This window comes from Paenibacillus doosanensis, assembly GCF_025060755.1.
GTDB lineage: Bacteria > Bacillota > Bacilli > Paenibacillales > NBRC-103111 > Paenibacillus_S > Paenibacillus_S doosanensis.
The window spans coordinates 1-48,598 of sequence record NZ_JANYUY010000053.1 but is presented as its reverse complement, the minus strand read 5'-3'; the positions used below and the strand labels follow the sequence as shown (position 1 = coordinate 48,598).

The 48,598-nt window shown below is 56.3% G+C and carries 43 protein-coding genes; 10 read left to right on the top strand and 33 right to left on the bottom strand.

The genetic code is table 11. The features are described 5' to 3' along the window. Nucleotides 1-242 precede the first annotated feature (242 nt). Together N0M98_RS27615 and N0M98_RS27610 are read right to left on the bottom strand one after the other, a co-directional pair. Nucleotides 243-392, bottom strand: a complete 150-nt coding sequence (locus tag N0M98_RS27615) for a hypothetical protein (RefSeq protein ID WP_249861373.1) — start codon at nt 390-392, stop codon at nt 243-245. Nucleotides 393-521: 129 nt separating this feature from the next. Further along, complete coding sequence (locus tag N0M98_RS27610; RefSeq protein WP_249861372.1) at nt 522-968, bottom strand: hypothetical protein; 447 nt, start codon at nt 966-968, stop codon at nt 522-524. Nucleotides 969-1,233: 265 nt separating this feature from the next. On the opposite strand from N0M98_RS27610, the gene N0M98_RS27605 reads away from it, so the two are divergent. After that, nucleotides 1,234-1,608 (top strand): helix-turn-helix domain-containing protein, encoded by a 375-nt coding sequence (locus tag N0M98_RS27605; protein ID WP_249861371.1) that lies wholly within the window; start codon nt 1,234-1,236, stop codon nt 1,606-1,608. A gap of 499 nt (nt 1,609-2,107) precedes the next feature. Here the strand turns inward: N0M98_RS27605 and N0M98_RS27600 are convergent, their stop codons facing one another. After that, nucleotides 2,108-2,419: a DUF2325 domain-containing protein gene (locus N0M98_RS27600; protein WP_249861370.1), complete on the bottom strand. Its 312-nt coding sequence runs from the start codon at nt 2,417-2,419 to the stop codon at nt 2,108-2,110. Nucleotides 2,420-2,487: 68 nt separating this feature from the next. After that, the gene (locus tag N0M98_RS27595) at nt 2,488-2,619 is read right to left on the bottom strand and encodes a hypothetical protein (RefSeq protein WP_259619765.1); all 132 of its coding nucleotides are present in this window, start codon (nt 2,617-2,619) and stop codon (nt 2,488-2,490) included. Between the two features lie 289 nt (nt 2,620-2,908). On the opposite strand from N0M98_RS27595, the gene nfsA reads away from it, so the two are divergent. Further along, nucleotides 2,909-3,643 (top strand): oxygen-insensitive NADPH nitroreductase, encoded by a 735-nt coding sequence (gene nfsA, locus N0M98_RS27590; protein ID WP_249861369.1) that lies wholly within the window; start codon nt 2,909-2,911, stop codon nt 3,641-3,643. Between the two features lie 139 nt (nt 3,644-3,782). Here nfsA and N0M98_RS27585 read toward each other — a convergent pair whose 3' ends face one another. The 16 genes from N0M98_RS27585 to N0M98_RS27510 all read right to left on the bottom strand — a co-directional run bounded on the left by N0M98_RS27585 (nt 3,783) and on the right by N0M98_RS27510 (nt 28,231). After that, the gene (locus N0M98_RS27585; protein ID WP_249861368.1) at nt 3,783-5,117 is read right to left on the bottom strand and encodes an AAA family ATPase; all 1,335 of its coding nucleotides are present in this window, start codon (nt 5,115-5,117) and stop codon (nt 3,783-3,785) included. A 4-nt stretch (nt 5,118-5,121) separates the two neighbouring features. Further along, nucleotides 5,122-6,573 (bottom strand): RtcB family protein, encoded by a 1,452-nt coding sequence (locus N0M98_RS27580; RefSeq protein WP_259619764.1) that lies wholly within the window; start codon nt 6,571-6,573, stop codon nt 5,122-5,124. Nucleotides 6,574-7,170: 597 nt separating this feature from the next. After that, nucleotides 7,171-8,403 (bottom strand): VWA domain-containing protein, encoded by a 1,233-nt coding sequence (locus N0M98_RS27575; RefSeq protein ID WP_259619763.1) that lies wholly within the window; start codon nt 8,401-8,403, stop codon nt 7,171-7,173. A gap of 3 nt (nt 8,404-8,406) precedes the next feature. Continuing rightward, nucleotides 8,407-10,758 (bottom strand): DUF5682 family protein, encoded by a 2,352-nt coding sequence (locus N0M98_RS27570; RefSeq protein WP_259619762.1) that lies wholly within the window; start codon nt 10,756-10,758, stop codon nt 8,407-8,409. After that, entirely contained in the window at nt 10,755-11,846 is a 1,092-nt protein-coding gene (locus N0M98_RS27565; RefSeq protein WP_259619761.1) for an AAA family ATPase, read from the bottom strand. The genes N0M98_RS27570 and N0M98_RS27565 overlap by 4 nt, the downstream gene beginning before the upstream one ends. 49 nt (nt 11,847-11,895) lie before the next feature. Then, the gene (locus N0M98_RS27560; protein WP_259619760.1) at nt 11,896-13,710 is read right to left on the bottom strand and encodes a hypothetical protein; all 1,815 of its coding nucleotides are present in this window, start codon (nt 13,708-13,710) and stop codon (nt 11,896-11,898) included. Nucleotides 13,711-13,740: 30 nt separating this feature from the next. Next, nucleotides 13,741-15,180, bottom strand: coding sequence for an SWIM zinc finger family protein (locus N0M98_RS27555; RefSeq protein WP_259619759.1), 1,440 nt, complete (start codon nt 15,178-15,180; stop codon nt 13,741-13,743). 53 nt (nt 15,181-15,233) lie between these two features. Beyond that, nucleotides 15,234-17,243 (bottom strand): dihydroorotate dehydrogenase, encoded by a 2,010-nt coding sequence (locus N0M98_RS27550; protein ID WP_259619758.1) that lies wholly within the window; start codon nt 17,241-17,243, stop codon nt 15,234-15,236. Between the two features lie 197 nt (nt 17,244-17,440). After that, nucleotides 17,441-18,217 carry a TspO-related membrane protein gene (locus N0M98_RS27545; protein WP_259619757.1) on the bottom strand — a complete coding sequence of 259 codons (777 nt, stop codon included), beginning with the start codon at nt 18,215-18,217 and terminating at the stop codon, nt 17,441-17,443. Nucleotides 18,218-18,530: 313 nt separating this feature from the next. Next, nucleotides 18,531-19,520, bottom strand: coding sequence for a TRM11 family SAM-dependent methyltransferase (locus N0M98_RS27540; protein WP_259619756.1), 990 nt, complete (start codon nt 19,518-19,520; stop codon nt 18,531-18,533). A gap of 296 nt (nt 19,521-19,816) precedes the next feature. Further along, nucleotides 19,817-20,827: a galactose/methyl galactoside ABC transporter permease MglC gene (mglC, locus tag N0M98_RS27535; RefSeq protein WP_259619755.1), complete on the bottom strand. Its 1,011-nt coding sequence runs from the start codon at nt 20,825-20,827 to the stop codon at nt 19,817-19,819. A gap of 24 nt (nt 20,828-20,851) precedes the next feature. Continuing rightward, complete coding sequence (locus N0M98_RS27530; RefSeq protein WP_259619754.1) at nt 20,852-22,369, bottom strand: sugar ABC transporter ATP-binding protein; 1,518 nt, start codon at nt 22,367-22,369, stop codon at nt 20,852-20,854. Nucleotides 22,370-22,497: 128 nt separating this feature from the next. Further along, the gene (locus N0M98_RS27525) at nt 22,498-23,562 is read right to left on the bottom strand and encodes a galactose ABC transporter substrate-binding protein (RefSeq protein WP_249861356.1); all 1,065 of its coding nucleotides are present in this window, start codon (nt 23,560-23,562) and stop codon (nt 22,498-22,500) included. Between the two features lie 219 nt (nt 23,563-23,781). Continuing rightward, nucleotides 23,782-24,777, bottom strand: coding sequence for a substrate-binding domain-containing protein (locus N0M98_RS27520; RefSeq protein WP_259619753.1), 996 nt, complete (start codon nt 24,775-24,777; stop codon nt 23,782-23,784). Beyond that, nucleotides 24,774-26,555, bottom strand: a complete 1,782-nt coding sequence (locus N0M98_RS27515) for a sensor histidine kinase (protein ID WP_259619752.1) — start codon at nt 26,553-26,555, stop codon at nt 24,774-24,776. The genes N0M98_RS27520 and N0M98_RS27515 overlap by 4 nt, the downstream gene beginning before the upstream one ends. Nucleotides 26,556-26,575: 20 nt before the next feature. Then, the gene (locus N0M98_RS27510; protein WP_259619751.1) at nt 26,576-28,231 is read right to left on the bottom strand and encodes a response regulator; all 1,656 of its coding nucleotides are present in this window, start codon (nt 28,229-28,231) and stop codon (nt 26,576-26,578) included. Nucleotides 28,232-29,332: 1,101 nt separating this feature from the next. Here N0M98_RS27510 and N0M98_RS27505 point away from each other — a divergent pair. Next, nucleotides 29,333-29,725, top strand: coding sequence for a hypothetical protein (locus tag N0M98_RS27505; RefSeq protein WP_259619750.1), 393 nt, complete (start codon nt 29,333-29,335; stop codon nt 29,723-29,725). A gap of 161 nt (nt 29,726-29,886) precedes the next feature. On the opposite strand, the gene N0M98_RS27500 is transcribed toward N0M98_RS27505, so the two are convergent. Both N0M98_RS27500 and N0M98_RS27495 read right to left on the bottom strand, forming a co-directional pair. Continuing rightward, a complete protein-coding gene (locus N0M98_RS27500) occupies nt 29,887-30,048 on the bottom strand; it encodes a hypothetical protein (protein ID WP_249861350.1) in 162 nt (53 codons plus the stop codon). A 153-nt stretch (nt 30,049-30,201) separates the two neighbouring features. Further along, the gene (locus N0M98_RS27495; RefSeq protein ID WP_249861349.1) at nt 30,202-30,675 is read right to left on the bottom strand and encodes an MEKHLA domain-containing protein; all 474 of its coding nucleotides are present in this window, start codon (nt 30,673-30,675) and stop codon (nt 30,202-30,204) included. A 427-nt stretch (nt 30,676-31,102) separates the two neighbouring features. Here N0M98_RS27495 and N0M98_RS27490 point away from each other — a divergent pair, with 427 nt between their 5' ends. Further along, a complete protein-coding gene (locus N0M98_RS27490; protein ID WP_259619749.1) occupies nt 31,103-32,044 on the top strand; it encodes a helix-turn-helix transcriptional regulator in 942 nt (313 codons plus the stop codon). Nucleotides 32,045-32,438: 394 nt separating this feature from the next. On the opposite strand, the gene N0M98_RS27485 is transcribed toward N0M98_RS27490, so the two are convergent. Continuing rightward, the gene (locus N0M98_RS27485) at nt 32,439-32,861 is read right to left on the bottom strand and encodes a VOC family protein (protein WP_259619748.1); all 423 of its coding nucleotides are present in this window, start codon (nt 32,859-32,861) and stop codon (nt 32,439-32,441) included. Nucleotides 32,862-33,010: 149 nt separating this feature from the next. Here N0M98_RS27485 and N0M98_RS27480 point away from each other — a divergent pair, with 149 nt between their 5' ends. The 3 genes from N0M98_RS27480 (at nt 33,011) to N0M98_RS27470 (ending at nt 35,520) form a co-directional block, all read left to right on the top strand. Continuing rightward, complete coding sequence (locus tag N0M98_RS27480; protein WP_259619747.1) at nt 33,011-33,757, top strand: hypothetical protein; 747 nt, start codon at nt 33,011-33,013, stop codon at nt 33,755-33,757. A 133-nt stretch (nt 33,758-33,890) separates the two neighbouring features. Next, the gene (locus tag N0M98_RS27475; RefSeq protein WP_249861345.1) at nt 33,891-35,048 is read left to right on the top strand and encodes a HEAT repeat domain-containing protein; all 1,158 of its coding nucleotides are present in this window, start codon (nt 33,891-33,893) and stop codon (nt 35,046-35,048) included. Nucleotides 35,049-35,160: 112 nt separating this feature from the next. After that, a complete protein-coding gene (locus N0M98_RS27470) occupies nt 35,161-35,520 on the top strand; it encodes an MmcQ/YjbR family DNA-binding protein (protein WP_249861344.1) in 360 nt (119 codons plus the stop codon). A 75-nt stretch (nt 35,521-35,595) separates the two neighbouring features. On the opposite strand, the gene N0M98_RS27465 is transcribed toward N0M98_RS27470, so the two are convergent. The 5 genes from N0M98_RS27465 to N0M98_RS27445 all read right to left on the bottom strand — a co-directional run bounded on the left by N0M98_RS27465 (nt 35,596) and on the right by N0M98_RS27445 (nt 40,928). Beyond that, the gene (locus tag N0M98_RS27465) at nt 35,596-35,937 is read right to left on the bottom strand and encodes a DUF1904 family protein (protein WP_249861343.1); all 342 of its coding nucleotides are present in this window, start codon (nt 35,935-35,937) and stop codon (nt 35,596-35,598) included. A 92-nt stretch (nt 35,938-36,029) separates the two neighbouring features. Next, nucleotides 36,030-36,770: a glycerophosphodiester phosphodiesterase gene (locus N0M98_RS27460; RefSeq protein ID WP_249861342.1), complete on the bottom strand. Its 741-nt coding sequence runs from the start codon at nt 36,768-36,770 to the stop codon at nt 36,030-36,032. Nucleotides 36,771-36,977: 207 nt separating this feature from the next. Next, nucleotides 36,978-37,946 carry a polyprenyl synthetase family protein gene (locus N0M98_RS27455; protein WP_249861341.1) on the bottom strand — a complete coding sequence of 323 codons (969 nt, stop codon included), beginning with the start codon at nt 37,944-37,946 and terminating at the stop codon, nt 36,978-36,980. A 1-nt stretch (nt 37,947) separates the two neighbouring features. After that, the gene (locus N0M98_RS27450; protein WP_249861340.1) at nt 37,948-38,598 is read right to left on the bottom strand and encodes a response regulator transcription factor; all 651 of its coding nucleotides are present in this window, start codon (nt 38,596-38,598) and stop codon (nt 37,948-37,950) included. Continuing rightward, nucleotides 38,595-40,928: an ATP-binding protein gene (locus N0M98_RS27445; RefSeq protein ID WP_249861339.1), complete on the bottom strand. Its 2,334-nt coding sequence runs from the start codon at nt 40,926-40,928 to the stop codon at nt 38,595-38,597. The genes N0M98_RS27450 and N0M98_RS27445 overlap by 4 nt, the downstream gene beginning before the upstream one ends. A gap of 87 nt (nt 40,929-41,015) precedes the next feature. Between N0M98_RS27445 and N0M98_RS27440 the strand changes: the two genes are divergently transcribed. The 3 genes from N0M98_RS27440 (at nt 41,016) to N0M98_RS27430 (ending at nt 41,868) form a co-directional block, all read left to right on the top strand. Continuing rightward, nucleotides 41,016-41,231 carry a hypothetical protein gene (locus tag N0M98_RS27440; RefSeq protein WP_249861338.1) on the top strand — a complete coding sequence of 72 codons (216 nt, stop codon included), beginning with the start codon at nt 41,016-41,018 and terminating at the stop codon, nt 41,229-41,231. A 200-nt stretch (nt 41,232-41,431) separates the two neighbouring features. Beyond that, a complete protein-coding gene (locus N0M98_RS27435; RefSeq protein ID WP_259619746.1) occupies nt 41,432-41,722 on the top strand; it encodes a hypothetical protein in 291 nt (96 codons plus the stop codon). After that, nucleotides 41,695-41,868, top strand: coding sequence for a sporulation histidine kinase inhibitor Sda (locus N0M98_RS27430; protein ID WP_249861336.1), 174 nt, complete (start codon nt 41,695-41,697; stop codon nt 41,866-41,868). Before N0M98_RS27435 ends, N0M98_RS27430 begins: the two co-directional genes overlap by 28 nt. Nucleotides 41,869-42,153: 285 nt before the next feature. Here N0M98_RS27430 and ybaK read toward each other — a convergent pair whose 3' ends face one another. The 5 genes from ybaK to N0M98_RS27405 form a co-directional block, all read right to left on the bottom strand. Next, nucleotides 42,154-42,627 (bottom strand): Cys-tRNA(Pro) deacylase, encoded by a 474-nt coding sequence (gene ybaK / locus N0M98_RS27425; protein WP_249861335.1) that lies wholly within the window; start codon nt 42,625-42,627, stop codon nt 42,154-42,156. A gap of 44 nt (nt 42,628-42,671) precedes the next feature. Beyond that, nucleotides 42,672-43,904 (bottom strand): aminopeptidase, encoded by a 1,233-nt coding sequence (locus N0M98_RS27420; protein ID WP_259619745.1) that lies wholly within the window; start codon nt 43,902-43,904, stop codon nt 42,672-42,674. Between the two features lie 134 nt (nt 43,905-44,038). Next, nucleotides 44,039-45,913, bottom strand: coding sequence for a cyclic nucleotide-binding domain-containing protein (locus N0M98_RS27415; protein ID WP_259619744.1), 1,875 nt, complete (start codon nt 45,911-45,913; stop codon nt 44,039-44,041). 81 nt (nt 45,914-45,994) lie between these two features. After that, entirely contained in the window at nt 45,995-46,609 is a 615-nt protein-coding gene (locus N0M98_RS27410) for a hypothetical protein (protein WP_259619743.1), read from the bottom strand. A gap of 105 nt (nt 46,610-46,714) precedes the next feature. After that, nucleotides 46,715-47,272, bottom strand: coding sequence for an RNA 2'-phosphotransferase (locus N0M98_RS27405; RefSeq protein ID WP_259619742.1), 558 nt, complete (start codon nt 47,270-47,272; stop codon nt 46,715-46,717). Nucleotides 47,273-48,598 lie beyond the last annotated feature (1,326 nt).

The following is a 48,598-nucleotide window of genomic DNA, read 5'->3' as shown; positions in this document are numbered from 1 at the left end:
TGTCCTCCTTGATTTGATGTTGCGGTTGGCAGACCGGCTATCATCTTATCATAAAGGTCAAGGGATTTTTACTCATAGCTATAAGCTTTCCTGAACCCCCAGTCGAACTGGGGGTTTTCTTAGACAATAAAATACCGGACGATTGATACTAATCGTATCATCGGTCCGGTACGAAGGCCTTTGCTCCCTTCTTGCGGAGCTTCCGACAAGATAGACGGCTTCTTTGGGGCAAGCAGCCCGCGCTACTTGTCATTCGGTTTCGGAGGAAGTGGACGTTCATGGCGGATTGACATCAAACTGCTGGTATAATTTTTCCCGTCGATATTCAGCTGCACCATAATTTTTTGGATGTCTAGTTGAATTTTCCCATGATCCAGGTTGTCACCGTTCATTCACAGCACTCCTTTTTCCAGAACATCGGCATGGATTCATACGCTTACCTGGCTTCGGCACCGCCGAATACTAGGATCCTCATAGACTATCGATTCCAAGGTGCAAATTCACTCTCGCAGGCTCCCGGATTAGGTTTGAAAAACTTTCCCAGGGGTAAAATGATAGTAGGAGTAGAACGAGGCGTAGCTTGCTATGGCTTTGGTCACAGCGGATTGAGAGGCTTCCATGAGATGATTGATTTTGGCAAAAAGCATAGATCTCTCAAGTCTGTTCATCTCATATTCCAATTGATAGCGATAGGGAGCGCTCTCGCCGCATCGATGAAGCTTGCTGCCTTGAAATTTCAGGACCGCTTCTTCAAACACAAATTCCAGAGAGAACGTAACGTGCCCCCGGTCCGGCAGCAGCAGCTCCGATACGAATTGAATCTCACCGGAGCTCAGCCCCTCGACCTCAACTAAAGCAAATCCGGTTTGCACGGGGCGGTCGTTCACTTGGCTTATCGACAGTCTGCATTCCATCGAGCGAAGCAGCTTGCGCAAATGAAATTGTTTGTCGTTTTCTTTTTGGTTCACATGACATCTTCCCAACCTTCGTTTTTTTGGGTAAAATAAACTTACGATACATTTTGTAATAAATTAAAATGTCAAGGCGGTTATTGTGGCATCCAGTATATAATTGCCTAGCAAATTCATATACTATCATTAACATACGATACATTTTGTATCAATGTCAATATGACAGAATGCTAACTCCCAAAAAATCCCTGACATTTGAATAATATCCTTGAAAACCCTGATCTATCAACTAACTGATTGTAATCACTGGAGGTAACTATTTATGAAATACGGGGAACGAATAGCATCATTACGTGAAAAACATTCCCTGACGCAGGAGGGGCTTTCTAGCAAACTCGGTATTACTCGCGCTTCTTTGTCGCATTACGAGAATAACCGGAGAGAGCCGGACTACGAAACCATCGTCAGCATAGCGAATTTATTCAACGTTTCTATCGACTACCTCATCGGAAGGACCGACGACCCGCACATTGTGCTGGATGAAGATGTCCGCGAATTCGTCGATTCGTTGGAGCTGTCCAACGAAAAAATTTTGGAGAAATTCTCCTTGACGGTAGACGGAATGAAGCTTACTCCGGAAGAGGCCAAGCGCTTCATCGCCTTTGTCCGCGCCGAACGTTCTATCAATAAAGGCTAGAATAGTTTGCTGCCCGGCCGCGGTCGACGCATTCCTTTCATGCTCGCAACACCGCATTATTTTGACCTTTCATCGGATAACCTCGCCATGTAGATTTACCCTCTCGGATTGTACCTGCGGAACGACTGCCTGTCCAAGAGAGATGATGTCCGTTGCTTCGATCCTATTTCCATTTCGCACTTAGTACAGCAGTTTATAAAAACCATATGGTCGGATTGCATCGTAATCCTTTCCTTTCCCCCTTCTCATACCAGCTTGTTGGCGGGACAAAATCAAGTAAAGATCACCGGATCTGTCGACAGCAGATGGGTGATCTTTATTGTTGCGTAAAATGCCTTTACAGCGCACAAAGAAGCTTCGTCTCTGACCGCCGTGTACAGCGGGAACGAAAGCTTCTTATTCGGTAGAGGGCAATGGCCCGATTAAAGGGAGCAAACCTGAAACCGATCACCCTGCTATGTATATTTGATGCGAAACGGCTAAGGGCGCTCTGCCCTGCTTACTGCTTCGCTCTCATCATTTCGCAAACATGCTCGCAGGAACAAAGCGCCTTTTGCACAGAACACCAGGATCTCTTGGCATAATAGATCGGCAGCTCCTGCTCTTTGGCTTGCTGCTTGATCACCTTGGTTAAGTTGTGGTTAATATAATCCGTCAATACGAGGACCGCGTCCACTTTATCGGGAATGCCCTTGCGGACCATCTGGCATTTGCGTCCGGACATATGCATAACGTCGTCAAAACCGATATTGGCAAGCTGCTCCGGCATATTCCCCAAATGATCTGCTCCTACAACTAAAATCGATGCCACTGGCTTGCCTCCTTTCTTTCTCCAATTCAATATGTGAATGTACGTGTTGAAACTCTTGTCAGCGGCGGCTATGCGCCCTTACGCTTCCCGGAGCTCCACTTGGTAAAATTATATTCGTCGCGCATTCCCCAGCAGTAAAACCCGACAAGCACCATGGATACGAACAAAGCAGGCAATAACAGACACAATACCATTTGCACGAAAGATGCTCCTCCTTATAGGCTTTGTTTACCGTTGATAATAATTCTCATTGCTTATATCCTAATGATAATGGTTCTCATTATCATTGTCAACATGCTTCGAATTATTTTTCTGTACATCCCATAAATTAGTATATTTTTTGTGAATGTATCTCATCCTTATACCGTCTGATGAATATGACTTAGCTCTATGATACAATACAGTACATCAACCGAACCTTCGGAGACCCCTCGCCAAGCCGGGGGCTTTTTATTTACAATCATTAATCAAGAAGGGATTGTGGCCTTTATGAATCCGACCATCGAGCTGCTCCGCAGCCACCGCTCCATCCGCAAATTCAAACCGGACGCCCTCACGAGTGAACAGATCGAAGCGATTATCTCTTCGGCGCAGATGGCGTCGTCCTCCAGCAATGTCCAAGCCTACAGCATTATCGGCGTTACCGATCCGGGCTTGAAGCAGGAGCTGGCGCGGCTCGCCGGCAATCAGGCCTACATCGAGCAATGCGGCCTGTTCCTCGTCTTCGTCGCCGACCTGCACCGGCTCAAAGAAGCGTCCGCGCTGCACGGGCAGCCGTTCCACCATAATACGGAAAGCTTCCTGGTCGCTACCGTCGACGCCACGCTGGCCGCGCAAAACGCCGCTATCGCCGCCGAATCGCTCGGCCTCGGCATCTGCTATATCGGCGGCATCCGCAACAACCCGCAGAACGTATGCGAGCTGCTGCAGCTTCCCGAGCTGACTTATCCGGTCTACGGCATGTGCGTCGGCGTTCCCGACCAAGAGCCTTCCCACCGTCCTCGCCTGCCTCGGCAAGCCGTGTATCACAGCAATCGCTACCATGCCGACAAGGCCGCGCAAGGGACGAAGGAATACGACGAAACAATGTACGAGTATTACAGGGAACGTACGGGCGGCAAGACGCTTACCACTTGGTCCCAAGGCATCGCCGACAAATACGCCAAGCCGGGGCGCGCCCATATCCGTCCGTTCCTCGACTCGCGGGGATTCAAGCTCGAATAAGCGCCGGACGCAAGGCGGCGTATAACTAAACGACAAAGGGAGGAAACTGCCCTGCGCAGCCGTCCTCCCTTTGTTATGCATCCTGAGCTGCACTGCTTTTAGAACGACGGTCAACCCCGCAACCAGCGGCGCTGCTCTTCTATCCTGCGCCGAATCCCATTCTCGCTCCCGCCTGCTCCGCAACCCACTGCTGCGTCCGTGCTTTATTCAGCTCCGCCTTCATATTCTGTATTAGCGCTTCGAGCTTCACTTCCTGCTCGTAATGCTTTTGCAGCGCCGCCGAAGCATACAGCTCGTTCAGCTGCGCAAAGCTGAAGCCTTCCGTCAGTGCGGCCGCCCTCTCCGCCGCCCCGTCGCCCGCGACAAGTTCCAGCCGCTTGCGCTCCAGATACCGGCGGCGCAGCGCCGCATCGGGCAGCCTGATCTCGTATGCGCGGTCAAAACGTCCGGCCCGGTTCATCAGCGCCGGATCGATGTTCTCCGGATAGTTCGTCGTCCCGATCAGAAAGATGCCTTCCTTGGACGTCGCGCCGTCGAGCGTGTTCAGGAAAAACGAGCGGACCAGCCCGGGCATCGAGTCGATATCTTCGATGACGAGCACCATCGGAGCCATCTTCTGAGCGGATTCGAATACATCCTGAATCGATTGGCTGCAGGTATGCTCGGTAATTTGCCAATAAGCGACCGGAGCCCGCGCGCTTCCGGCAATCGATTTGACCAGCGTCGTCTTGCCGTTGCCGGGCCGGCCGTAGAGCAATATGCCCCGTTTGTAGGGAATATCGTACGACGTAAAAAACTGCCGGTCGCGCGAGAAAAATTCGTCGATCGACCGGTAAATTTCCTGCTTCACCCGATCGTCCATCATCACTTCATCGCGGCCGACCGCTCTGGTGATCGGCTCCTGCGAGCGTTCGAGGCCGTTAGGGCCGTCCGTCATCACCGTCACATGCTCCCGGTCGTTCTCCCTTTGCCTGAGAAGCATATAAGCGAGGAAGCGGTCCATGCAATCGTCATCGGCGGCAAAAATATACTCCTCGTCGAAGATTCCGTGCTGCCGGAATACGGGTACTCTCGCCAGCGCAACCCGATAAGCCGGATAGAGGAAGACGTTGTTGCGAATCGAAGCGAAAATGCGGTATCCCGCTTCGGCCTGCTCCCCGCGGTAAGAGAACGATTTCGCTTCGACGCTGTCGTAAATCGATGCCATATGCTCCGCCGCTTCGCTGCCCGAGCGGATATCCTCCTCCAGCATCTCCCACATTTCATTGCCGTAATCATCCTGCACATACATTTGAAACTCGGCTCCGAACCGTTCGGTCAGCATGCTTTGAATGCGCTCGATAGCAAGCGCCGCATCATGATGCGGCGGCGCGCTGTGCGGCGTTCTATGGCTAACGAGGCTGGCAGAGGCTGTCCGCAAGCCGCCGGTCTGCATTGCTCCCCGTGCCGGGGAACCGGTGCGTATCGGAATCATGCGCCTACACCCCCTTGACCGCGGCCAGCGGCTTGCACTTGGCGACGACGCCGGCCAAGCCCGCTCCGACGACGCTGTCGATGATTTGGTCGACATCCTTGTAAGCCTGCGGCGATTCGTCGATCAGCGATTCGAGCGTCCGCTGGTTGACGACAATCTCGTCGTCCGATCCGATGCGCATCGACGAACGGAATTGGTCCATCGTCACCAGACGCTTCGTCGCGCTGCGGGAGCGTATGCGGCCGGCGCCGTGGCATATCGAGTAATAATTGCTTTGGCCGCCGGGCTTGCCGACCATAATATAGGAGGAGGTGCCCATCGACCCGGGGATCAAGGCGGGATGGCCCGTTTCCGCATAGGCATCCGGATTGTCGGGATGACCCGGCGGCAGCGCCCTCGTAGCCCCCTTGCGGTGGACGAACAGCGTTTTCTTGCCATGCTTCTCTTCCCAAGCATAGTTATGCATCAGATCGTACAGAGTGCTCATTTCGAACTTGGAGCCGAACACTTGCTGGCCCGCCTCGCGAATCGCATACGCGATCAGGTGGCGGTTGACGACGGCGTAGTTCAGCGCCGAATACATCAGGTTCACGTACATTTGCCCGCTCTCGCTATCCAACGGGGCGAACAGCAGCTTCGGATCGGCCGTTCCGAGACCGCGGCGGCTCATCATCTTGACGATCTCGCTGCTGCAGTATTGATTGACCGCTCCGCCCCAGGCGCGGGAGCCCGAGTGAATCATAACGGCCACCTGCCCATCCGACAGTCCCCACTGCTCGGCGATGTCTCTGTGATCCTCGTCGATTTCCACGTACTGGATCTCGGCAAAATGATTGCCGTTGCCGAGCGTCCCGAGCTGCCGGTGCGCACGATGATAAACCGTCTCCGGCAGCCGCTCCAAATACGATTCGTCCAAGCCGAATTTGCCGCATTCCACGCGGGTCAGCGAAGTCGCTTTGCGGGGTGTATACCCATCGGGAACGTATTTCTTCGGCAGCCCGGACAGTCCTTTGCGCACGATATGATCGAGCCGGATATCCGAGAAATGCCCCCTCGCCTGCTCTTCCACCGGCAGATGCCGCTCGATCGCTTTGACGAGCTTGCGCCGCAGCTTGACGTCGCGCAGGTCGTCGCGATGCAGATTGGTCAAATGCAGCCGCATGCCGCAGCCGATATCGCTGCCGACGATGGAAGGCGACACGTAACCGTCCGCCATATCCCAGATCGCCGTCGTGCCGATGCAGGTCCCGACCCCCACGTGCACGTCGGGCGTGTAGCTCATATACCGGTTGCCGGGAATTTGCAGATTGTTGTTGGCCATGTCCAGCACTTTATAATCCAGTCCGGCGAACAAGGAGTCGCTGGCATAGACGTGCAGGTCCCCCGCCGGGAGCTGCACCTTGCGGTAATAGGCCTCTTGCGGCCGTTGTTCATTGTCATGAAGTAATCGTTCCATATCTATAGGTCTTTCCTCTCTCATCGTTGATTAGTTGTTTTTCAGGTGCGCGGTTTCATTCGCGATTCCGCTGTACATAGAACAAATCCCCCAAAAGTGACGTGATGCTCTGAAGCTTATTCCGTCCGCATCCAGCTTCGGCTGGATCGGCGTCTAACCAATCCGCCGGGATCGTTCTATGGTTAGACATTACTTTCGGGGGAGCCCCCGGATATCCACAGGAAATGGTTGCGCATCATTTCCTAAACAACAAAAAAACCGCAGGCTCCCAACGGAAGCCCACGGTTCATGTCACAGAAATTATGGATCATCGATCCCGGAAAGCGAACCGCCTTGCCCAAGGTCCTTCAAAAAGACCGGCAAAACGTCCGCTCCCGGGATTATCCAACTGACACCCGGCCGTCGAGGCCGATGGACTTCATCTGCTTATTCAATTCCAAGACAACTGCATTGAACGTATGCCGGATCATGATCATCGGCCTCCTTTCGATTTATGATATGGTTATGATATACGCGAGAGGGAATGTTTGTCAATGATTAAATAAAAAATATTTATTGATTTTATTAAAAGTTTCTATTGATTTCTGCGGCGCGTCATCACTGATAGCTTTTGACGGAGCCCAGCTTGTCGGCCAGCGCCTGCAAGTTTTGCCCCTTCAAGGCCCCCTCGATCAGCTCGGGAAGGCGGTCCGGGGAACAACCGAAGCAGGGGATGCCCATTCGCGCCAGCTTCTTTGCATTGCCTTCGTCGTAAGACGGAACGCCCCGATCGGATAGAGCCAACAGACACATCGCTTGGACGCCGGCCGCCCGCATCTCCTCCATCCTCCGCAGGAAGGCCGATACGTTGCCGCCTTCGTACAAATCGGAGATGAGAATAAACAGCGTTTTCTGCGGCTCTTTGATGAACGGCTCGCAGTAAGCGACCGACTTGTTAATGTCGGTGCCGCCGCCCAGTTGAATGCCGAACAGCATATCTACCGGGTCCTGCGCGCACTGCTCGCTCAAATCGACGACTTCCGTATCAAAGACGACGACCCGCGTCTCCAGCGCGGGCAAGCTGGCGAGCACGGAGCCGATGACCGAGGCATAGATGACCGAATCGGCCATGGACCCGCTCTGGTCAATGTCCAAAATAACCGTCCATTCCTTGCTCCGCCGGGCCCGGTCGAAAAAGTAAAAGCGCTCGGGAATCAACCGCTTGCTCTGCTCGTCGTAATGCTTGAGATTTTTGGCGATGGTCCGCTTCCAGTCCATCCCCGAAAGCGAAGGCAGCGGGGAATGCCGCCTTCGGTTCAACGCCCCCGTGACGGCCCGGCGAATATCTTCTTCCATCCGCTTCATAATTTCGTCGACTACGGCTTTGACCAGCTGTCTTGCCGTGTCTTTGGTCTTCTCGGGAATTTTGCCGCGGAGCGCCATCAAGGTGGCGACCATCTGAATATCCGGTTTCACCTGCTCCAGCATCTCCGGTTCGAACAGCAGCTGCTTCAGCCCTTTGCGCTCGATCGCATCGGCCTGAATGATCGATACGATATCCGAAGGGAAGAAGCTGCGGATATCCCCGAGCCACTTGGCCAGCTTCGGGGACGAGGCGCCGAGTCCCGCCTTGCGGCTCCCTCCCGGACTGGCGCCGGATAAGGCTCCGTCGCCGGTTTCATCGTAGATGGCGGCCAGCGCCTCGTCCATCATTCTCGCTTCTTCGTCGAGCAGCCCGGCGCCGCCGCCGAATGCGCTCAGCTTCTCCTCGGCGGCTTCGCCGAGAACGAGACGCCAGCGCTTTAACCGCTCTGCCGGCTCCATTGGTTCCTGCCGTTCCTGTATCGTCATAGCTCACAAATCTCCAAAGTCGTAATCATTAAGCTCATCCAGCATCCTTCTCTCCTCTTCGCTGAGCGGTCGCTGCAGCATTTCTCCCGCCTGGTCGCCGCCAATGCCCCACAGCTCGCCGAGCATCTCGGCGACCAGCTGCTTCTCCCGCGCTTCGAACGAGCCGAACGCTCGGCGCAGAAATACGAGCGAACGGTGAAACTCCGCGCCTTCCAGCGAACGGATATAGTCGTCCAGCTGCTCCCATAGCCCCGTTCGCGAGAGCAGCGCATAGCGGTTGCGCATCGACATCCCTTCGAACCAGCCGGCTCCCAGGTCGGCCGGAATGCCGGGAGACAACCGTCGCGACACCTCGCGCGACACTTGTTCGCTTCCGAGCTGATTGCGCTCCAGCAGCAGCGCAAAAGCCAGGCCGGACAGCTTGGCGTTGCGGTCGTCGCGCGAAGCGAGCGCCTGAAGCTGGCGCAGCCACAGCGCATCGTCCACGTGATCGTAATGCTCCTGCGCGATCCCGTGCAGCTCGCCCATCGCCTGCGCGATGCCTGCGGCGGCTTCGTCGCTGCATCCGGCCGCATCGACGAGCAGCAGCGCGCCGCGCAGGAACAGCTGCTGAAGCAGCGGCAGCAGCGCCGACGTGTCGACCTTGCGCAGATCGCCGTAGCGGATCAGCACCGACAGCTCGACCGCCGCGGCCGCAAGCTGCGGCACGCTGCCGGCCTCCACCGCGAGCCGCTGCAGCTCTTGGCGCGCCTGCTCCATGGCGTCGGGCAGACCGCATTCGTACGCGGCGCGAATGATCCGGGAAGCTTCGCGGATCTCGGCGCATTGCTCCAGCCGCTCTTTAATGACGAAGGCGGCGGCCAGCTCGATCGTCTCGCCCTTCAGAACGGATTCCACCGTCTGAATCTCCGCTTCCGGGGTCCATTGGAGCACCCAATGCTCCGCCCAGGTGGCGGCGTTCTGCCTTACCTTTTTGTTGCGGGCGAAGGCGATTTGCAGCAGCCCCAGCCGATGCAAAAAGGTCGAGCGGTGCAGATCGAGAAAGGCCGCTTCGGCCGACTGCACCCTCCGGTTTTCCCGCAAATCCAGCTCCAGGTCGGCTGCGACCGACGTTTTGTATTTATCCAGCTTCAGCCGCTTCAAATTGCGGTTCATATCGTCTTGAATCGACGTCTGGCTGATCCCTTCCGGCAGCGAGCCGATGGCCGTCCCGATATCGGTTCGCGCCAGCGCCTCGGCAACGGGAGCCAGCTCTCCGAAGCCCAGGCAGACGATCGCCGCATCGCGCAAATCTTTATTCGTCGGCAGGCTTCCGCCGTGCAGCGAAGCCAGCGCTTCGGACAGCCGAACCCCTTCGATGACGGACGCGGTCGAGCGCGAATTGCCTTCCTCCCGCATCCGGGCCGCGACGGAAGACAAATACAGCGAAGGCAGCTTCGCCATGTCGCCCTGCCGCAGACAATGCCAGAGCAGCTCGAAATAGGCGGGAGCCGGATTGCCCGCCCCGTACCCCGAATGCGAGGACAGCTTGTAGTAGGAATACGGCATTAGCGTCAGCTTCGTCGGACGGCGCGGCAGCCCTTGCAGCTCCTCGTCGGTCATCATCGGCAGCGACATATCGAGAGCGGAGGCGTGATGCGCTCCCGTCACGACGACGATCCGCTCCGCGGGGTGGCCCGCCGCTATAGCTTCCGCTATGCTGCGGCGCATATAGGCTTCGCGAATCGCGTTATACGCCGCCTCCTGCGGATCGAACGCCCATTCGTCCTGCTCCAGCATGGCGCGGATTTGGCCCGAATATTCCAGAAGCGACCGGCGGTAAGCGCCGGGCTGCAGCGGATGCTCGAACTGTCTTTCCCAATAAGCTTCGTAATCCGCTTCGCCGGACAGCTCCGCGAGCCGGTCGTAGATCAAGCGCTGCTTGCCGTAATAAGCTCTGCGCGCGGAGTCTCGGTCCAATCCAGCTTCCTCCTGAAGCTCTGGCTCTGCGTCCCCGTCCCCGGACGTTCTCCGCAGCCCGTGAAGCGTGACGGCGGCATCCGACGGCAAGTCGATGAACGCCGCCTTGGCCCCGCGCTCGGCCGCCCAGACGAACGCCTGGTATTCCGGCGAGTAGGCCGCCAAGGGGAACACGAGCGTCTCCACGGGCAGCTGCTCGGTATAAGCCAGAATAGCGATAGGCGGATTGACGCCGCGCGAAGTCATTTGTCCGATCCATTCGGTTGCATCGGACGGCCCTTCGACCAGCACGAACTCGGGCTCCGTTTCGTCCAGGAAGGCCCGAAGCTCATAGGCTCCCGCAGGCGATAAATGGCGGATGCCGAATACATGCACCTGCCCGTGGCCGCGGTTCAATCGTTCATCTCCTTGCATGCGTTGTATAGGCTTCGCCATTCCGATCCCCGCTTCTTCATGACATTTTCCAAATACTGTTTCCAGACGACACGGTCTTGATCTTCATCCTTCACAATAGCTCCCTGCAAGCCTGCGGCGATATCTTCCTCCCTGACCTCTCCCGTGCCGAAGCTGGCGGCAAGCGCCATGCTGTTCGTCAGCAGAGAGATCGCTTCGGCCGTAGATACGACGCCGCTCGGCGGCTTCACCTTCTCCTTGCCGTCGAGCGTCATGCCGCTGCGCAGCTCGCGGAAGATCGCGACCACCTTGCGCACCGCTTCCTCCTGCGGCAGCTCCGCCTGCAGCTCGTAGCTCGCCGCGATGTCCCTCACCCGCTTGCGCACGATTTCGACTTCCGTCTCCAGGTCCGCCGGTGAAGGCAGCGCCAAAATATTGAACCGCCGCTTGAGCGCGGCGGACATATCGTTGACGCCCCGGTCGCGGGTATTGGCCGTAGCGATGATCGAGAAGCCTCTGGATGCGGACAGCTCGCGTCCGAGCTCGGGAATCGAGATCGTCTTCTCGGACAGGATGGAGATGAGCGCATCCTGCACTTCCGACGCGCAGCGGGATATTTCCTCGAACCGGGCGATGCCGCCGCATTCCATGGCGCGGTAGATCGGACTCTTGATCAGCGCGTCGTCGCTCGGCCCGTTGGCCAGCAGCATGGCATAGTTCCAGGAATAGCGGATTTGCTCCTCGCTCGTTCCGGCCGTGCCTTGAATGACCTTGGACGAATCGCCGTGAATGGCCGCGGTCAAATTTTCCGACAGCCACGATTTGGCCGTTCCCGGCTCCCCGATGAGCAGCAGCGCGCGGTCGGTCAGCAGCGTGGCGATCGCAATCTCCACCAGACGCTTATGTCCGATGTATTTCGGCGTAATCTCGACTTTGCCCGCCTGGCCTCCCGTAATGAAGGTCAGCACCGCCCGCGGAGACAATCTCCAGCCCGCAGGTCTCGGATCGCGGTCCGCCTGCCGCAAAGCTTCGAGCTCCTCCCGAAACAATCGTTCGGCCGGCAGCCTGAGTACATTTTGTTGTTGTTCCATTCGTTTCGCTCCACTCCTTTATCGTGTCGACGTCCCGTGCAGAGGGGCGTCAGTAGGTTACTGCCTTGTTCTCTTGGCTTTTGATCCGCTCCGCCAATTCCCTTACCTGCTGCTTCAAGCTTTCGTAAGGCAGCGCTTCGGCGAATTGCGCCACACGCTCGGCGTACGCCGCGGGAAGAGCGGCAAGCAGCGCCAGCTTCTCGTCGTCCAGGTAATAGATCTGCTTGGCCTTCGTTAACTCGAAGGTGCGCATAATCAGCTCGGGGGCATCCTTGCAGCGCTGTCTGAGCAAAGCTCCCAGGATCGATACGGTGCGCGGCTTCATCAACTGGGGAGCCGTCTCCCAGCGCTTCAGCAAGTAGGACGTAACTTTGTCGTCCGGCTCGCTCGCCAGGCGGCAAACCAGCTCCTCTTCGTTGATGTCGGCGAACAGATGCACCCACCTGGAATCCCATTCAGGCCCGGCTGGCAGCGCCCGCTCGGCCCCTCCGAGCGATGCCGCTCCGTCATATGCGGTTCCGTAAGACGCCGCTTCGCCAGCCGCTCTCCAGCCAGCAGGCTCCGTCAGCGTATAGAAAGCATGCAGCAGCTCTTTGGCCGCGGCTTGCTGCTTGCCCTTCGCTTTGAACGCTTGCGCGAAACGATCGTATACTTCTCCCGGCGGCAGCGTACGCACGGCGGCTTGAAAGCTGTGAGCGATCCATTTGCGGTCCCGCTGTTCGCTAAGCGCCAGCAGGAACCGGTCGGTACCCGGGAGTCCCATCGCGAGCAGCTGCCGGGCCGCTTCCCGCTGCAGCGTATCGGCTTCCTTCACGGCGAACGCCGGCTCCGATAAGAGCCTCATCCACAAATCGGCGATCTGCGGATGCGTCTTCCCGTCCATACATTGAGCAGCCGACTCCAGTGCCGCAATCGCTTGCTCTGCAGCCTCGGCTTGGGCAAGCGACGGCAGCTGCGCTTCGGCAAAAGACACCAGCCGTTCGGTCAGCGACTCGGATTCGCAGCTTTGGATCGGATCGATCGCATTGTCGCGGTCTTTGCCCAAAAAAGCCTGATACAGCCGATCCGCAGCTGCGCCGCTTGCCAGCTCCGCCAGCGCGAAGTAGGCCGCGCGGCGTATTTCCTTCTTTTTATCGAGCGATTGTCCCAACAGGACGGCCTCGCATTCGGGATACGCTCCCAGCAGCTTGATTGCGGCCGCCCGTACTTCCAGCGAGCCTTCGGTCATCGCCTGCAAGTACAAAGTCTTCTCCTTCATACCCGCGATCCGGTGAATATGCTGCAGCCGGCGAACGGCTCCTTTGCCCGCCTGCACGTCGAATTGGCTTTTCAGAACAGGCAGCGCCTGCTCCCCCAAGGCGGGAACGACATATTCCGTCACATATTCGGCGATTTCGGAATTCGTCTCATCCAGAGCGGAAACGGCGGGGACGATGGTCCGGATATCCCGGAACACGCCCTCTTCATAGGCCGTTCGTATCGCTTCCAGCCTGCCCGGATCTTTCTGCGTCAACGCCTCGGTTGCCGCCCGCAGCTTGCGGTACGAAACTCCCGTATAGCAAGAAGTGTCCGCCGTCCGAATCGGCACCGCTTCCCCGGCGGCATCCGTCTTGCCTTGCGTATACATGACCGCATGGAGCAGCGTTCCCAGCTCAAGCAGCTTCGGCGGCGCTTCGTCCCCGGACGCTTCCGTCAGCTGCTCCACCAATCGGGCCAGGCGATGAAATACCGGAGCATGCTCACCCAGCGCCTCAAGCCGGGGCCTGAGCTTGTCGAGCCGCACGTCCCCGGCCGCCAGGGCGCTGCCGGCTATGAACAGCCGCCGAACCTCGCTATGTAACTCTTGCAGCAATTGTATGCTCATCAAGCGAGCCTCCTTTCCTGAATGGCAATATCAAATGAGCCGTACGACGCCCGTATCCGTTATTAGACTGAGCGGCTGAACCTGTAGCCGGTTTTCCCGAAAATCATGCTTCATCATCACAAGAAACGTCTGATTGTCCGTATGCTCCGCCTTCAGCAGCGGCAGCAGCTCCGTGCTTCCCCGCCCGGACCAATCCGCGTCGCCCAAGGCAAGCCGCTTCCCTGTGTCGTCCTCCAGCACATACGTCCCGTCCGCCTTGTGCAGCCGTGCCGCATGCAGCAGCATGACCGGCCGCTTCTCCCCGAGCGGATTTTTCATATGATTTTTGGCCGTTTTGACCGCCTCGGCGAATGAACGGCAAGCGGCCGCGCGCACCTTGGCGTAATCGCCGCTCCCGGGCTCGCGGAACAAGGCCGCCTCCCAGCGAATCCGCGGATTCATCTCTCCCGGGTAGACGAAGCATTCGCTTGTCTTGACCACGGCCTCCGTCGAATCTTCCTCTTTCATATGCTTGGCAGCCCGCACCGGCCTGTAATTGCGCGTCGGATACACGGCCCCCGATTGCAGATGAACCCACCAGCCTTCATCCACATATTCGGCCCTGGCTTCGTCCTCGTAAGAGCGGAACGCCAGCTGCAGCAGCTCCGCTTCGGGCAGCACCCGGCCGTGCTCGCGCAGCTCCGCCAGCTGCCAGGCATGGCCGAGCCGCTCCTCCAGCGTGGAAGCCGCGTCCATCGGCGCTTCCGGATCGTTCTTACGCGCCTCCAGACGCTCCCTGCCTTTTCTGACCAGAGCATACAGCACGGTCAGCCGGTCCATCGCTTCCGTATAGACCGCTTCCCTATTCTCCTCCGTTTGCAGCAGCAGCAACAGCTCCCGCAGCGCCGCCTGCGCGCCCGGAAGATAATAATTGCCGAGCTGCTTGGATTGCTCCTCCAGCATATGAAGCGTCTTCGGATCGATTCCGGCCAATCCGCTCTGCGTGATTTGCCTGACCAGCTTATCGAGCAGACCGAGGCCTTCCAGCTGGCTGGCTATTTTTTTGACGAGCGCGGACTTGTTCGTCTTGCGCTTGGCGGCGGAAGGAGCCGTTCCCGCGGCCCCGGCCGCTTGCTTCTTCTCCTCGCGTTTCTCCGCCTTTTCGCGCTTGTCCGCTACATCTTCAGGGACTTGTTCCGTCTGAAACGGAGCCCCGGAAGCAAAGGCGTACAGCAAGCCGAGAATATGCTTGCACGGAAATTGGCGGCTCGGGCATGAACAGCGAAACACCGGACTGCCCGGCTTCGCGTAATCCGCCGAACAGCGGTACGGTTCCTTGCCGCTCCCTTTGCACTCGCCGAAAAGCAGCGTTTGATCTTCGGAGCGGCACAGTTTGGGGAAGCTGTTTTTTCTGGCAAGATCCCGGCCGTTCTTGACGGCGGCGGCGTTCAGAGCCAACGAGTCCACATACGTTTCGGTAATGTCGATCATAAGCGTACCTCTCGTTCGTTCCGATTAATGGCTTGCTTTTACTACTTTCCACGTTATGTCATGGATTTCCTTTTTATGTGCGCCGATGGTCCCGGCTGACGCTGATCGACGGGACTTCCGGCCTGCCGGCTCATCATATAAGGATATAAGAAGAGCAGACCGAGCACATACAATGCAAAAGCGAAATAAGCGGGCAGCAAATGCCATGCATTCGTGTAACCGATTTGCTGATGCACGCTGAAGCCGGCCAAGAACCCCGGAAGCCCGCCGAGCAAAAACGTCCACCACAGCCAGCGGCTCCCCTGCCGGATTCCCCATAACGCCGCGGCCAGCAGAGCTAACGCATCGGCGAACAGCGCTCCTCCGAACCCGGCGCGGTCGTGCGCGATCAGCGGAAGAAGCTTATCGTTAATTGCGGCCAGCATCTCGGGCGTGGCGCATAAATATTGCAAATCCTCGGGCACGAAAACGGCGGTGACGCCTACAAAGGAGATGACGAGTCCGCCGATAGCAAGCGCCAAGCCGAGGGAGACCATCATCAGCTGTCCCCATTGAGCGCGCCGCCATATCCGGTCGTTAAGCAGATTCGGTCTTTCCCGGGGCGGGAGGTCCTCCTGCCTGCGCATCGACAAAATGAACATCGGCAGCAATATCGCTGCCGCCGACGCATGAAGCGGATCGAAGTAACCGTAGCCCAAGTACAGGAAAAAGCTGCTGAAGCCGACGATGCAGGAGGTCGTCAACGCGGTTTTGGCCCAATGCAGCCCCTTGCGCAGCCCATGATACGCCAGCTGCCCATATATAATGCCGATAGAAATCATCGTACCGGCCAGCGTAACCCTGTCATGCGACATAAAGCCGAGCAGGTACGGATTGGCCTGAGTCAAGGCTGCGGGCTCCATCCCCAGGAAAACCGTATCGTAAGGAAGTACGACGGTCGTCGCCGCAATGATCCAGGCGAGCACGCCGCCGACGATCATGCCGAGTCCGAGCAGACACATCCAGCCCCAGCCGTGCCAGAACGAAGGCGGCGCGGGGGCTTCGGACGCGCGGATCGTCTCATGCAGAATCGCTTCGTTAATGCGCTTGGCGAGGCCCGGTCCCGCGTAGACAAGACCGCTGTGCAGCTGCACGAAGTCCGCTCCCGCCCGTCTCAGCTCCAGCGCGTCTTCCGGCTCGTGGATGCCGCCGCCGGCGACGATCTTCATCTCCGGCCCGCCCAGCTCGCGGAGCAAGGCGACCCGCTCGGCCGCCGCATCCCGGCACGCGCGGCCGACGATAGCGCCGCCTTCCCCGCAGGCGGCGTCGCCGATCACGACGCCGGACCACGGTCCCGGCGCAGACCGAATGCCGCGGAGCAGCTGCGCGAGCCGCTCCTGCGGATAATCGGGCGGCGCATACAGCAGCAGCGGCGGCGCTGCATCCGCCTGCCGGGCATCCTGCGGCAGCCGCTCGGCCGACGCCGCGATCGCTTGCAGGTGCGCGAGGCTCTCCTGCAGCGGCCAGCCGGGGTCCGGCGCTTCGATGTAGAACGCCGCGGCATAAGGCCGCAGCTCCGCCAGCAAGCGCCGCTCTTCCTGCAGCGCTTGCGCAGGCGAGCTGCCCGGCATGCTGCGGATGCGCAGCATGAGCGGCAGCGGGTGCCCCCGCTTGCGCTGCAGTCTGCGGAGCGTCGCATCCAGCCCCGGGTTCGCCGCAGCGTCCGGGTAGACGATCGCCTCGTTCGGGATATCCCGGCGAATCGTCCGGCCGTCCTTGATCTCGCGGACGGTCACCGGTCCGATCTCGATGAAGCCGAGGCCGAATTGAGCCAACGCCCGATGGGCGACGCCGCGCGGGTCGAGCCCGCCCGACAAGCCGACCGAGTATGGCAGGGATACTCCGGCCAGCTCGCTCTTCAATAAAGGAGAGGGCTCCATATGCCCCATCGTGCGAATGAGCAGGCGGCCTCCCGGCAGCTTGGCCAAGGCTCCCATCGCGTGCAAAGTCAAATCCCGAGCCAGCTTCGGAGGCAGCCGAAACAGCAGCGGGCGAAACAGCGTTTGATACGACCAATCGGGCATGGAACCGAAGCCCCCTTTCATTTCAAAATCGTTTTTATACCATTTATTACTATATGTAACGCTCCTGCGCCCTTTTTGTTGCACTTTTCAACCTTATTCCCCTGATGCCGCAGCGGAAAAAAGCCACCCCGCGCCAGACGAATCTGTGCGTGAAGCAGCCTTATTGCCAGATAGCATTCCGCAGTCCTTCGGCCGGCTTATCTCCTTTTTATCTTGTGTTTCCGCGTAAGCAGCGAATACAACAGCAGCAGTGCGTAGATCAGCAGCAATCCGGCAGAGACCCACGCCATACAGAAGATCGCCGGATAGTCCCGGTTAGCCGTCCCGATAGCGCTCATCGCCCAAACGATCGCCAGCATATAAAACGGATCGTGAAAACGGCAGCCGATCAGAAGACTCAGCAAGCCGGCAATCAGCAGACCGATGACGGTCCAGAACGTTTCGGGCAGCCCCAAGCCGTCCCACTGATGCGCGTACAGGAAGACGGCCGCATTCGCCAGGCTGGCCGCCGTAATCCATCCGAAATAAAGACTGAACGGCATCTGCACCAGAAAGCGAATCCAGCGGTTCGAAGACCAGCCCTTATACCGGGTATTCCAATAAATCGCCGCCAAGGAAAGCAGCAGGCCGAGCATGACGAATAGCGAGGATGAGATGAACAAGCACTGCCATAAGAAAAGCCAGCTTATATTGAAAAAACAGCTCACGACAAACCACGGACCGATGGCCCGAACCTCGTCCTGCTCCCTTTGTCCGGGAATGAGCTGTATAATGGCGTAGCCGAGCAAAAGCGCATAAATAAGTCCCCATATGGAAAAGGCGTACGGCGCAGGCGTAATTTGAACGGGAAACATCGCGGAAATTTCTCCGGTCGCAAGTCCGCCCAGAGGATGTATCTGCGCCAATGCGTTAACGGCAATAACGGCCAGACAAGCAAACATATTGAACGGGCGCAGCTTTGTACCCTTATACATGACGACCTCCTTGGGTTATCCTGTTCTTCCTTGCCCCTCCGGTCCGGCTTTCGCGCTCGCTTGCGCCTTGCCGGGTCCTGTAAATGAAGCGGCCCGAATGCCTCGAGCTTGTCTCCATGCCAGTATATGTGCAGGCTTGCTCATGCATGCCATACGCCAAAGCGAAAAAGGCTCTTTCCGGGAAAATAATATTTCTCCCGAAAAGAACCTATTAGCGCAATAAGAAGCATATCAACGTCTTGCAGCGCCGGAATCCTGCTGCGATCCATGGTGAATGCTGACGGTTTTGCCCGGATCTTTTCTTAACCTTACGCTAGGTCTTGGCAGCGTGAAGCTCGCTCATGTCGTCCGCGCACAGCATAATATGCCGGACAAAAGCTCCTTTGCTCACTTCGCATCGGTCGACCGTAACAAGCCCCGCCGCGGCGATGGCATCGTCGATCGCATCCGTCGCGATGACAACGACTCTGGCAGCCAGGCGGCGGGCGCTCTCCAGCATAGCCAGCCGCTCCTCCGCGGACAGCACCGAGCACAGATTATACGGCAGATCGAGCACGGCCGCATCGTAGCGTCCTGCGATCGCGTGGATGCTGCCGACCGACACCCTCGCGTCGAATCCGAAATGAGCGAGATTTCTCCGGGCTCCGCGCACGGCAAGCGGATTGATATCGCTACCCGTCATGTCGATGCCCATCGACACCGCTTCGAGCAGCACCGTGCCGATGCCGCAGCACGGGTCGATCGCCCGGACGCCGAGCGGCTCGGGAACGGCGATGTTGGCGACGGCTCTGGCAACCCGCGTGCCGAGCGCCGTCGAATATTGCTGCGGCTTCTCGTTATGCCGCAGCCATACGGCCTCGCCCTTGACGATGTCGCCGAACAGCCAGCGGCCGTCCGCGCAGGCGATGCCGAACCGGCGCTGCGGCCTGCGCATCTCGGCCTTGCCGCGAATCCGCGAGCCGACGAGCCGCTCGATCGCCCGCCGCTCTTCATAAACCGGAGAATCGCCGGTTTCCACGAACTCGGCCTTGAACGTTTCGTCCGCAAGCCGTACCTCCCCCGCCCGCTCCGCCAGCTTCTCCAGGCTGTCTTCCTCGCAGAGCACATCCAGCCTCAGCTTGATAAACGGGCTGCGGCTCGGTTCGACCGCCTTGGAGCTGAACAGATAGCCTGCTCCCCCTGTCTCGGCATCGTTGCCGAACAGCGCGCGCAGCTCCATTGCGCATAAAGCTTGTTCACTTTCATGACAAACGTAACTATATACATACAGCGGCTGCGGAAGCCGCGCCGATTGCTGCTTCATCAAGCTCTCATCCGTCCTTGCGTGTTTAAAGTCCCCTTGCGGCACGGCCCTTGCTTTTCTGGATACGCCGCGCCCAAGTTACCTCATTGTCTCACCCTAAGGACGCCTTGTCCACCCTCCCCGCGTTTGCCGCCATGTCATCTTAGAAGTGCGGTCATTGAGTCGTGTCCTGCGGTCGATAGAAGTTTCCGCTCGCTGTTCCAACTCCTCCCGTTCGGGACGTTCATAAGCAGCAAAGGGACGAGACAGCGATTTTGTCCGCCGCCCCTCCCTCCGAATGATGCCGTGCCGAGCTTCTATTTTTTGGCCAAATATTTGCGGATATCGAACGCGACGGCCGCTACGATGATCAGCCCTTTAATAATCAGCTGCCAATACGGGCTGACGCCGATAAAGGTCAGGCCGTAGTTGATGACGCCGAAGATCAGCACGCCGACGAGCACGCCCGGCACCGTGCCGATGCCGCCCGCCGTCGATACGCCGCCGACGACGCAGGCCGCGATCGCGTCCAGCTCATACATATTGCCGTAGTTGTTGGTGGCGCCGCCGGTTCTGGCCGCTTCCAGCACGCCGCCCAAGCCGTACAGCGATCCGGCAAATGCGTAAATGTACAGCAGGTTGCGCTTGACGTTAATGCCCGAAACCGTGGCCGCCTGGATGTTGCCGCCGATGGCGTACATATTTTTGCCGAGCCGCGTCTTGTTGAATACAACCCATACGATCAGCGCGACGATGATGGCGATAATGACGATATAAGGGATGGAATAAGAGCCGTTCGGCCCGAAGAAGCCGGTGCCGATATTGGTGAAGTCCTTGCGCAAGCCGGCGATAGGCTGGGATTCGTTCGGCTTGAGGTCGAAGTAAATCGAGTTCGCGCCGTACACGATAACCATCGTTCCCAGCGTGGCGATGAAGGGCGGCACGCTAAGCCGCGAGACGATCCAGCCGTTCAGCAATCCGACGAGCAAGCCGGCGAGAATGCCGATCACGATCGGCGCCCATAAAGGCAAATCCGGCATATCCGGGAAAAAGCGGCGCGGATAATCCGATATTTGCAGCATCGAAGCGGACAGCACCGCCGTCAGCCCGACGACGCGGCCGGCGGAGAGGTCCGTTCCTCCCGTGATCAGGATGAACGCCATACCGAGCGCAATGATGGCTCTGGTGGAATTTTGCAGCAAAATATCGCGCAAAATATCTATCGACAGAAATCGCGGGTCCGAGACGGCGATCCCGATCACCAGTACGATCAACACCATGTAGATCGCGTTCTGCGTTAAAAAGTTGCCTACTGATTTCGTGTTCATGTGTGAATCCTCCCGTGAGAAGCCCTACACCATATATTTGGTCGCAAGGCGCATGATCTCTTCTTCTGTCGCTTTCTCCCCTTCGACGATGCCGGACAGCCGCCCTTCGCACATGACCATGATGCGGTCGGACATTCCTAACAGCTCCGGCATTTCCGACGAAATCATAATAATGCTTTTGCCCTGCCTGGCAAGGTCGGCGATAATCGAATAAATTTCGTACTTCGCCCCGACGTCGATCCCCCGCGTCGGTTCGTCCAGCAATAAAATGTCCGGCTCGGTCAGCAGCCAGCGAGCCAGCAGCACCTTCTGCTGATTGCCTCCGGATAAATTTTTGATCAGCGTTTTGACCGATGGCGTCTTGACCCGAAGCTGCTCGACGCTGCGTTCCGCTTCCGCTTTCATCTTCCTCTCGTTCAGCAGGAAGAACGGGTTCAAGTACCGGTCGAGATTGGCGATCGCCGCATTCTCTTGAATCGACAGCACCGGAAAAATGCCCGTGACCCGCCTCTCTTCCGTTAACAGCGCGATTTTATGCTGCTTCGCCGCCTGCGGCGACTTGAATTTGACCGGCTTGCCGCGCAGCGTGATCGTTCCCGACGATACGGCCCGCAGTCCGAACAGCGCTTCGATCAGCTCGGTGCGCTGAGCGCCGACCAGACCGCCGAGCCCGAGCACTTCGCCTTGGCGCAGCTCGAAGGAAATATCCTTGAACGACTTCGCCGCCGGAGAAGTCAGCCCTTCCACCTTCAGCAAGACGCCGCCGGGTACGTTCGATCGCTCCGGAAACCGCTGGCTGAGGTCGCGCCCCACCATGCGCGTAATGATCAGATCGGTCGTCAGCTCCGAAGCCGCCCATGTGCCGATCAGCTTGCCGTCGCGCATAATCGTCACTTCATCGGATATGCGCAATATTTCCTCCATTTTATGTGAAATGTAGATGATAGCGACGCCGCGGCTTTTGAGCTGCCCGATAATTTTGAACAGCGCCTCGACTTCGTTGCCCGTCAGAGACGAGGTCGGTTCGTCCATGATGATGACGCCCGAGTGATACGATACGGCCTTGGCGATTTCCAGCGATTGCAGCTTGGAAACCGACATGGAACCGGCCAAAGCGTGCGGATCGATATCCATCTCCAGCTCCTTGAACAGCCGCTTCGTATCGTTCAGCATTTTTCTATGATCTACCAATCGGAAAGGCCCCCAGCCTTTTGCAGGAAAACGCCCGAGCCATATATTCTCCATCACATTGCGCTGCGGAATAGGGTGAAGCTCCTGATGAATCATCGATACGCCGTGATCGAGAGCGTCCTTCGAGTTTTTCAGCTCCACCTTATCGCCGTTCAAGTAAATCTCGCCCGCATCCGGCGTATAAATGCCGAACAGGCATTTCATCAGCGTCGATTTGCCGGCCCCGTTCTCGCCCATCAGGGCATGAACCGTACCGGGCCGGACTTTCAGCGTCACATTGTCGAGCGCCTTGACGCCGGGGAATTGTTTGCAAATGCCGTTCATTTCAAGCACAAACTCATGGTCAGCCATGGTAACGCCCCTTTCGGAAAAAAAGAAAGCAAGGGTACGACGAAAGCAGTCATTGCCCTTGCCTTGTATTGCCGCAGTTTCTTCGGCGCATCATGGTCGCGCCGCGCTGCCTTTCATGAACACTGCATTTATTTGGCGTCGTTCACATTGTCTTTCGTAATTTTTTTGTAAGGAACCCATACGTATTTGCCGTCCGTAATTTCATATCCGGTATTGTCTTTGTTCGGCGTTTGGCCTTGAGCGAGCACGCTGGCCAGATTCAAGGTCGCTTTCCCCTGGTTTTTGGCGTCGTTGAGCACCGTGCCGAGCAGCGTGCCGTCTTCCAGCGCCTTTACAGCCGGAGCGGTGGCGTCGACGCCGACGACCGGCATATATTTGTTGTCTTTGAAATAGCCTTTCGCTTTCAGCGCTTCGATCGCCCCGAGGGCCATGTCGTCGTTATTGGCGAATACGGCCTCGATTTTATCGCCGTGGGAAGCGAGGAAGGCGGCCATTTTCTCCTGCCCTTTGACGCGGTCCCACATCGCCGTATCTTCAGCCAGCTTCTCGACCTTGATACCGGCGTCCTCCACCGCTTTAATCGAAAATTTCGTGCGCAGCTCGGCATCCTGATGTCCCGGCTCGCCCTTCAGCATGACATATTGCAGCACGCCGTCCTTGTTTTTATCCGCTTCCGGATGGGACTTGAAGTAATCGACGACCAGCTGCCCTTCCATCGTGCCGGATTGCTCGGCTTTGGCGCCGACATAGTACACTTTATCCCATTTCTTCATATCGTCGGCGAGCGGCTCGCGGTTGAAGAACACGACCGGCGTATTCGCCGCCTTCGCTTTATCGATAATGACGCCGGCGCCGGTGCGGTCGACCGGGTTAATCGCAAGCGCATTCACTTTTTTCGTAATGAACAAGTCGACTTTGTCATTCTGGGTAGGCTGCGAGTTCTGGCTGTCGACGATATCCGTCTGGGCCTTGCCCTCGGCGGCGGCCGAGATCGCATTGCGCACGCCCGTCATGAACGTATCGTCGAATTTGTAGATCGCAACGCCGATGACCGGCTTCTTGGCGGACGCTCCGCTGTCCGTGTTGGCCGGGCCGCCGCCGGCTGCCGGCGCATTCGTTCCGCCCGTGCCGGAGCAGCCCGCCGCCGCCGTCATTAATGCTGCCGCAAGCAGCGTGGATACAACCTTTTTCATATCATTGACCTCCATTTACTTATATAGTTAACTCGTTTCCGCTTTTTCATTATCGTTGAAGTTACGGCCGATTCCCATGCAAAATTCTCATCCATTCTATAAAAATTCTCATGTATTTGGGGCCGCAAAAAAACGACGCCGTCCTTATCTTAACTCCCGCGGGGCTTAAGATAAGGACGGCGTCTAAAGTTAGCCAAACGGGCCGCGCGTATAACGCAGCTACTTCACGAACGGGAACAGCAGCTTCTGATTGTCCAGCCAAAACATATTTTCCTGATCGATCACTTTCGTCCCCGTATCCATAAAGGCCGGATTCCGCTTGCCGTTCATCGCGTCGACGGCGTACTTGACGCCCAAATAGCCCATGCTGAACGGGTTCTGCACGATCGTCGCCTGGATGATCCCTTCCTGCAAATATTCGATATCCTCCGGCGTATTATCGAAGGTGACGATTTTCACCTTGCCGGCGAACCCGAGGCGCTCGGTTTCGGCGGCAACGCCCAGCGAAGCGGCCGCATCCAGCGCGACGATGCCGTCCGCCTGCTCCCGCTGCAGCAGCAAGGCTGCCAGCTCGCCGCACCGCTCTGCGCTGCCGGAGCAGTACTGCGTAGCGCCGGCAAGCACGCCGGGAGCGGCCCGAAGCGCATCGCGCAGCCCCCGCTCCCTCTGCTCCGCGTTGCGCCCGCCTTTGCCGAAGCTGATGACCGCGATGCGGCTGCGCCCGCCGGTCAGCTCGATCAGCTTCTTGCCCGCCTTCTGGCCGGCTTCGACATTGTCGATGCCGATGAAGCTCTTGACTCTGGACGATCCCGCCTCCGAATCGATCGCGATGACCGGAATCCGCGGCAGGCCCATCCGGTCTACCGCCGCGCCGAGAGCGCCATAATCGCTGGCCGCCAGCACGAGCGCGTCCATCCCGTCCTTGACCGACTGATTCAGCAGTTCGATCTGACCGTTCACATCGCCTTCTTCGTCAGGCCCTTCGACACGGAGCTCCACGCTGAATTCTTTGGCCGCGGCTTCCGCTCCCATCTTGACCGTCTTCCAGTAATCGCCGCTCTTCGATTTCATAAGCAGCGTTACGTTCTTGATTTGGCCGGCTTCCGCCGGCTCAGAATCGGACGCGCAGGCAGGCAGCAGTGCGGGAAGAGCCGCCAAGGCAAGCAAAATAATCCGGCGTCTTATGACCGAGCTTACCGCTCCTCTTGTAATCATCCTTGCGTCCCCCCTTCGTCCATCTGCAGCGGCAGCCATACCCGAACGACGGTGCCTTCCTCCTGCTTGCTGTCGATATGCAGCCCGTATTCCTCCCCGAAGGCCAGCCGGATACGCTGATGCACGTTGCGCACGCCGACGCCGGAGCCTTCCTCCGAGGCTGCCGAGCCGTGAAGCAGGCGCTCCAGCTTATCCGGCGGTATGCCGAGCCCGTCGTCCTGCACCGTGAACAGCAGCTTGCCTCCTTCGATCGACGCCGTAATCCGGATCAAGCCTTCGTCCACCATATATTCGATGCCGTGGTAAATCGCATTTTCCACCAGCGGCTGCAGCAGCAGCTTGAGCGTCCGGCAATCCAGCGCCTCCTCTTCCGCTTCGATCACGTATTCGAACTTATTTTTGTAACGGATTTTTTGAATGACCAAATAATTGCGCACATGCTCCAGCTCTTCCCGAACAGTAATAATGCGCTTGCCGCGGCTTAGACTGATGCGGAAAAACTTCGACAGCGACGTAATCATCGTGATCACGTCCTCGCTCTTGCCGCTGCCCGCCATCCGGACGACGGAATTGAGCGTGTTGTACAAAAAATGCGGATTGATCTGCGACTGCAGCACGTCCAGCTCGGTCTTGCGCTTCGCTTCCTGCTCGCGGATGCTCTGATCCATCAGCTGGCGGATTTGCGACACCATATAATTGAACCTGCGGGACAGCCGTCCCACTTCGTCGTTGCCGGTAACCGGAATGTGAATGTGAAAGTCCCCCTGCTCCACCTTGCGCATCGATTTCTCCAGCCTTTTGATCGGCTGCGATATTTTGGCCGACATGAAGGCGGAAATCAGCAGCACGAATACGATGACCGCAGCGAGGAGCCAGGCGATAAAGCCTCCGATTTCTTTTTTGGCGGCCACGATTTCATCCATGTAAGAAACCCCGATAATTTTCCAGCCGATGTTATTGACCGTCTTGATCGTAATCAGCCGCTTCTCGCCGGTCGATTCGTCCAAATAGCTGCCGTACGTATACTTCAGCGCCTGTTCGACGTTTTCATATTTCAGGCCGATATAAATCAGCTGCTGCTGCGGATGGTAGATGATATTGCCCGCCGATTCGTCGATAATGTATACATAGCCTTTTTTGCCCAGGCTGACTCTGCGGAACAGCTCGTCCATCGTCTTGAAATTGACGTCGATCAGCAGAACCGCCCGTTCCGGCTTGCCGCTTCGCATAACCGTAATCCCTTTGCTCATGGAAACGACCCATTTGTACTCGCCTTTGTACAAATTTTGAATATGCGGCAGCGAGAAGGACAGATGATCCGGTATTTCCACCGCCGACGTGAACCAGCTCTGCTCCGTCAGCTTCGTATTGCTGCGCATTTCGGCCGCGGGCAGTCCGGTAATCAGCTCGCCCGACTGGGTAAACAAGGCCATCGAGACGATATCCTCGCGCGATTCGAAGATCGTGTTCAGCTGCTCCAGCAGCGTATCGTTCGGAATCGGGCTGCCGGCGCGCACCTTGCGGTCGACCAGATCGAATACTTCCGTGACCGCCTTCAAATACACTTCGAGGTTGTAATTAATTTGCTCCACGATCTGTCCGTTGCTGAGAAACGTATTTTGCTCCGCCGTCCGCGCAAATTTGTTGTACAAGATGACGCTGACGATCAGCATGACCGCAATGGCGATCAGCGTAAAGGAGGCGGTAATAATAAACTGGATGCTCTTCGATTTCCACGTGTCGGCCAAAGCGCGATACTTTCTGCGGATCGCATTCATCGCCGCCGCCCCCCTGTTCTTTAAGCTTCGCGCGAGCTGTTCTTATATTCTTTGGGAGAAACCCCTACATATTTGCGGAACGAGTAGCTGAAATAATTGGGCTCCGAGTAGCCCACCTTCTCGGCGATTTCGAACGTCTTCAAATCGGTTGTCCGCAGCATTACTTTGGCCGCCTCCATGCGGATATGCAGCAAGTAGCCGACGAACGTCATCCTCGTTTCTTTTTTGAAAATGCCGCTGAAATAGCCCGCACTAATATGCAGATGGCTGCACACCTTGTTGATCGAAATATCGCTCTCGTGATAATGCGCCAGCGCGTACGCCTTCGCCTTATCGACCAGCGATTTGTAGGAGGACTGCCGCTCGCTGACAATGCTGCTCATCAGGCGGCCGCACAGCCCTGCAATCCAATCCTTCGCTTCCTGCGGGTTGGTCAGCTTATGGATTTCGGCGAACGGATTGAAGCTTGCCCCGAGCACCGGGTCCAGATCGGGATTGGCGTCTTTGGCCGCTTTCAATATGGCGGTCAGCATCTCCAGCAAATAAATCTGGTAATCCTTGAACGACACCGGCGCCGCCTCAATCCCCTGGAACAGCTCGTCCACCAGCTCCTTCATCTCCTGAAGCGTGCCTACCTTAATGCAGCGAATGAGCGCATGCTCCTTCAGTTCATCGAACTGCAGCTTCTCTACGGCGCGTTTCTCGACGTCGTCGATCATTATGATCCGGTTATTGCCGAGAATAAGCCGGTAATCAAGCGCCATCACCGCCGATTTGTACGAATAGCTGACGTTGGCGATATCCGCTGTGACCGTGCCGACGCCGATCGTCACCGACAGCTTCACATATTTCTCGATGCTCTGGCGGATCTCTTCCAGCACGGATGCCGTACGTTTGCTTACCGCCTCCTGGTCCGTTTCCGCCGCCGCGGTGAGCAGCACAAGATTGCCGTTGTGCAAAAACACGATGCCCGCCTCGTATTTATTGACTATTTCCTCGGAAATGTTTAAGATCGCAAACAATTTCAATTCCTGGTCCTTGGAATATTTGAGCGATTGCGACCCGGCCCTCCTCCCGTTCGGATCGGCCGCTTCCTCTCCGCCGGGATTGTCCATGCTGAGTACGGACACGACGAAGCTTGCACCGTCTATCTTCACGTTATAGTTGAGCGACTTTTGCTCGATTTCGGCCCGGGGCAGCTTGCGGTTCATCAGCGAACCGAGGAACACTTCGCGAAGCACAGGCAGGCTTTGCCTGTAATGCTCCTGCAGCGTCAGAACGTTCTCCTTCCGGGCGATTTCCTCGTCGATCAGCCGCTTGATCTTGGCCAGCGCTTGCATAAGCTCTTGAGTGGAAAAAGGCTTCAACACATATTCGTCGATATGCATTTTGACCGCCTTCTGAGCATATTCGAACTCATCGTAGCCGGTTAAAATAATGATTTTGGTCATCGGGTATTTGCCGCGAATCCATTCGGACAGCTGCAGACCGTCCATGAACGGCATGCGAATGTCGGTTACGACGACGTCCGGAGTCCATCTCTCGATCAGCTCCATCGCCTCGCTGCCGTTCTCCGCCGTATCGGCGACCTCGAAGCCGCAGGAGGCCCAATCGATCTCCTCCACGACGCTTTCCCTGACTTCCTCCTCGTCTTCTACCAAAATAAGCTTGTACATGATTACTCCTCCTGTATAGGACGGTATACGTCTCTCCCTAGCTGCGCCCTGTATTGCAGACGGCCGTTAGAAGGGTGGCGAAAAAGGCCGCTGCGGCGTCCATTTGATCCTCCAATCGCTGTTGAAATCGGATTTTTGGATCGTTGTTTCCTCTTTTCTATAGATAAAGATCCGCTTTCAAAGGCGAACGCTGACGCTTTTCCGGATTCAAATGCCCCTCCGCTCTTTGTTCACCGGGCTTTTAAAAGGGCGGTGAACAAGCAGCCATCGCTACACGAGAGCAATCTGGAGAAGCGCCAGGCTCGTTCGCCTTTGTTCCCGAATTGCAGCCCATTTAAGGGCCGATTATTCAAGAAATTCAAGATGGGTGCGATCGGAAGATGCTCTCGCATGCGCAGTCGGCTACCCTTCTATAGTAGGGGAAATCCGCTGTAAATGTGAGCGATAACAAAGTACACTCGTAACGGACACAGCGGCCGTTATATAAACCCTATCGGCCATCTTGGATTTCTAAACGGACACAGATGCAGCTATTTGTTGACAACGCCGCCTTAGAAAGCAATTCGGAGCTATGTAAGCGCCGTCATGACCGTTACGTTTAAAAAGCGTCTGTTTGCGACGAATTTAGCTCCCTCATGTCCGTTAAACTTAGAAACGGTTCGATCCCCCGGTTCCGGGGGCTTCACCTGCTGCAGCCCCTTTTCCAGGCCGTTCGAACGCTTACCCGCTCCTGAGAAAGATGTAGGATACCGGATTCCAAACGCTGTGAAGTTGATTTTAATGGAGTGGTAAAAAACGAGCATCCTTTGCGGTCGATTGTTCACCACGTTGAAATCGGATGTTTAAGGTGTTGATTCCTTTTTCTATGGAGAGACTCCGTTATTCTTAGGCGAACGCTGAACGCTTTTCCGGATTCAAATGCCCCTCCGCTCTTTGTTCACCATGCTTTTAGTGCTAATAATGTATCAAAAATTCGTTCGTTTTGAAAGCCGTTTCATCCGTAGTCCGTGGCTCTATGTTGAACCGTAATCCGTTTCCATTTATTATTGTAGTATCTTTGTTTTTTCCATACCATTCTTTTCGAGAAAGGGGAGCATCGTCATGATGTTGCGCAAAGCAGGCGGGAGAAGGACGCTGATCCTGAGCGCGCTCCTGATTTCAGCCGCTGCCTTAGGAGTATACGGCTATGCAGGATACGGATCTCCCGCTCATCCCGACGCCATTATCGTGAAGGAAGTCCACGTGACCGGCGGCAAGCTGCTGCTGAACGGAACGACCACCGGCAGCGGCACGGGCTACAGCGGCTACAATCTGGCGCAGGACGGCGGGCATTTGTATGTCCGGCTGCGCTACAGCTTGCTTGCCCGTTCCGGCGATTTCGATATCGCCGCCTCGCTGCCTGACGCCAATATTAGCCATGTCTATCTGCAAGGAGAGGACGGCCGGAGCGAGAAGCTGATTTGGTCAGAGCCCGCTCCGCTCGCCGCGCCTTAGCGCAACCCCGAAATTTTGATTGTATTTGCCCTTGCCGCCTGCAAAAAAAAGAGACTGACAGGAGAACCCTCCTTATCCGTCTCGAACCGTGCGTGCAACAGGCCGCTGCGTCAGCCCCGCTTCTGCTTTAACTCCACTTCTGCTTCAGTCCCGCTTCTGCTTCAGCCCCACTTCTTCTTCAGCTTCTCCGCCGCCTTGACCGCCGCGTCCACCTGTTTCTGAGCTTTGGCCATATCCTTGAACATCTTCTGAATATCTTTGTTTTCCATCATAAATTTGAAGCCCTGTTTAAAGGTGTTGTTCATCGCCGCCAGCCCTTTCATCCGATGTATGCCTCTATATTTATATTGTATGGACCGGCGGTCCTTCCGGCTTCCGCTTATGCCGGCGGCAGAGACGATTTTCCTCATGAGCCTGCCTGAGCCCCATCCGGTCCTCCGGTACCCGAGGCCGAAACGCCGCTGTTCAGGGAGCGATCAGCAGTCCTTGTAAGAGCCGAAAGAAGCGGCCTGTCCGGCATAACGCCCGGCTTCATCCCGCAAATTCCAGACGATCGCCTGCTGAATGTAAAATCTGCGCCCGCCGCTCGAAATCCGTATGCCCGTGTAATGGTCCACGTAGCCTTTCTCCGCTACCGCCTGCAGAAACCGGTCGCGCTCCGAGCGCTCCATCGGCTCCGCCGTATAACGGGACGGAGTCTGAGTAAACGTCTCCCAATCCATTTCCCATAGCGTCAGCGCGGCGCGGTTGCCGTAATTCAAGACCGGATCGGCCTCGGTGCCGTGCGAAAGCACGACGATAGCGGATTCGAACAACTGCTCCGCCAAGCTGCTTCCCGGATCGACGGGGATCAAATCCCGGCCGATCAGCCGCTTGTAGCTGTTCAAGATTAACCGGGCATGCTCTTCTGTAGCGCCTGCTCCGCGATCAGGCCGTTGTATCATGTTCATGGACTCCTCCTGCTTTGGATAGTTGCTTGCCATCCTTCATTATAAAGCCTTCGCCCGCAGGTTCGATACATCTTAAAAGGCGGATGCCGGTTTTCGCTCTGTACGCGAGGCATTTCCCCTCAAGCACGTCTCCGAATTAAGAAGCTCCCCTGCGAGAGCGTCAAGCAGACCGCCGCGAAGACGCCGATCGACGGGTACCCGCCGAGTTGGCTTGAGGCTCCGTGAACGCCGCACCGACGCCGCCAAGTAAGCGACACAGAAACGTATCCGTGCCGATCATAAACATAATGGCACAAAACAGCGCGGCAAATTTTCGCCTCCATCATTACTCCTAAAGTTTATTGTTGCTTGACATGTTTATCTTATGAGATAATAGTGACAAAACTTGTCGTAAATTCAATGACATCTTCCTAAGGAGCTGACCGGGATGTCCAAGTCGAAGCGGCTGATGGAGCTGATGATGACCGTTAACCGAAAACGCCGGTTCAAGGTTCAGGAGCTTGCCGACGAATTCGGCGTCTCCACGCGTACGATTTTGCGGGATTTGCAGGAGCTAAGCGAGCTGGGAGTCCCTTTATACTCGGAAGTGGGACCGCACGGCGGCTATCAAGTAATCAGGGAGAGAGTGCTTCCTCCCATTGCCTTTACGGAGGGAGAGGCCGTGTCCATGTTCTTTGCGGTGCATGCGCTGCGGCATTATTCTTCGCTGCCCTTCGAAGCGGAGTCCGCTTCCGCGCTGAGCAAGTTTTATTTGCATCTGCCCGGAGACGTTCGGGACCGGATCGACAGCATGAAGGACCGAGTCGACTTCATTGCTCCGACGCGGCGCGGCGACGCCCCGTGTTTGCCCATCCTGCTGGACGCGGCCGTGCGTCAGCAAGTGCTCTCGATCGAATACGAATCGAGGGAAGATGGCGCGAGAACCCGCTTGATCCAGCCTGTGTGCATCTATGCGAACAACGGGTTCTGGTATTGTACGGCTTACTGCTTCCTGCGCCAAGGCTTCCGCGTCTTCCGCTGCGACCGCATCAGGGAAGCGGCTTACGACACCTCCGGAACGGAGCCGCTCGACTTAGGCGACATACGCCTGAGCCGGAAGGAAGCGGCGGCGCCCAAAGAGCCTATCCGTCTTCGCGCCGAATTGACCCGCGCCGGGGTTCAGCGATGCGAAGGCGAGCTCTGGCTCGCTCCGATGCTGCTCGTTCGAGAAGACGGAAGCGGCTCCATCGATACGGATGTGTCCCGCGCCGACATTCCTTTTTTTACGGAATTTTTCATTGCGCTGGGCGATGAGACCGCTTTGCAGGAGCCGGCGGAATTGAAGGATTCGATCCGCAGCAGACTCTCTGAGCTGCTGGCCCGCTACTAGCGGTTTTTGCCGGCCTGTGCGGAGGCGAATTTAAAAGCTTCCGAGGCTATCAAAACGCCCAGTATAACTAAGATAGCGCCGAAATAAAAGATGAGTCCATGAAGCCGCAGCCGTCCGTGCAAAGAACCAATCCGCCAAAAGTGACGTGATGCTCTGAAGCTTATTCCGTCCGCATCCAGCCTAGCTGGATCGGCGTCTAACCATTCAGCTAGGATCGTTCTATGGGTAGACTTTACTTTCGGGGGAGCCCCCGGATATCCTCAGGATATGGCTGCGCATCATTTCCTAAACAACAAAAAAGCCGGGTCTTCCCCGGCAATGTTTTCGGCGCTGGGCCCAAGCCGCCTGACCGTCAACGCGATCAACGGACATGGCAGCCTTCTATGAAGATGGCTTATTGTCTCTGAGTAAAAATTTGGAAGGTAACGCCGAAGCGATCGACAACCATGCCGTATGCCGGGCTGAAGTGCACTTTTTGCAATGGCATAAGCACTTGTCCGCCTTGCTGCAAAGCATCGAAAAATCGTTCGGAGGTTCCGGTATCGGGAGTTGTGATGCAGATCTGGACGCGATTGCCGCTTTGATAGGTTTCCCCCGGGAAATGATCGGCAACGAACAGGTCGGCATCGCCGATTTTTAGTATGGAATGGGCCAAACGGTCTTTGGCTTCATTCGGCAAGGGATGCTCGGGGTTCTGCGGACCTTCTCCGAACGTTTGCGTAAATACGATTTTTGCGTCCAGCGAGCTTGCATAAAATTGGATAGCTTCCTTGGCATTTCCGTCGAGCATGATAAAGGGTGTCACTTGAAAGGGCATGATTCGTCCGCTCCTTAATATTCAAATTTGGGGCCGCAGGCTGAGTTTAACCGGACCTGAATCCAACTATACAATAGAATAGTGACAGGTATTGTCATAAATTCAAAAGATGATCTTAAAATCATAGATTCATGGCGGTGGTCTAACTTATGGACGAATGGACGAAGCTGAAAGAGTACGAAGAGCGGATTCGGGCTCTTCCTCCCGGTCGGCCTTTGACGAAAACCGATCTGTTCACGCCCGATTTCCTGCTGTCCGGACAAGGCGATCTGGAAATGTACTATGCTCCGCATAACGAATATGTTCAAACGGGAGCACGGCTCCTTATTGTCGGGATCACCCCGGGATGGACGCAGATGGAGCTTGCTTTCCGGCAGGCGAGAGACGCTCTGCAAGCAGGAATGCCGCTCGCCGAAGCTGCCCGCAGCGCCAAGCTCGCCGCCAGGTTCTCCGGCTCGATGCGCAGCAATCTGACCGGCATGCTCGATCAGCTCGGTTTGAAGGAGGCGTTGGGCCTCTCTTCCTGCGCCGAGCTGTTCGAAGGCCCTCACGAGAAGCTGCTGCATACGACCTCGCTGCTCCGGTATCCGCTGTTCCGCAGAGGAAGCAATTACACGGGACATACGCCGCGGCTCGACAAATCGGCTTATCTTATGAAGCTAGTGCGCGGCGCTTTCCCGCGGGAGCTGGCTCTGCTGGGACAACCGCTGCTCGTCATTCCGCTGGGTCAAACCGTGGAGGCCGCGCTCGCTTTGCTCGAAGCCGAGGGCTCGATCCCGCATCAAGCGTGCTTGCGCGGTTTCCCGCATCCGTCCGGAGCGAACGGCCACAGACATAAGCAGCTGGAGGAGCATTTGGATTCGCTGCGGCGGCAAGTGTCCGCCGCGCTGGGCTAAACCGGGCCCGATGCCGCCCTGCCTTCGCTTGCGCCCGCAGCCCGGAGCTTGTTCTTTGCAAAAATGATTTCAACGGACGAACATATAAGGTATACTTCTATTTATAGTCAATTAAGTCATGGGGGTAAAATGAATGAGCCAATACCAAGATATCGGCGGACTGGGCCGACATTACTTGCAAGCAGACTCTTACGGCGCCGCCGCCTTTTGCTTTTATCGCGCAATCCTGGAGGATCGGGCGAACGGAAATGCGTGGAACGGCCTGATTCTGGCTCTGAGTCTTATGCGTAAAGAACATGACGCCCAAACGGTGCTCGCACGCTATGCGCTGCATCATGAATTGCTGGAATTCGACCGCGATTTGATAACGTTCTCAATGATGCTGTGGCAGCAAAATCCCGGCGCGCTGGGCGAATGGATGCAGCTTATTTCGCAAATGAAAGGCGTCAGCGAGAAGGACAAGCCGCTATTTGAAGAAATGGCCGCAGATATGCACAAAGCTTACGATGAACTGGTCGAGAAGCACGGCATCGACACGTTGAAGGAGCAAGGTCTGCTTACGCTGCCCGAATATGCCGCCCGCCGGATCGAACTGGACTGGCTGATGGAAGAATCGTTCGATGCGATATTCGAGCATGTCAATAAATGGATAGAAGATCCGGAAGCCGTTCTGACGGCCGTACGTCTGCTCTGCATGGTGCCCGATCCGCGCAGCGAGAAGCTGCTGCGGAGAGTATGCCGCAACGAGGAAGTGGACGGCAAGGTGAGAACTCACGCGCTGCTCGCTCTTCGCTGGCTCGGTGTCCGCGGCAACGCCAGGCTGAACAAATTCGGGGAATCGTTCGTGATCAACCTCGACCAGCCGGAACCGGAGCTGACCGTATCGGTGCCTGCGGCATTCAAGCCGGCTCTCGACCGGATGAAGCTGTGGATGGCCAAAGAGCAGGGCGTCATCACGGAATTCGAATACGAGAGCCACGCGGCCACGGATCAGCTCGACATGCCCGAAACGCTGGCCGCCAAGCTGGAAAAAGCGGACGTTCCGAGCGTGCTTCAGGAAGTCGCTCACGCCCTGATCCGGGCCGCTTACGACAAATATTATCCGCTCGTTCCGGGTATCAAAGGAGCGCGGCAATGGAGCGCCGCTCTGCTGATGCTGATCAAAGAGTATGTAGAAGGCTCCGGAGAAACGTGGTCTTACGGCGAACCGGAACGGGACGAAACCGCCGTGCGCCATCGCAACTGGCTGCTGAGCGGAAGTCCGAACTATGTGGATACGATGCACATTTAACCGTGCCGTATGCTAAAACAGGACAGCCGGGCCGGCTGTCCTGTTTTTAGATTGCGGGCAATCCGCAAATTGCACCAAAAATCTAATATCAAGGGCAGGGAACAAACCGAACATGAATATGAATCATGAACGATTAATCGAGCTCGGTCTTACCTATTACGGCACCAGCTTGCGGTACCCGTTCGATCCGGATATGCCGGTGCTCTACGTTCGCAACAAAATATTCGCCTTGCTCGGCAAACAGCAGGGCGTAGAAAGCGTCAATTTGAAGACGCTGCCGGACGAAGCGTGGCTGCAGCGCGAAACGTATCCCGGTGCCGTCATTCCCGGGTATCATATGAACAAAAAACATTGGAATACCGTCATCCTGAGCGGAACGGTGCCGGATGACGTCCTCGTCACGATGTTCCGCGAATCGTATGAGCTCGTCGTCGCCAAGCTGCCCAAGGCGGAGCGGCAATGGCTTGTTTAGCCGGTATACGGCCGCCGGAACGAACAAGATGCCGCGCGCTTCCGTTAAGAAACGCCGGCATCTTGCCATCTCCTCTTATTCCGCCGAATCAAAGCGGCGCTCGCCGTTCAAGTAGTAGCTGTCCTCCCGGTAGGTCGTAAACGCCATTTCCACTTCCGGGATGCCCAGCGCCTTTACATGATCGGCCACCGCTTTGGCGAAGCGGTCTCTTGTCTGAAGCCCCCGTTCGAACCAGGCGATCTCGATAAACGGGAACGTCTCGACCACGCTGCCGTCAAACACGGATGTCACATGGAGGCAGTCGATCACAAAATTATCCGTCCCGCATTCGCAAATCTCCGCCAATTCCTTCACTAACGATTCGCTGATCTTGCACATTTGCTCTGCTGCGATGCCTCTAACGATGAGCTGCGGCATACTCCATCTCCTTTCATAAGATGTAGTGTACCGCTAACCGCTCCCCACTGGCAAATGCGTCCGCGCTCCGGCCGCTCGTCAACAAAAGCAGCCTATACGCCGCCGAGGGCCAGCAAATCTTTCAATCGGCCCGGATAATCGGTAATAATGCCGGAGACGCCCCAGTCGATCAGCGCCTTGAGGTCCTGCTCTTCGTTCGCCGTGTACGGATACATGTGCAAGCCCGCCCGGATCGCCTGCTCCACTTCTTCGCGGTCTATCAGACGATGGTACGGATGCAGGGAATAGACGTCGACGCCGAACGTCTTGGCATAAGCGGCGGGATTGTATAATCTGAGCTGATATAGCAGACCGATCTTCGTCTTCGGCTCCAGCACCTTAATACGATGCAGACATTGATGGTCGAAGGAAGAGACGACGACGCGGTCGAACAGATCGCGCTCGCGCAAAAACTGCACCAGCTTGCGGTCCATATTCCCGTCATACGATTGCTTCACTTCCACGTTAATCATCAAGGAGCCGGGCACGGCATCGAACACTTCGCCAAGCGTCGGCACGGTCTCGCCCCGGTACGCCTCGGAATGCCAGGAACCGGCGTCCAGACTCTTGATCTCGGCCAGCGTCTTCTCGCAAATCATTCCTTTGCCGTTGGTCGTCCGATCGAGCGTCTCGTCGTGGCATACGATGATTTCCCCGTCCGCCGACAAATGAACGTCGAGCTCGATAGCCTCGCAGCCTTGCTCCACACCCAGCCTGAAAGCTCCCAAAGTATTCTCCGGGGCCATTCCTTTCGCTCCGCGGTGGGCAATAATGATCGGTTTCTCGGTTTGCATACAATCATTCCTCTCCCGTCTCCCATTAGACGTATGAATTAGCATTGCAGACAGCGATGCAGCGTTTTCGGTCGAACCGCCCCCGAAACACAAAAAAACACATAAACTGCTTGACCGTAAAGTCAGCAATTCATGTGTATCTCTCCATTAACTCCTACACAATAGATGAACTTGTCGTCATTATACTACTTCGATCATGACGAAATGTCAAACGTTTTTTCCTAAGCCTGCCGCTTCATAAGGCGCCAGGGCGGCGAGCCTGAAGCGTTCCTTCTCCGCCGGCGCAGCGTCTATCGATTCGTACAGCTCGACCGCCTTGTCGTAATACAAGGACTGCACGATTCGCGAATATTCAATGCACCCGGACGCTTCAATATAGCGCATGCATTCCTCCCTATGCCGCTCCGCAAACTCCCGCTCCTCCAGCCGGCCCTCGTACAGCTCTTGCAGCGCCGGAAACTCCTCCGCACCGTTCGAGAGCAAATGCAGAATCGGCAGCGTTCGTTTGCGCTGGATCAGATCGCCGCGCACATCGAGAGCGAGCATATTTTTCACGTCGTTCTCAATCTGCGCTACGACGCCGAGGCAATAACACAGCTCGTCGAGCCGCTTCGCCGCCGCTTCGGGCACGTTCTCCGCCAAAGCATAGCCCATATAACAAGCAAGCCGGATGAGCGAGCCCGATTTGAGCTGCACCATAGCGAAATAATCCGCTTCATCGGCGATATTGGCCGCAGGATTCAAATCCTTCTGCTGGCCGCTCACGGCGGCGGCGATCAGCTCGCTCACAGTTGTCGCCATGTACGGGGAAAACGAAGCGTACCGGCGCTGCAGCCGCCCGACCTCGCCCATAAACGCCGCCAGCAGAGCAAGCACCGCATTGAGCGTGAACGGCTCGGGGCAAGTCATCCATGCCTTATGCGGCTTGTCGCGGTCCTGCAAATCGTCGACGATATCCAGCGTCAGCATGATCAGCTCCGATAGCGCGGCTGCCTCCGTCATATCGGCGGCGGACTTCCCGCCCATCATCCTGTAAGCGGATTCCGTCAGCTCGCTCCAGCGGCTGCCTCCCTCCGCTCTCGCTCCGATAAACCGCTTGAGCAGCCGATTCAGATCGTCGGTTGAAACGTAACGGTCAACCAAAGCCAGCATATGTTCCAGCACATCCCGCTTCACGCTACTCCCCCCTGACCGATTCCGAATAATATTTGCTTTGAACGAACTGCTCCAGCGCCTGCACCTTGGTTTTCACGCCAAGCTTGTTGTAAATTTTTTTCAAATAATTGTCTACGGAACGCTTGCTTACATAGATTTCATTGGCGATCTGCTCGTGCGTAGCGCCTTTGACCAGCATGGACATAATCTGCACCTCATCGCTCGTCAGCACCACCTCTTGGGAGGCCGCCCCCGTTACCAGCCTCATGCTGCGGTACAGCGGCAAAGGAAGCACCGTGCACCCGTCCATCAGCGCTCTGGCCATCGTCTGCACGACGCTCTCCCCCGCTTCTTTGGAAATAATGCCGCTGACCCCGATCTCCAGGAGATGGTTATACATATCCGCAATATCGATCCCCGTAAAAATAACGACATGCGTCTGCGGGTAGCTCTCCTTAATGTCCTTCGCCACGGCGCTTCCGAACTGATCCGGCAAATGATAATCGAGGAAGACGATGTCCGGCCGATGCATATCGACAAAATCGAGGCAAGCCGCTCCGCTGCCCGCGATCCCGATCACCTCGATTCCCGGTATTTGCTCCAGAATTCCCTTCGTCGCCTTTGCCATAACCGGATGATCGTCAACGATCAGGACACTCATCGTATAATTCATGCGGTTAACACCTCCCTTATCGGCACCGTTATCCAAATTTGCAGCCCCTTGCCCCTGCCCGTTCTCACATTCATCTGCCCGTCCAAATACAGCACGCGGCTCTTCATCTGCTCCATGCCCGTTCCGGAAGCGCCGATTTCAAGCTCGGCTTCGCTGGCCCGCAGCACGTTAAAGCCGATTCCGTCGTCTTCATAGAACAGCAAAATGTTCTCGTTCTCGGCGGTAATCTTAAGGCCCACCCGCGTAGCCTGCGAATGCTTCTTGGCATTGTTCAGCAGCTCCTGAACGACGCGGAAAAAATGCCTTTTCGTATCCAGGTCCCAGCCCTCGATCCGCTCCGCCCCCTTGGCGCTGAAATTCAGCTGGAACGGGCAGAGCGGAGCTTCGTGCTCAACCACCTTCTGAATCGTGCGAATCAGCCCCACCTCGTACAGCAAATGCGGATGAAGCTCGAAGCAGCTTTGGCGAAGATTCGTATTAATAATCTCGACGTAATCGATGATATTTCGCATCGTCTCCTCATCCTCCGCCTGGAATATCCCCCTCTCTGCGATCGCCGCGAACCGCTTCTTCAGGAAGAACAGATCCTGCAGCGTCGTGTCGTGCAGATCGGTGGCAATCCGCTTGCGTTCGGCTTCCTGCAGCTCGAACATCAGCTTGCGGAACCAGATGAAGTCTTTGGAGGCGTCCTCGTTAGGCAGTTGGGAGGCGAGCCGCTGCAAGCGCACGTGCAGCTTCCCTATCAAATGCATATTTTCCAGACTGACCGCCAGATACGAGATGATCAGCTTGAGCCAATGCACCTCCTCCATGCCGAGAAACGTATTCATTCTTTTGCGGGAAATGATCAGATAGCTCGTGTATTCCTCATGCCGGTTCACCTCAAACCGCAGCAGAGACGGATGCTCCGGATGATCCATCGAAGCGAGCCTCTCCACCTCAGCCTGCTGCAGCTCTCCCTCGATGACCGTCTCCAGCCTGTCGTTGTATTTGAATACGATGGCCGCTCCGAACACCTGCAGCGTATGCACGATGTCGACCAGAATAATCTCCTTCAATTCCCGGAAGCTCGAAATGGACTGCAGATTGAAGGCAATCTTCTTCAGCGCGTTCTGCAGCTGATATTTGCGCGGAAACATGACGGCTTCCAGCTTGGTAGCAAAATATTCCAGTGAATACATGACGAAGGAAAGCAGCATCAGGATGAAAATAAAGCTGACCAGCAAATGCCCCAAGCTCGCCGCTTGCTGAAACACCATCGCGTTCAAGCCGACGATCGCCCCGCTCGGAATTACCGAGATGACCGTCGTGAAGACAATTCGGCGCAGCACCAGATCGATGTCGTACAGCTGCTTGGACATGATCAGATAAGTGAACGATATCGGGAAAAACAAGACGAACCATGACGTGTACAAGGAGCTGACGCCGTCTTGTCCGAACAGCAGCTGAGGGACGAACGACAGGAAAGCAAACGGAAAAAAGGAAATGGTCAATGTCCACAGGATGGTCTTGATAATAACGGATAAGTAAGAGTTCTGCTTGCGGAATTTCAAATAGACATAAGCGAGAAAAACGAAGTTGAGCGAAAGCCCCAGCAAGAAAAATCCGATGACCCACTTGATGGAAGAAGCGTACAAATAATTGGACACGGCCGGGATATAAAAAGGCAGCCGGAGCAAAAACGACATTGCGACAAAACCGTACAAATAACGCAGCAGCGAACGGATGAATTCAAACCGGATCTCGCCCTTCTCCTCCAGGAAAGCGATCAAAAAGTGCAGAAATATAACCGGCAAAGCGATCATCAAGGAGCTGATCGCGATCTTCCCGAGTATGTCTCCCCTCTGGGAAGCGCCCAGGCAGGCAAACATGAAGCCGATGTTTAAAAATACGAGCGCAAACATCCGGGAAGATAAGGAATGGCCCGCCTTGACGTACAGCAGCAGCGCGAAGGCCAGGCACAGCAGCTCTCCGAATACCGGCGAAATATCGGTGGAGGCGCCGTCACTCACGTTTCTGGTATCGATGGGGATGAGTTCTCCGCTGCGGTTCAGCACGATATCCTCGGCTTGCTCCAGGATTCTCCAATGCCGGATCGTCAGATGTTCATCCGGAGCCTGTCCGTCGATTTCCCGAACGACATCGCCCGGACGCACGTTCAGCTTCAAACTGGCGCTATCGGTCTCCAATTGTCGAACGATCCACTCTCCGGAGCTGCTTTGTTTCAACAAAATCCCCAAGTAAGGATAATGAAATGTCACATATCCGAACCAAGCATGCATTGCAATCAGGGCCAGTACGACAATTCGAAAAAAAATTTTGGATTTCACCAAAATCCCCCTTGATTTTTCCATTTTTCTGATATAATAAAGGATGTAACAAATGTAAATAATTGTCGGGAAAGAGGTGAAACATGCATGGTAGCTGTAACTTATTCTCCTGGTTTGCATCATGTGGTGCGTTCATTGAAACAAATGGATGCGCAAGACGTTCTGAATCTTTTCAAGGATCAGAAATGGTTTGAATCCCATTCCTTATCCGCCTCCGAAGGACAAGCCGTTATGAAAATGTTCGCCAAAACAGCAAGCGACTACATAAGAAAAAACAACAGCATTAGCGAAACTTGGTATTAATTCTTTTTCATTATTTTACCAAATTGAAAAGAGATTGTATATTATGGACTTGTCCAAATATGCAATCTCTTTTCGTTTTTTCTCAAAAAAATTAGCGAAAATGCAAAAATATTTGTACACTTATGCAAAACTTTTGCGCTGATGGTGAATGGAGCTTGAGTTATAATGAATAGTATAAATATGGTAATTGTGGAGAAAACATGAACAACCTTTCTAATTTAAAACATTCTTTTCAAATACCTGATAACGATGATCAGGAATATTTGACGCTGGCCATCCAGACAGTCCTGTTCAATAACAAGGATCAAATCCGTCTGCTGGCAGACGCCTTGTCCGATGAACGGTTTCTTCAGGAAATGTCCGATGAAATCGTGCGCAGAGCCCGCAAATTCAAGCATATTGCCGAGTCGGCGGCCAAATGCTTCGATCTGCAAGCCTATGAAGTAAAAGGAGAGCCGTTGGAATGTACAACCTTGGAGACCAGGAATTGATGCACTGCTACATGGAAGCACTCGAGCTTCAATTGGACGACGAATTTATCGCTTTGCTCCGGAGAGAGATGGAGAAACGGAAGCTCCCCTCCCTCGCGCACGCCGAAGACGTCCGGCCCTGCTTGCAAGCGGCGGGCAGCAATTGATCGCCGGCCGCAGTTCGGCTTCGCCGCCGCTGCAAGCCGCTGCGCCGTTCGCGACGGCACCGCTTACCGCTGTCCCCGGCAGCTAGCGCCGAGCTTAAAAGGCGCCGTCTGCAGCCAGCGGATCGCTCCTCCCTCGCTGGTTTACTGCAATGCTCACACAGACAGGACGAGCGGTTCGAGCGGATGCTGCTTGACGAAACGTACGGCAAAAAGGGACCCGCGAGAGACTAATCGTCTCTCCCCGGGTCCCTTCCGCCTGTCTTTCCATGATGCGGCCTCCGCTTTTCACTGCACAATATCGCTGACGATTCCTTCGCAGGCGCTGACCAAATCTTCGCCCTTCAGAAAAATCTGCAGTCCCCGCCGGCCGGCGCTAATGCTGACGACGTCAAGCGGCAGCACCGAGCGGTCGATATACAGAGGGTATTTCTTCTTCACTCCGAGCGGAGATACCCCGCCGCGGATGTAGCCTGTCAGCGCAGCGATGTCCTTGACCGGCGTCATCTCGACCTTCTTGTTGCCGCTGGCCGCAGCGAGGCGCTTCAGATCAAGCTCGCGATGGCCGGGAATGCAGGCCATAATGACGCCCGTCTTATCCCCCCGCAGCACCAGCGTCTTGTACAGCCGCTCGCAATCGATCCCGACCTTGCCCGCTACGGTCGCCGCATCCAGCTGATTCTCGTCCCAATCGTATTCATGCAGCGTGTAGGGGACGCGCAGCTTGTCGAGCATGCGGCTGGCATTCGTTTTGGCCGTCAATCCGCTCCCCTCCCGTCTTTCGATCCGTCCGTTCGTATCTGTTGTTACAAAGCCCAGTTACCTTTTCGGAAGACCGGCTCCAGCGTGCCGTCCGCCAATTCTCCGTCGATGTCTAGCTCCGCCGATCCGATCATAAAGTCGACATGCGTCAAGCTGACGTTCGCGCCCCGCTGCACCAACTCTTCCTTCGACAGCTTCGTTCCGTTCTCCAGGGTGAACGGATAAGCGCTGCCGATGGCCAGATGGCATGAGGCGTTCTCATCGACGCCGGTATTGTAGAAAATGCGGTTCAAGTTGGAAATCGGCGAGTCGTAAGGAACGAGCGCAACTTCGCCCAAATATTCGGCGCCTTCGTCCGTCGACAGCAAATCGGCCAAATGCTCCTGTCCGACCTCGGCCGCATAGTCGACGATCCGTCCGTTCTCAAAGCGGAAGGAGAACCGGTCGACCAGGCGGCCGTTCAAATTGAGCGGCTTGGTGCTGCGAACGGTCCCGTTGACGCCGTCGCGCTTCGGCAGCGTGTAAACTTCCTCGGTCGGCATATTGGCGACGAAGGACACGCCCTGATCGTTCAAGCCGGCTCCGCCGAACCACACATGCCCTTCCGGCAGCTCGACGGATAAGTCGGTGCCGGGCGCTTTGTAATGCAGCCGCTTGTACTTTTTATGATTGAGCCGCTCTCTCATGCTCTTCAGCTTGGCAATATGCTCGTGCCAGGCGGCTACAGGATCGGCGGCGTCGACCCGGTTGATCTTAAACAGCGTCTCCCACATAGCCTCGACCTGCCGCTCCGGCGGCAGCTCGGGGAATACTTTGGCCGCCCAAGCCCGGGTCGGAGCCTTCACCAGACACCAGCTGAACGTCTTGTTGCGCACATAGCCTTGGAATTTCTGCCTGGCCCGCGAAGCGGCCCGGGTAGCGGCCGATACTTTCGCGGCATCGATCCCTTGATACAAATCCGGATTCGGCACCTTAATATTCAGCAGCGCTCCGCCGCCCTCGGCCAGCTGCTCCATCATTCGCGCCGTCCATTCGGGATAAAATCCGAACGAGTCGTCCGGCGCGTATTCGAACCGGGTGCGGGTGACCGCTTCGTCGTCCCATGCGACTTGAACGTATTTCGCTCCCGCCTCGTATGCTTTTTGCACGACCTTCCGGGTAAACGGCGCGGCTTCGAGCGGCGACTCGACGAACAGCACCTGCCCCGGTTGAATGTTGACCCCTACCTTGACGACAAGCTCGGCATATTTTTCCAGATTCGTTTCATGCGTATCCATGCGTTATAACCCCTTTGCATATTTTTATCCAATGGTTAATTATCCCGCTTTTGCACGCAAACATCAAGCTCCATCTTGGAAATACCGCCTTCCGGTGCGGCCGGGAATCCCGCGCTTCTGGCGCGGCAGCCGCCTTAAGCGTCCGGGCGCGCCCGCAGCGCTTGTCCGCAGCGGGCGCAATAGCGGGCATGCGGAGGAGATTGCGTGCCGCAGGCCGCGCACACGAGCGGCAGCTGCTTAACGCCGGACCCTTCGCCTGTAAGCTCCCGAAGCTCGCCGGGCAGCGTCGGGTTCAGCGCCGCCACGGCATGGCGCTCCTCCTTCGTTCCTGTACGGATGAGCCCGTACAGAATGAGCAGCCCGGCCGCGCCGACGGCAATCATCGACGCGAATCGCGCGACTCCCTCCAAGCCGTGGTAATCCCACACGGCGTGCAGCATAACGGCGACGATCAGCAGCCCGGCGGCCTTAAGCCAGCGGATGGCCGGAGCCGGAGCCGCCGCCGTCCGGCGTCCCGCTCCCGCCGAGAGCCCGTACCAGACGCCCGTGGCGGCAATTGCCGTCCAGGTGCCGTGTCCGAGCGGCGACAGGAGCGCCCGCACCCATAGCACGGCGAGCATGCTGCCCGTAGAGCTCTGCTGGAAATACGTCCAGCCGTAGATCAAGCTCTCTACGGCTGCGAAGCCCATTCCGGCCGCCGCCCCGAAGACGACGGCGTCCATGAGGAAGCGCATGCGGCTGCTCCGCAGCAGCGCCGTGCAAATGATCAGCTTCGCCGCTTCTTCGATCAGCGCGACCGCCGCGGGAATATCCAGCTGCGCGAACGATGCGCCGCCGGGACCGAACAACCAGGCCCGCTCCACGATCCAGGCGAGCGGAACGGCGACGGCCGCCGAGGAGACGAACACCCAAGCAAGCCGTGAAGCCCGGAAGCCGAGCAGCTGCGAGCCTCTGACGAAGGCAACGAACGTGACCGGCCCTACCAGAGAGCCGGCGGTCAAGGCCGCTGCAGACCATAACGGACTTTGCAGCCAAGCGGCTAGCAGGGTGAACAAGACAAAGCCGCCGCCGATCGCAAGCAGCGTATCCATCCATCGCGACGGCTTCGGCTGTCCGCTCCCCTCCGGACTCTCGTCCGCCGCCGTTAAGGCGTCCGACGCGGTTTCCGCGGGCGCGTTCCCCGGCTCCGCGGCCAATAGCTGCTCCGCGGCCGCAGTCAAATCCGGACGGCGAATGCGCAGCACCTCGGCGAACTGTCGCCGCACCGGGGCATAATGCTGCAATATCGCCAGAAATTCCGTCTTGCCCATCACAAGCAGCTCGCTATCCTCGACGGCCGTTACGGTACCGCTCTGCGTCGTATCGGTCAAGAGCGCCGTCTCGCCGAAATAATCGCCGGTCTCGAACGCATGCGCCCGCTGGGGGGTAGTATATGCCTCCAGCCTGCCGCTTGCGACCATATAAAACCATTGGGCCGTATCCCCTTCCCGAACGACGGTCTGTCCCCGGCTCACCTTGCGTCTGACCGTTATTTCCGCAAGCCCCCGCAGCTCTGAATCGGGAATGGCCGACCAGATCGAGGCTTTGCGCAGAAGCCCGTGAACGTAACGCAGCTCCGCGGCGAAGGAGAGGCTTTCGTGAAAGTACGGGCTTGCTTCGGCAAGCCGCTCGAACGCGGCCCGGTCAAGGCGCAGCGTCATGACATCGCCCGCCGCTTTAATGCCTGCCGTTCGTTTTTCGTTGCGGATCAAAGCGATCTCGCCTATTAATGCACCGGGACCGAGCTCGGCCAGCATCACCGCTCTGCCTGTCAAGCTGCGGGAGATGACCTGCACCCGACCTTCTGCAATGAAGAAGCAATCGTCGCCTTCCATCCCCTCATGCATCAGCCATTCCCCGTCAGCAAAAGAAGCCGACTGCATCGTGACAGCGGCTTTCTCCAGCTCTTCCTCCGGAACGCCGTGCAGCAGCGTATGATGTTTCAAAAATTCAACCATGTTGACGGACATTGCCATTCTCCCCAGCCTCTATAAGGAATTACGACGAAAAAAAGAAACCTGCCGAGCGACAGGTTCCCCGTACTGCTTCTATTATCGCATATTTCCAATGATGCTGCTGCGGGAATCTTGCATTTTTTTAATAAAATTCGACATGGTATCGAAAGCTTCATTGCGTTTGTTCGTCAAGCTCTGCAGGCGCAGCATATCCATCTGTTGAGAATTGCTCGCCGAATCGATAGAGCTGCGGAGCTTATCCAGCAGTGCGTCGAACTCCGCCTGGGTCAGCTTATCGCCGGAAACGGTTATGCTTGCTTCGGCCAGCTTGCTTTTCAGGCCGGCCGGAACGGCCGCCGTATCTCCCGCTTTTTGCGGCCGCAGCGACCGCAGCTCGCTAAGCATATCGTTCATCTTCATGATCAATTCGTTCCGCTTCTGTACCTCTTCCATCTGCTGCTTCAACTGCTGATCCAACAGATCGGCGCGCTGGGACTGGACCTGCATTAACGCCGTCTCCAAATCCATATTCGATACCTGAACCGTCAGCGTGCCGTTCGCATCTACCTTGCCGATGGCATTTTGCGTCGCTTGACCTCCAAGAGCTTCCTTCACCGAACCGTACGCCGAATCGTTCATCATCAGACCTACGCCGCCGACCACTCCCACTACCAAAGCGCCGATCAAGGACAATGCATGTTTCTTATTCAATGGATTTCCCTCCGTCTGTTCTTGTTGATTTCAGTATAGCACGGAATGGAAATACTGCCTTGTTAAGTTTGACACACAATAGCAGAATAGGCCGCCGGGACTTGTTCAATCCGCCGCCAACAACGTGCAGCAATCCGCCGGAATCCGTTCGGCCAGCCATACTTCATTGCCGGCATAATAGAACTCGACCCCGGCTACCGCAGCCTCCCGGGTGCGCACTTGCAAAATGACGAGCTCGCCCCGGCGGCTGCCCGCCATCGCAGCAAATTGCGTTCCTTCCGAGAGATGAACGTATTTTCTTCCCATCGGCCGGATGCCTTCCTCCATAATCGAGGGCAGCGCCCTCTCGTTCGTGCCGTGATATAGAATGAGCGGCGGCGTCCCCGGCTCGTATTGGACTTTATCATGACTATGCCCGTATCTGGCCCGGATGCGCCCCGCGCGAATCTCGAAGCGCTGCTTCTCCGAACGGTCGACGACTCCGCGAATATCGTCTGCGGTAATATGCGACCACTTCGGTTCTGTCTGAACCGCCTTCAGCAGGTCTTCTATCGGACAAGAGCCGTCTTGCGGGTCCAAGGTCACTCCGAACGCTTCAGGCGTATGCCGGAGAATTTTGGTCATAAATTTGCTCAGACTCGTTTCCCAATGTTTGTTTACCATTGCTTTCACTTCCTTTGCTGCTGTGACTTACATCCATTATACCGGCTCACAGAGGAATGCAACGGGAAAGTTTGGCTGTGAGAAGAAGTCTATCTGCACCTTTTAAAGGATGCGTGCGGTGCCCATTTAATCTTCCAATCGCAGTTGAAATCGGTTTTTTTGAGTGTTATTTCCTTTTTTTATGAGAAAGTCCGTTTTTCTTAGCCGAACGCTGACGCTGTTCCAACTCTCTACCGACTCACCGCCCACTTTTCCACCGGGCTTTTAGGAGGATGGTGAAAAACGCCCACTTCGCATGCGAAAGCATCTTCCGATCGCTCTTGTTCCCGGATTTCTTGAATAAGTAAGCCCGTGTAACGGGGGAAATCCGAGAACAAAGGCGAACGCTGACGCTTCTTCAGATTGCTCTCGCTTAGCGAAGTTTGCTTTTTCACCGAGCTTTTAGAAGGGTGGTGAAAAAGTCCGCTGCGGCGTCCATTTGATCCTCCAATCGCTATTGAAACCGGATTTTTCGGATGGTTATTTCCTTTTTTCTATGGAGAAAATCCGTTTTCACCACGCTTTTAAAGTCATGTTCACAGCGTTTGGAATCCGGTATCCCATTCCCTCTTCATGCTCCAACGTATCTGTTTAGACATTGGCTTGGCTGCAGGCTTGGTTTGAGCGCCTTCAAACGCTGCTCGCCCAAGCTTTTTTTTAGGAACGGGAACGCGCCCGAACGCTCTGGAAGGGAGCTGCAGGAGATGTAGCCCCCGGAACCGAGCATCGAACCGTTTCTAAGTGTAACGGACACAGGAGAGCTAAAGTCGTCGCAAACAGACGCTTTTTCAACGTAACGGACGTCATGGCGCTTACATAGCTCCGAATCGCTTTCTATGGAGGCTCTGCCAACTAATAGCTGCATCTGTGTCCGTTAGAATTCCAAAATGGCCGATAGGGTTGATATAACGGCCGCTGTGTCCGTTGTGAGTGTACTGCGCCTCTGAAGGGTCGCCTTCTGCGCAGGCGAAAGCCTCTTCCGATCGCTGCCCATCCCGAATTTCTTGAATAATTAGCCCTTCAATGGGTTAAATAATTCGGGAACAAAGACAACAGCTGCGCTTCTCCAGATTGCCTTCGACTAGTGAAGTCTACTTTTTCACCACACTTTTAGGAGTCTGTCCGACGAAACAGGAAAAGCATAGTTTCGTCGCGAAACTTAACTGTAATCTGTTTATCTGGTAAAAAAGGGTGTGTGGTTTATGGCAAAATTTAAATCTTACTCCACGGAACAAGGTGAATTGTTTCCGATGTATTTGAGCGATTGGATCCCTGAAGATCATTTAG

What these genes read in the sequence shown, in the direction of transcription:
- N0M98_RS27615 (WP_249861373.1), bottom strand. Translation starts at nt 392, where the DNA reads ATGAACGGTGACAACCTGGATCATGGGAAAATTCAACTAGACATCCAA.
- N0M98_RS27605 (WP_249861371.1), top strand. Translation starts at nt 1,234, where the DNA reads ATGAAATACGGGGAACGAATAGCATCATTACGTGAAAAACATTCCCTG.
- nfsA (WP_249861369.1), top strand. Translation starts at nt 2,909, where the DNA reads ATGAATCCGACCATCGAGCTGCTCCGCAGCCACCGCTCCATCCGCAAA.
- N0M98_RS27585 (WP_249861368.1), bottom strand. Translation starts at nt 5,117, where the DNA reads ATGATTCCGATACGCACCGGTTCCCCGGCACGGGGAGCAATGCAGACC.
- N0M98_RS27580 (WP_259619764.1), bottom strand. Translation starts at nt 6,573, where the DNA reads ATGGAACGATTACTTCATGACAATGAACAACGGCCGCAAGAGGCCTAT.
- N0M98_RS27575 (WP_259619763.1), bottom strand. Translation starts at nt 8,403, where the DNA reads ATGACGATACAGGAACGGCAGGAACCAATGGAGCCGGCAGAGCGGTTA.
- N0M98_RS27565 (WP_259619761.1), bottom strand. Translation starts at nt 11,846, where the DNA reads ATGGAACAACAACAAAATGTACTCAGGCTGCCGGCCGAACGATTGTTT.
- N0M98_RS27560 (WP_259619760.1), bottom strand. Translation starts at nt 13,710, where the DNA reads ATGAGCATACAATTGCTGCAAGAGTTACATAGCGAGGTTCGGCGGCTG.
- N0M98_RS27555 (WP_259619759.1), bottom strand. Translation starts at nt 15,180, where the DNA reads ATGATCGACATTACCGAAACGTATGTGGACTCGTTGGCTCTGAACGCC.
- N0M98_RS27550 (WP_259619758.1), bottom strand. Translation starts at nt 17,243, where the DNA reads ATGCCCGATTGGTCGTATCAAACGCTGTTTCGCCCGCTGCTGTTTCGG.
- N0M98_RS27545 (WP_259619757.1), bottom strand. Translation starts at nt 18,217, where the DNA reads ATGTATAAGGGTACAAAGCTGCGCCCGTTCAATATGTTTGCTTGTCTG.
- N0M98_RS27540 (WP_259619756.1), bottom strand. Translation starts at nt 19,520, where the DNA reads ATGAAGCAGCAATCGGCGCGGCTTCCGCAGCCGCTGTATGTATATAGT.
- mglC (WP_259619755.1), bottom strand. Translation starts at nt 20,827, where the DNA reads ATGAACACGAAATCAGTAGGCAACTTTTTAACGCAGAACGCGATCTAC.
- N0M98_RS27530 (WP_259619754.1), bottom strand. Translation starts at nt 22,369, where the DNA reads ATGGCTGACCATGAGTTTGTGCTTGAAATGAACGGCATTTGCAAACAA.
- N0M98_RS27525 (WP_249861356.1), bottom strand. Translation starts at nt 23,562, where the DNA reads ATGAAAAAGGTTGTATCCACGCTGCTTGCGGCAGCATTAATGACGGCG.
- N0M98_RS27520 (WP_259619753.1), bottom strand. Translation starts at nt 24,777, where the DNA reads ATGATTACAAGAGGAGCGGTAAGCTCGGTCATAAGACGCCGGATTATT.
- N0M98_RS27515 (WP_259619752.1), bottom strand. Translation starts at nt 26,555, where the DNA reads ATGAATGCGATCCGCAGAAAGTATCGCGCTTTGGCCGACACGTGGAAA.
- N0M98_RS27510 (WP_259619751.1), bottom strand. Translation starts at nt 28,231, where the DNA reads ATGTACAAGCTTATTTTGGTAGAAGACGAGGAGGAAGTCAGGGAAAGC.
- N0M98_RS27505 (WP_259619750.1), top strand. Translation starts at nt 29,333, where the DNA reads ATGATGTTGCGCAAAGCAGGCGGGAGAAGGACGCTGATCCTGAGCGCG.
- N0M98_RS27500 (WP_249861350.1), bottom strand. Translation starts at nt 30,048, where the DNA reads ATGAAAGGGCTGGCGGCGATGAACAACACCTTTAAACAGGGCTTCAAA.
- N0M98_RS27495 (WP_249861349.1), bottom strand. Translation starts at nt 30,675, where the DNA reads ATGAACATGATACAACGGCCTGATCGCGGAGCAGGCGCTACAGAAGAG.
- N0M98_RS27490 (WP_259619749.1), top strand. Translation starts at nt 31,103, where the DNA reads ATGTCCAAGTCGAAGCGGCTGATGGAGCTGATGATGACCGTTAACCGA.
- N0M98_RS27485 (WP_259619748.1), bottom strand. Translation starts at nt 32,861, where the DNA reads ATGCCCTTTCAAGTGACACCCTTTATCATGCTCGACGGAAATGCCAAG.
- N0M98_RS27480 (WP_259619747.1), top strand. Translation starts at nt 33,011, where the DNA reads ATGGACGAATGGACGAAGCTGAAAGAGTACGAAGAGCGGATTCGGGCT.
- N0M98_RS27475 (WP_249861345.1), top strand. Translation starts at nt 33,891, where the DNA reads ATGAGCCAATACCAAGATATCGGCGGACTGGGCCGACATTACTTGCAA.
- N0M98_RS27470 (WP_249861344.1), top strand. Translation starts at nt 35,161, where the DNA reads ATGAATATGAATCATGAACGATTAATCGAGCTCGGTCTTACCTATTAC.
- N0M98_RS27465 (WP_249861343.1), bottom strand. Translation starts at nt 35,937, where the DNA reads ATGCCGCAGCTCATCGTTAGAGGCATCGCAGCAGAGCAAATGTGCAAG.
- N0M98_RS27460 (WP_249861342.1), bottom strand. Translation starts at nt 36,770, where the DNA reads ATGCAAACCGAGAAACCGATCATTATTGCCCACCGCGGAGCGAAAGGA.
- N0M98_RS27450 (WP_249861340.1), bottom strand. Translation starts at nt 38,598, where the DNA reads ATGAATTATACGATGAGTGTCCTGATCGTTGACGATCATCCGGTTATG.
- N0M98_RS27440 (WP_249861338.1), top strand. Translation starts at nt 41,016, where the DNA reads ATGGTAGCTGTAACTTATTCTCCTGGTTTGCATCATGTGGTGCGTTCA.
- N0M98_RS27435 (WP_259619746.1), top strand. Translation starts at nt 41,432, where the DNA reads ATGAACAACCTTTCTAATTTAAAACATTCTTTTCAAATACCTGATAAC.
- N0M98_RS27430 (WP_249861336.1), top strand. Translation starts at nt 41,695, where the DNA reads ATGTACAACCTTGGAGACCAGGAATTGATGCACTGCTACATGGAAGCA.
- N0M98_RS27420 (WP_259619745.1), bottom strand. Translation starts at nt 43,904, where the DNA reads ATGGATACGCATGAAACGAATCTGGAAAAATATGCCGAGCTTGTCGTC.
- N0M98_RS27415 (WP_259619744.1), bottom strand. Translation starts at nt 45,913, where the DNA reads ATGTCCGTCAACATGGTTGAATTTTTGAAACATCATACGCTGCTGCAC.
- N0M98_RS27405 (WP_259619742.1), bottom strand. Translation starts at nt 47,272, where the DNA reads ATGGTAAACAAACATTGGGAAACGAGTCTGAGCAAATTTATGACCAAA.